This is a genomic window from Paraburkholderia sp. RL17-373-BIF-A (genome assembly GCF_046030175.1).
In the GTDB taxonomy this organism is placed as follows: Bacteria; Pseudomonadota; Gammaproteobacteria; order Burkholderiales; family Burkholderiaceae; genus Paraburkholderia.
In genome coordinates, this window is the sequence record NZ_JARESO010000011.1 from 171,800 (window position 1) to 229,470 (window position 57,671).

General features: G+C 62.3%; 52 protein-coding genes (1 of these 52 cut by a window edge). 28 read left to right on the forward strand and 24 right to left on the reverse strand.

The annotated features are described in order from the left end of the window. The 3 genes from P0D80_RS16345 to P0D80_RS16355 all read right to left on the reverse strand — a co-directional run. Positions 1-270 carry the start of an enoyl-CoA hydratase/isomerase family protein gene (locus tag P0D80_RS16345; protein WP_408178182.1) on the reverse strand. Its footprint begins 516 nt before the window's first position, so 270 of the gene's 786 nt are visible here — the first part of the coding sequence; its start codon is at positions 268-270; the stop codon falls past the left edge of the window. A 31-nt stretch (positions 271-301) separates the two neighbouring features. Then, positions 302-1,909, reverse strand: coding sequence for a carboxyl transferase domain-containing protein (locus P0D80_RS16350; protein ID WP_408178183.1), 1,608 nt, complete (start codon positions 1,907-1,909; stop codon positions 302-304). Between the two features lie 161 nt (positions 1,910-2,070). Then, complete coding sequence (locus P0D80_RS16355; RefSeq protein WP_132377550.1) at positions 2,071-3,252, reverse strand: isovaleryl-CoA dehydrogenase; 1,182 nt, start codon at positions 3,250-3,252, stop codon at positions 2,071-2,073. A 298-nt stretch (positions 3,253-3,550) separates the two neighbouring features. On the opposite strand from P0D80_RS16355, the gene P0D80_RS16360 reads away from it, so the two are divergent. The 3 genes from P0D80_RS16360 to P0D80_RS16370 all read left to right on the forward strand — a co-directional run bounded on the left by P0D80_RS16360 (position 3,551) and on the right by P0D80_RS16370 (position 6,479). Continuing rightward, complete coding sequence (locus P0D80_RS16360; RefSeq protein WP_132377551.1) at positions 3,551-4,297, forward strand: TetR/AcrR family transcriptional regulator; 747 nt, start codon at positions 3,551-3,553, stop codon at positions 4,295-4,297. Positions 4,298-4,390: 93 nt separating this feature from the next. Then, positions 4,391-5,233, forward strand: coding sequence for a DUF72 domain-containing protein (locus tag P0D80_RS16365; protein ID WP_408285299.1), 843 nt, complete (start codon positions 4,391-4,393; stop codon positions 5,231-5,233). Positions 5,234-5,360: 127 nt separating this feature from the next. Then, the gene (locus P0D80_RS16370; protein WP_408285303.1) at positions 5,361-6,479 is read left to right on the forward strand and encodes a 3-deoxy-7-phosphoheptulonate synthase; all 1,119 of its coding nucleotides are present in this window, start codon (positions 5,361-5,363) and stop codon (positions 6,477-6,479) included. Between the two features lie 201 nt (positions 6,480-6,680). On the opposite strand, the gene P0D80_RS16375 is transcribed toward P0D80_RS16370, so the two are convergent. Then, complete coding sequence (locus P0D80_RS16375; protein ID WP_006049832.1) at positions 6,681-6,959, reverse strand: HU family DNA-binding protein; 279 nt, start codon at positions 6,957-6,959, stop codon at positions 6,681-6,683. Positions 6,960-7,309: 350 nt separating this feature from the next. Here P0D80_RS16375 and P0D80_RS16380 point away from each other — a divergent pair, with 350 nt between their 5' ends. Further along, complete coding sequence (locus P0D80_RS16380; RefSeq protein WP_408285306.1) at positions 7,310-7,693, forward strand: hypothetical protein; 384 nt, start codon at positions 7,310-7,312, stop codon at positions 7,691-7,693. Positions 7,694-7,878: 185 nt separating this feature from the next. After that, entirely contained in the window at positions 7,879-9,852 is a 1,974-nt protein-coding gene (locus P0D80_RS16385) for a putative bifunctional diguanylate cyclase/phosphodiesterase (RefSeq protein ID WP_408285308.1), read from the forward strand. 85 nt (positions 9,853-9,937) lie between these two features. On the opposite strand, the gene P0D80_RS16390 is transcribed toward P0D80_RS16385, so the two are convergent. Beyond that, complete coding sequence (locus tag P0D80_RS16390; protein ID WP_408178188.1) at positions 9,938-10,669, reverse strand: DUF899 family protein; 732 nt, start codon at positions 10,667-10,669, stop codon at positions 9,938-9,940. 234 nt (positions 10,670-10,903) lie between these two features. On the opposite strand from P0D80_RS16390, the gene P0D80_RS16395 reads away from it, so the two are divergent. Together P0D80_RS16395 and P0D80_RS16400 are read left to right on the forward strand one after the other, a co-directional pair. Continuing rightward, complete coding sequence (locus P0D80_RS16395) at positions 10,904-11,842, forward strand: LysR substrate-binding domain-containing protein (RefSeq protein ID WP_408285311.1); 939 nt, start codon at positions 10,904-10,906, stop codon at positions 11,840-11,842. Between the two features lie 108 nt (positions 11,843-11,950). Beyond that, positions 11,951-13,201: an MFS transporter gene (locus tag P0D80_RS16400; RefSeq protein WP_408285314.1), complete on the forward strand. Its 1,251-nt coding sequence runs from the start codon at positions 11,951-11,953 to the stop codon at positions 13,199-13,201. A 65-nt stretch (positions 13,202-13,266) separates the two neighbouring features. Here P0D80_RS16400 and P0D80_RS16405 read toward each other — a convergent pair whose 3' ends face one another. Further along, complete coding sequence (locus P0D80_RS16405; protein WP_408285317.1) at positions 13,267-13,872, reverse strand: peroxidase-related enzyme; 606 nt, start codon at positions 13,870-13,872, stop codon at positions 13,267-13,269. Positions 13,873-14,052: 180 nt separating this feature from the next. Here P0D80_RS16405 and P0D80_RS16410 point away from each other — a divergent pair, with 180 nt between their 5' ends. The 4 genes from P0D80_RS16410 to P0D80_RS16425 all read left to right on the forward strand — a co-directional run bounded on the left by P0D80_RS16410 (position 14,053) and on the right by P0D80_RS16425 (position 17,659). Beyond that, positions 14,053-14,469 (forward strand): cupin domain-containing protein, encoded by a 417-nt coding sequence (locus P0D80_RS16410; RefSeq protein ID WP_408178192.1) that lies wholly within the window; start codon positions 14,053-14,055, stop codon positions 14,467-14,469. Between the two features lie 335 nt (positions 14,470-14,804). Next, positions 14,805-15,824, forward strand: coding sequence for a VTT domain-containing protein (locus P0D80_RS16415; RefSeq protein WP_408285320.1), 1,020 nt, complete (start codon positions 14,805-14,807; stop codon positions 15,822-15,824). Positions 15,825-15,932: 108 nt separating this feature from the next. Further along, a complete protein-coding gene (locus P0D80_RS16420; protein ID WP_408285325.1) occupies positions 15,933-16,466 on the forward strand; it encodes a MarR family winged helix-turn-helix transcriptional regulator in 534 nt (177 codons plus the stop codon). Beyond that, on the forward strand, positions 16,463-17,659 hold the full coding sequence (locus P0D80_RS16425; protein ID WP_408285328.1) for an MFS transporter: 1,197 nt from the start codon (positions 16,463-16,465) through the stop codon (positions 17,657-17,659). Before P0D80_RS16420 ends, P0D80_RS16425 begins: the two co-directional genes overlap by 4 nt. Before the next feature lie 41 nt (positions 17,660-17,700). On the opposite strand, the gene speB is transcribed toward P0D80_RS16425, so the two are convergent. The 4 genes from speB to P0D80_RS16445 form a co-directional block, all read right to left on the reverse strand. Next, the gene (gene speB, locus P0D80_RS16430) at positions 17,701-18,669 is read right to left on the reverse strand and encodes an agmatinase (RefSeq protein WP_408285331.1); all 969 of its coding nucleotides are present in this window, start codon (positions 18,667-18,669) and stop codon (positions 17,701-17,703) included. Positions 18,670-18,802: 133 nt separating this feature from the next. Then, the gene (locus tag P0D80_RS16435) at positions 18,803-20,296 is read right to left on the reverse strand and encodes an aldehyde dehydrogenase (RefSeq protein WP_132377565.1); all 1,494 of its coding nucleotides are present in this window, start codon (positions 20,294-20,296) and stop codon (positions 18,803-18,805) included. 102 nt (positions 20,297-20,398) lie between these two features. After that, the gene (locus P0D80_RS16440) at positions 20,399-20,950 is read right to left on the reverse strand and encodes a cupin domain-containing protein (protein WP_132377566.1); all 552 of its coding nucleotides are present in this window, start codon (positions 20,948-20,950) and stop codon (positions 20,399-20,401) included. Positions 20,951-21,246: 296 nt separating this feature from the next. Then, complete coding sequence (locus tag P0D80_RS16445) at positions 21,247-21,375, reverse strand: hypothetical protein (RefSeq protein ID WP_408285334.1); 129 nt, start codon at positions 21,373-21,375, stop codon at positions 21,247-21,249. 21 nt (positions 21,376-21,396) lie between these two features. On the opposite strand from P0D80_RS16445, the gene P0D80_RS16450 reads away from it, so the two are divergent. From P0D80_RS16450 to P0D80_RS16500, 11 genes are all read left to right on the forward strand, one after another. Further along, entirely contained in the window at positions 21,397-21,618 is a 222-nt protein-coding gene (locus P0D80_RS16450; RefSeq protein WP_408285337.1) for a hypothetical protein, read from the forward strand. Positions 21,619-21,921: 303 nt separating this feature from the next. Then, positions 21,922-22,716 (forward strand): gamma-glutamyl-gamma-aminobutyrate hydrolase family protein, encoded by a 795-nt coding sequence (locus P0D80_RS16455; protein WP_408285339.1) that lies wholly within the window; start codon positions 21,922-21,924, stop codon positions 22,714-22,716. 32 nt (positions 22,717-22,748) lie between these two features. Then, entirely contained in the window at positions 22,749-24,083 is a 1,335-nt protein-coding gene (locus P0D80_RS16460) for a glutamine synthetase family protein (RefSeq protein WP_106277425.1), read from the forward strand. Between the two features lie 25 nt (positions 24,084-24,108). After that, positions 24,109-25,557, forward strand: a complete 1,449-nt coding sequence (locus P0D80_RS16465) for an aspartate aminotransferase family protein (RefSeq protein WP_408285342.1) — start codon at positions 24,109-24,111, stop codon at positions 25,555-25,557. Between the two features lie 73 nt (positions 25,558-25,630). Beyond that, the gene (locus tag P0D80_RS16470) at positions 25,631-26,752 is read left to right on the forward strand and encodes a polyamine ABC transporter substrate-binding protein (protein ID WP_132377569.1); all 1,122 of its coding nucleotides are present in this window, start codon (positions 25,631-25,633) and stop codon (positions 26,750-26,752) included. A gap of 214 nt (positions 26,753-26,966) precedes the next feature. After that, entirely contained in the window at positions 26,967-28,130 is a 1,164-nt protein-coding gene (locus tag P0D80_RS16475) for an ABC transporter ATP-binding protein (protein ID WP_408285346.1), read from the forward strand. Next, on the forward strand, positions 28,127-29,101 hold the full coding sequence (locus P0D80_RS16480; protein WP_408285348.1) for an ABC transporter permease subunit: 975 nt from the start codon (positions 28,127-28,129) through the stop codon (positions 29,099-29,101). The genes P0D80_RS16475 and P0D80_RS16480 overlap by 4 nt, the downstream gene beginning before the upstream one ends. Beyond that, positions 29,098-30,009, forward strand: coding sequence for an ABC transporter permease subunit (locus P0D80_RS16485; RefSeq protein ID WP_408178201.1), 912 nt, complete (start codon positions 29,098-29,100; stop codon positions 30,007-30,009). Before P0D80_RS16480 ends, P0D80_RS16485 begins: the two co-directional genes overlap by 4 nt. Positions 30,010-30,047: 38 nt before the next feature. Next, positions 30,048-31,619, forward strand: coding sequence for a DUF3138 family protein (locus tag P0D80_RS16490; protein WP_408178202.1), 1,572 nt, complete (start codon positions 30,048-30,050; stop codon positions 31,617-31,619). Positions 31,620-31,691: 72 nt separating this feature from the next. After that, positions 31,692-32,984, forward strand: coding sequence for an NAD(P)/FAD-dependent oxidoreductase (locus P0D80_RS16495; RefSeq protein WP_408285351.1), 1,293 nt, complete (start codon positions 31,692-31,694; stop codon positions 32,982-32,984). Next, on the forward strand, positions 32,984-34,315 hold the full coding sequence (locus P0D80_RS16500) for an NAD(P)/FAD-dependent oxidoreductase (RefSeq protein WP_408285354.1): 1,332 nt from the start codon (positions 32,984-32,986) through the stop codon (positions 34,313-34,315). Before P0D80_RS16495 ends, P0D80_RS16500 begins: the two co-directional genes overlap by 1 nt. A gap of 47 nt (positions 34,316-34,362) precedes the next feature. Here P0D80_RS16500 and P0D80_RS16505 read toward each other — a convergent pair whose 3' ends face one another. Continuing rightward, complete coding sequence (locus tag P0D80_RS16505; protein ID WP_408285356.1) at positions 34,363-34,737, reverse strand: hypothetical protein; 375 nt, start codon at positions 34,735-34,737, stop codon at positions 34,363-34,365. 109 nt (positions 34,738-34,846) lie between these two features. On the opposite strand from P0D80_RS16505, the gene P0D80_RS16510 reads away from it, so the two are divergent. Both P0D80_RS16510 and P0D80_RS16515 read left to right on the forward strand, forming a co-directional pair. Continuing rightward, a complete protein-coding gene (locus tag P0D80_RS16510; RefSeq protein ID WP_132377577.1) occupies positions 34,847-35,125 on the forward strand; it encodes a 5-oxoproline transporter, DUF979 family subunit in 279 nt (92 codons plus the stop codon). A gap of 10 nt (positions 35,126-35,135) precedes the next feature. After that, positions 35,136-36,146: a DUF2891 domain-containing protein gene (locus tag P0D80_RS16515; RefSeq protein WP_132377578.1), complete on the forward strand. Its 1,011-nt coding sequence runs from the start codon at positions 35,136-35,138 to the stop codon at positions 36,144-36,146. Positions 36,147-36,342: 196 nt separating this feature from the next. Here P0D80_RS16515 and P0D80_RS16520 read toward each other — a convergent pair whose 3' ends face one another. Continuing rightward, complete coding sequence (locus P0D80_RS16520) at positions 36,343-36,768, reverse strand: PRC-barrel domain-containing protein (protein ID WP_012426540.1); 426 nt, start codon at positions 36,766-36,768, stop codon at positions 36,343-36,345. A gap of 230 nt (positions 36,769-36,998) precedes the next feature. Between P0D80_RS16520 and P0D80_RS16525 the strand changes: the two genes are divergently transcribed. Next, positions 36,999-39,380 carry a DNA polymerase II gene (locus tag P0D80_RS16525; RefSeq protein ID WP_408285362.1) on the forward strand — a complete coding sequence of 794 codons (2,382 nt, stop codon included), beginning with the start codon at positions 36,999-37,001 and terminating at the stop codon, positions 39,378-39,380. Positions 39,381-39,425: 45 nt separating this feature from the next. Next, entirely contained in the window at positions 39,426-40,406 is a 981-nt protein-coding gene (locus P0D80_RS16530) for an LLM class oxidoreductase (protein WP_408285365.1), read from the forward strand. A gap of 28 nt (positions 40,407-40,434) precedes the next feature. On the opposite strand, the gene P0D80_RS16535 is transcribed toward P0D80_RS16530, so the two are convergent. The 4 genes from P0D80_RS16535 to P0D80_RS16550 are packed head-to-tail and all read right to left on the reverse strand — an operon-like array spanning position 40,435 to position 45,537. Next, the gene (locus P0D80_RS16535) at positions 40,435-41,703 is read right to left on the reverse strand and encodes an MFS transporter (protein ID WP_408285368.1); all 1,269 of its coding nucleotides are present in this window, start codon (positions 41,701-41,703) and stop codon (positions 40,435-40,437) included. A 1-nt stretch (position 41,704) separates the two neighbouring features. Beyond that, entirely contained in the window at positions 41,705-42,259 is a 555-nt protein-coding gene (locus tag P0D80_RS16540) for a GAF domain-containing protein (RefSeq protein ID WP_408285371.1), read from the reverse strand. 32 nt (positions 42,260-42,291) lie between these two features. Next, positions 42,292-43,704: an MFS transporter gene (locus tag P0D80_RS16545; RefSeq protein ID WP_408285374.1), complete on the reverse strand. Its 1,413-nt coding sequence runs from the start codon at positions 43,702-43,704 to the stop codon at positions 42,292-42,294. Between the two features lie 48 nt (positions 43,705-43,752). After that, complete coding sequence (locus P0D80_RS16550; RefSeq protein WP_408285376.1) at positions 43,753-45,537, reverse strand: gamma-glutamyltransferase family protein; 1,785 nt, start codon at positions 45,535-45,537, stop codon at positions 43,753-43,755. A 224-nt stretch (positions 45,538-45,761) separates the two neighbouring features. On the opposite strand from P0D80_RS16550, the gene P0D80_RS16555 reads away from it, so the two are divergent. After that, positions 45,762-46,439, forward strand: a complete 678-nt coding sequence (locus P0D80_RS16555; RefSeq protein ID WP_408285379.1) for a FadR/GntR family transcriptional regulator — start codon at positions 45,762-45,764, stop codon at positions 46,437-46,439. A gap of 281 nt (positions 46,440-46,720) precedes the next feature. Here P0D80_RS16555 and P0D80_RS16560 read toward each other — a convergent pair whose 3' ends face one another. The 5 genes from P0D80_RS16560 to P0D80_RS16580 all read right to left on the reverse strand — a co-directional run bounded on the left by P0D80_RS16560 (position 46,721) and on the right by P0D80_RS16580 (position 51,388). Beyond that, the gene (locus tag P0D80_RS16560) at positions 46,721-47,083 is read right to left on the reverse strand and encodes a nuclear transport factor 2 family protein (RefSeq protein ID WP_408178211.1); all 363 of its coding nucleotides are present in this window, start codon (positions 47,081-47,083) and stop codon (positions 46,721-46,723) included. A gap of 339 nt (positions 47,084-47,422) precedes the next feature. After that, the gene (locus P0D80_RS16565) at positions 47,423-48,220 is read right to left on the reverse strand and encodes a substrate-binding domain-containing protein (protein ID WP_408178212.1); all 798 of its coding nucleotides are present in this window, start codon (positions 48,218-48,220) and stop codon (positions 47,423-47,425) included. 164 nt (positions 48,221-48,384) lie between these two features. Next, positions 48,385-49,983, reverse strand: coding sequence for an FAD-dependent monooxygenase (locus P0D80_RS16570; RefSeq protein ID WP_408285382.1), 1,599 nt, complete (start codon positions 49,981-49,983; stop codon positions 48,385-48,387). Positions 49,984-50,524: 541 nt separating this feature from the next. Next, the gene (locus tag P0D80_RS16575; RefSeq protein ID WP_408285384.1) at positions 50,525-50,650 is read right to left on the reverse strand and encodes a hypothetical protein; all 126 of its coding nucleotides are present in this window, start codon (positions 50,648-50,650) and stop codon (positions 50,525-50,527) included. A gap of 288 nt (positions 50,651-50,938) precedes the next feature. Beyond that, positions 50,939-51,388 carry an Rrf2 family transcriptional regulator gene (locus P0D80_RS16580; RefSeq protein ID WP_408285387.1) on the reverse strand — a complete coding sequence of 150 codons (450 nt, stop codon included), beginning with the start codon at positions 51,386-51,388 and terminating at the stop codon, positions 50,939-50,941. Positions 51,389-51,753: 365 nt separating this feature from the next. On the opposite strand from P0D80_RS16580, the gene P0D80_RS16585 reads away from it, so the two are divergent. After that, complete coding sequence (locus P0D80_RS16585) at positions 51,754-52,821, forward strand: alkene reductase (RefSeq protein WP_408178215.1); 1,068 nt, start codon at positions 51,754-51,756, stop codon at positions 52,819-52,821. An 80-nt stretch (positions 52,822-52,901) separates the two neighbouring features. On the opposite strand, the gene P0D80_RS16590 is transcribed toward P0D80_RS16585, so the two are convergent. The 3 genes from P0D80_RS16590 to P0D80_RS16600 all read right to left on the reverse strand — a co-directional run bounded on the left by P0D80_RS16590 (position 52,902) and on the right by P0D80_RS16600 (position 57,594). After that, on the reverse strand, positions 52,902-54,368 hold the full coding sequence (locus P0D80_RS16590; protein ID WP_408285390.1) for an MFS transporter: 1,467 nt from the start codon (positions 54,366-54,368) through the stop codon (positions 52,902-52,904). A gap of 182 nt (positions 54,369-54,550) precedes the next feature. After that, positions 54,551-56,500 (reverse strand): aconitase family protein, encoded by a 1,950-nt coding sequence (locus P0D80_RS16595; protein WP_408285393.1) that lies wholly within the window; start codon positions 56,498-56,500, stop codon positions 54,551-54,553. A gap of 191 nt (positions 56,501-56,691) precedes the next feature. Beyond that, complete coding sequence (locus tag P0D80_RS16600) at positions 56,692-57,594, reverse strand: LysR family transcriptional regulator (protein WP_408285395.1); 903 nt, start codon at positions 57,592-57,594, stop codon at positions 56,692-56,694. Between the last annotated feature and the right edge of the window lie 77 nt (positions 57,595-57,671).

The window sequence follows — 57,671 nt, forward strand, 5'->3', positions numbered from 1 at the left end:
GTTCGCGAGCAGCATCGCGTCGGCGCGGTTCTCGTCGTCCGAGTAGCCGGCCATCTTCTTCATCCAGTTCAGATCCGCACCCGCGCAGAACGCCTTACCGTTCGCGGCGAGCACCACCGCGCGCACGTCGTCGCGATCGTTGAGCGCGGTGAAGGCCGCGGTCACTTCGGCGATCATCGTTTCGTTGAACGCGTTGCGCACGTCCGGACGATTCAACGTGACCGTCGCGACCTGTCCGGCGAATTCGACATTCAGTGTTTCGTATTGCATCGTCGCTGCTCCCGCGCTTCGTCGCGCATCGTCACATTCTGAACACGCCGAAACGCGTGTCTTCGATCGGCGCGTTCATCGCGGCGGACAAGCCAAGACCGAGCACGTCGCGCGTTTGCGCCGGATCGATCACGCCGTCGTCCCACAGGCGCGCGCTCGCGTAGTACGGGTGGCCCTGATGTTCGTATTGATCGCGGATCGGTTGCTTGAACGCCTCTTCTTCTTCAGCGCTCCACGAGCCGCCCTTGCCTTCGATGCCGTCGCGCTTGACGGTGGCCAGCACCGACGCCGCCTGCTCGCCGCCCATCACCGAGATGCGCGCGTTCGGCCACATCCACAGGAAACGCGGCGAATACGCGCGACCGCACATGCCGTAGTTGCCCGCGCCGAACGACCCGCCGATGATCACCGTGAACTTCGGCACCTTGGCCGTGGCCACGGCCGTCACCATCTTCGCGCCGTTACGCGCGATGCCTTCGTTTTCGTATTTGCGGCCCACCATGAAGCCGGTAATGTTCTGCAGGAACACGAGCGGAATCTTGCGCTGACAGCACAGTTCGATGAAGTGCGCACCTTTGAGCGCGGACTCCGAAAACAGAATGCCGTTGTTCGCGATGATGCCGACCGGATGCCCCCAGATATGCGCGAAGCCGGTGACAAGCGTGGTGCCGTAGCGCGCCTTGAATTCGTCGAATGCCGAATCGTCGACGATCCGCGCGATCACCTCGCGGATATCGAACGGCTTGCGGGTATCCACGGGAATCACGCCGTACATGCTCTTCACGTCGTAGCGCGGCGGCTTCGGTTCCTGCAAGGCGACCGGCACCTGCTTGCCGCGATTCAGATTGCCGACGATGCTGCGCGCAATCCCCAGCGCATGCGCGTCGTTCTGCGCGAGATGATCGACCACGCCCGACAGACGCGTATGCACGTCGCCGCCGCCGAGATCTTCGGCGCTCACCACTTCACCGGTGGCGGCTTTCACCAGCGGCGGACCGCCGAGGAAAATCGTCCCCTGATTCTTGACGATGATCGACTCGTCGCTCATGGCCGGCACGTAGGCGCCACCTGCAGTACACGAACCCATCACGACGGCAATCTGCGGAATGCCCGCTGCGGACAGATTCGCCTGGTTGTAGAAGATGCGGCCGAAGTGATCGCGGTCCGGAAACACGTCGTCCTGGTTCGGCAGATTCGCGCCGCCCGAGTCGACCAGGTACACACAGGGCAGATGATTTTCAGCGGCGATTTCCTGCGCCCGTACGTGCTTTTTCACGGTGACCGGATAGTAGGTGCCGCCCTTGACCGTCGCGTCGTTACAGACGATCACGCACTCCTGCCCGGCAATCCGGCCAATACCGGTGATCACGCCCGCGCCCGGTGCATCGTTGTGGTACATGCCGTAGGCTGCAAGTTGCGAGAACTCGAGAAACGGCGTGCCTGGATCGAGCAGCTTCTCGATGCGATCGCGCGGCAGCAGTTTGCCGCGTCCCGTGTGTTTGTCGCGCGCCGCCTGACCGCCGCCCAGCGCCAGCTTCTCGACCTTCGCGCGAAGGTCGGCGACCAGCGCTTCGAGCGCCGTCGCGTTGGCGCGGAAGTCGTCCGAGCGCGGATTCAGCTTTGATTCGATGATCGGCATTACGAGCTTCTCCTGTCGATCGGAGTTAGTGCTTCAGCACTTACTCCGATCCCATGCAAGGTAATTGCTTTCGCCGCTTCTTTATAGGCTTGCGCTGACACGCAGCGTGACGCGCCGTACGATGTATGGTGCGCTGCGAAGTGCACTAAGTGCACAACCGCTCAGGCCGTTTCGGCGAACAGTTCGCGGCCGATCAGCATGCGGCGGATCTCGCTGGTACCGGCGCCGATTTCATAGAGCTTCGCGTCGCGCCACAAACGGCCGACCGGATACTCGTTGATATAGCCATTGCCGCCGAGAATCTGGATCGCCTCGCCGGCCATCCACGTGGCTTTTTCCGCGGTGTAGAGAATCACGCCCGCGCAGTCCTTGCGCACCTGGCGCACGTGTTCCTTGCCGAGCGTGTCGAGTTGACGACCCACCGCATAGAGATACGCGCGGCACGCCTGCAGCGTCGTGTAGAGGTCCGCCACCTTGCCTTGAATGAGCTGGAATTCGCCGATCGGCTGACCGAACTGCTTACGGTCGTGGATATACGGCACGACCGCGTCCATGACCGCGACCATGATGCCGGTCGGGCCGCCTGCGAGCACGGCGCGTTCGTAGTCGAGGCCGCTCATCAGCACCTTCGCGCCGCCGTTCAACTGGCCGAGAATGTTTTCTTCCGGCACTTCCACGTCCTGGAACACCAGTTCGCCGGTATGCGAGCCGCGCATGCCGAGCTTGTCGAGTTTCTGCGCAACGGAAAATCCCTTCATGCCCTTCTCGACGATAAACGCGGTAATGCCGCGCGAATTCGCTTCGGGATCGGTCTTGGCATAGACGACCAGCGTGTCGCAATCCGGGCCATTGGTGATCCACATCTTCGTGCCGTTGAGCACGTAGTGGTCGCCCTTCTTCTCCGCGCGCAGCTTCATGCTGACCACATCCGAACCCGCGTTCGGCTCGCTCATGGCGAGTGCGCCGATATGTTCGCCCGACACGAGCTTGGGCAGATACTTCTGTTTTTGCGCTTCCGTGCCGTTGCGATGAATCTGGTTGACGCACAGATTCGAATGCGCGCCGTACGAGAGACCGACCGACGCCGACGCGCGCGAGATTTCCTCCATGGCGATCATGTGCGCCGTATAGCCCATGTTCGCGCCGCCGTATTCCTCCGAGACCGTCATGCCGAGCACGCCCAGATCGCCGAACTTGCGCCACAGGTCCATGGGAAACTGATCCGTGCGATCGATTTCCGCGGCACGCGGGGCGATTTCTTTGGCAGCGAATCCCGCGATGCTGTCGCGCAGCATTTCGATTTCTTCGCCGAGCGGGAATTGCAAACCGGGCAGGTTGCTCATTGCTGTGTCTCCAGAGTTCGTTGGCGGCCGGCCGTGAGTGGGCGCCGGCTGGTCCGGTTGCGGCTCGGCGGACGGCGGCGGCCTTGTGGGCCGCCTCTGTCGTCCCGCACGAGGCGCGAAACGTTCAAGGCGCATTTCACGCTAGATTTACGTAAGCGTCAATAGGTATTTTTGAGTGTTACTCAGAAACTGAAGCGACCGCCTACAACATCGCTGTGGCGTGATAGCATCGCAGTCATCAAACTTATTCCGCACCTTTACGAGCCGAATTCGCCTCACAAATCTGAACTGAACTCATATGACGGTTGCCACGAAGGCCGAGTTACCCGCCTCGCGCCGCCAGCCGGCCGGGCGCAAGTCGCAGCAGCGCGTGAAGGAGATCCTTCAGGCGGGGCGCGACGTGTTCTCCGAAAAGGGCTACGAGCGCGCGACAACGGCCGAAATCGCGCAGCGCCTCGGCATTTCCGAGGCGACCGTGTTCAGCTATTTCCGCGGCAAACGCGAGCTGTGCGCGCGGGTGATCGGCGACTGGTACGACGAGATCATCGACGCGATCGAATCCGGCTTGCCGCGCGACGGCAATGTGCGCCAGCAGTTCGCGTTCATCGTGCGCACGCATTTGCGGCTGATGCTGGTGAACGGCACTGATCTGTGCGCGCTAGTGTTATCCGAAGGTCGGGCCCGGCATCATGAGCTGAGCGAGGCGCTCACGGAGTTGCAGCGCCGCTATACCGCGCCGTTGATGCGCGTACTGGCGCAAGGCCAGGAGAGCGGGCAGATTCGCGCCGACATGCCGCTGCGCCTGTTGCGCTCGATGGTGTTCGGGCCGATGGAGCATGTGCTGTGGGACGCTACGCTCGCGAACCGGCATATCGATATCGATGCGACCGCGGATCAGCTCATCGACGTCTTGTGGGCCGCGCTGACGCCGCCAGATCTGGCGGTGAGCGCATTGCAGCAGTTCAGAGTGGAAGTGGCGGAGGCGAACCGGCGGTTCGAAGAGGCGGCGCGCGGTGCAACGGATATGTCTCGCGGCAACGAATAGCGGGCGCATTTCCTGCGTTTGCCTCACTTCTGTTCTTCGGCGAAAAAACGGCTAATCTACTGCTTCCCGGTCGAAGTCAGATGGAGACGCCAAGTGCCGAAAGAATCAGCCGCAAAGATCGCCAAGCCAGCCAAGACCTCGAACATCCGCATCGGCATAGGCGGCTGGACCTACGCGCCCTGGCGCGGCACCTTCTACCCCTCTGACCTCACGCAAAGCCGCGAACTCGAATACGCGAGCAAGAACCTCACATCGATCGAAATCAACGGCACGTTTTACGGATTGCAAAAACCGGCGAGCTACGAGAAGTGGTACCAGGAAACGCCGGACGATTTCGTCTTTTCGCTGAAGGCGCCGCGCTACGCGACCAACAGAAAAGTCCTCGCCGATGCGGGCGAAACGATCGAACGCTTCTTCGGCAGCGGCGTGCTATTGCTCAAGCAGAAGCTCGGCCCGGTCAACTGGCAATTCGCACCCACCAAAAAATTCGACAAGGAAGACTTCGAAGCCTTTCTGAAGCTACTGCCGGCCAGTATTGAAGGCCAGAAGCTCAGGCATGCGATCGAAGTCCGCAACGACACCTTCAAGACGCCGGACTTCATCGCGCTCGCCCGCAAATACAAAGTCGCCGTGGTACTGGCGGGCGACAGCGAATACCCGCAGATCGCGGACATCACGGCGCCCTTCGTGTACGCGCGCATCATGGGCACGACGGACAAACAGGCCCAAGGCTATTCGACCAAGGCGCTCGACACGTGGGCCGAACGCGCGCGGCAATTGGCGGCAGGCACGACACCGGACGATCTGGAAACCTCGGCAGAAGCGCCCGCGAAAACAGCCACGCGCGCGGCCGCACGCGACGTCTATCTCTACGTGATCAGCGGCTTCAAGGAACGCAATCCGGCGGCCGCCATGGCGCTGATCAAACGTCTCTGACACGCGCCGCCCGGCCGCATCGCGCGAGTGTCATAATCCCGGCAGCGAAGACAAGCACGATCAACGCACCCACACTCACGCAGTCAGGCCGCGAGGCCACTTCATCACCAAGGTCCGGGAGAATATTTTGAGCGCCATCGACAATCCTTTGCACGATCAGGAAGTCGGCTCGGCCGACGCCACCCAGGACACCACGCGCATCGACGACGTTCGGATCGGCGCGGTCCGTCCACTGATTTCCCCTGCGCTGTTGCAGGACGAGTTGCCGGTGCCGCCTTCGGTGCAGACGCTGGTCGAGAAAACCCGCACGGAAATCGCCGATATTCTGCATGGCCGTGACGACCGGCTCGTGATGATCGTCGGGCCGTGTTCGATTCATGACCACGATCAGGCAATCGAATACGCACACAAACTGAAGGTCGCCGCCGACACCTACAAGGACGACCTTCTGATCGTGATGCGGGTCTACTTCGAGAAGCCGCGCACCACGGTCGGCTGGAAAGGCTATATCAACGACCCGCGTCTGGACGGCAGTTTCCGCATCAACGAAGGTCTGCGTCTTGCACGGCAACTGCTGCTCGACATCAACGGTCTCGGCTTGTCCACGGCCACCGAGTTTCTCGACCTGCTGAGCCCGCAGTACATTGCCGACCTGATCGCGTGGGGCGCCATCGGCGCGCGCACGACGGAGAGCCAGAGCCATCGTCAACTGGCGTCAGGCCTGAGCTGCCCGATCGGTTTCAAGAACGGCACCGACGGCGGCGTGCAGATCGCCGCGGACGCGATCGTCGCCGCGCGCGCGAGCCACGCGTTCATGGGCATGACGAAAATGGGCATGGCCGCGATCTTCGAAACGCGTGGCAACGACGACGCGCACGTGATCCTGCGCGGCGGCAAGAAAGGGCCGAACTACGACAGCGCGTCGGTGGAAGCCACCTGCGTGGCGCTCAAATCAGCGGGTTTGCGCGAGCAGGTCATGGTCGACTGTTCGCATGCGAACTCGGGCAAGTCGCACTTGCGTCAACTGGAGGTGGTGCAGGATCTGGCGCAGCAGTTGTCGCAGCGCGAGCGCCGCATCATCGGCGTCATGCTGGAAAGTCATCTGGAAGAAGGCCGTCAGGATCTGAAGCCAGGCGTGCCGTTGCGTCACGGCGTATCGATCACGGATGCCTGCGTCAGTTGGGCGCAGACCGAGCCGGCGCTCGAGACGCTCGCCGAAGCCACCCGCAAACGTCGCGCCGGCTGAGCGCGAGCCGGGACGCAAGCGCTGAGTCGGGCAAACCCCCAGGAAGCCCCTTGGGGAGAGCACAAAAACACACGCGCCGCACCAGCCGCCGATCGATCCACCTTACCGGGGTTGGGCAGCGCGTGATTCCTCACGCCCGATGCATCGCTCGCCGCGCGCCAGTTTGGCGCGTGTGGATGCTCCGGCGTGAAGCGCGTTGCATTAAGACGCGTTGACGGCTTCCTTGAACGCCTTGCCAGCGGTGAACTTCACCGTCTTGGCAGCCGCGATCTGGATCTCGGCACCCGTCGACGGATTGCGGCCCACGCGTGCTGCGCGCGCGCCAGTCGAGAAAGAACCGAAACCGACCAGTTGCACCGTATCACCACCCACCACGGCTTTGGTCACCGCTTCGACGATCGCGTCGATGGTTTGGCCGGTGGCCGCTTTGCTTTCGCCCGTCGCTGCGGCGACTGCATCAATCAGTTCCTGTTTGTTCATAGCACTTCCCGTATGGTAATCATGGAACCGGCGCCACATCTGTTGCGCCGGGACCGACACACTAACGCATAGGCGCGGGTTCGCGCAAACCTTGGGTGTAAGCCTTGTATCACCCGCCCACAGGGAATTTGACGATTTTTTCCTGCAAAGTGCCATAAGAATCGCGCGCTTACACGTTTCTTCGGCTCGACACGGCTTTTTGCGTTATCACAATCCGTTGCAATTTCAGTGCTTTAGCGCGTCCCAAACCGCCACCAGCGGGCTTTTTTACGATGTTATGGTGGATCGCAGAAAGTCGGAATTTGGCAGGCGCGGCGTCCGGTGAATAAAGAATCCGGGAGGAATAAAAAATGAATTTTCGCCATATTGCAACATGTGCACTGCTCGCCGCGACGTCCTGCGCGGCCCTCGCAGCCGACGACAAAAGCTGCGCCACGCTCGTCGGCACGGCAAATTCACCCGCTCCGCAGAGCTTTCACGTACGTGACGGCGAGCCGGTCGACCTCGTCAGCGGCACTGGAACCGTGCACGGCAAGCTGCTGGTTTTCGGCGACAGCGGCGTTTTCCGGGCCTATTGGCAGCCCGAGAACAGCCCGGAGAAGTATGTGCTGGCGAATGCCGGCATGAATACCGTGCGGCTCGTCTCTACGCCGCCACAAGGCACGCCGGCACAGAACGGCCAACCCGGCACGACGCTCACGCCGCAACGCGTGCTCTCCTGTCCGGTGCTTTGATGCGACGAGCCTGTCACTTCGGCCGTTCGAACGCGGCACAAATGACCCATCACGCATCGTAAGCAGGTCGGACTTACCGCTTATTCGCGAGGCAATCGATTTCTATCTGACACGCCCTCAAGGTCCCACCCGTCCTGCCGATATACAAAGCTGCGTGTGCTGCGCAAACGTTTAAAGGAACGGGGATGGTTCTGTTAGCCAAATTGAGGGATGCGCTGTCGGTCGCGGAACGCGACCCCGAGCTCGTGCGTTCGCAGCTCGAAGCATTCAGCCACCAGGTCCCGCTTCTCTATTTCATTCTGCTCGTCAATACGGCGGCCGTCGCCATCACGCACGTCAGCTGCGCGCCGGCATGGTTGTCGATCTACTTTCCCGCGACGCTGTGCACCCTGTGCATCATCCGTTGCATACGATGGTGGCGTCTTCGGCACCGCCCCCTGACTCTCGACAAGGCAGTGTCCGAATTGCGCAAGCTGACCTGGCTTGCCGGCCTCTTCGCCGTCGCATTCAGCAGCTGGTCGTTGCTGCTCTTTCCCTACGGCACCGCGTACGAACAGACGCAGGTCGCGTTTTACATGGCGACGACGCTGGTCGGCTGCGTGTTCTGCCTGATGCACTTGCGCGCGGCTGCCATGCTGTTGCTGTCGATCGTCATCCTAAGCTTTTCTACCTTTCTGGTTTTCACCGGCTATCCGGTTTTCATTGCGATGGCCGTCGACATGACGTTGGTCGGCGTCGCGCTTGCCTTCATCATTCAGCTATATTGCCGGACCTTTGCCGACGTGGTGCACGCGCAGCGCGAGTTGCAGGCGAGCCAGCAAAAAACGCAGCGCCTCAGCGACGACAACTTCCGGCTCGCGAGCATCGACAGTCTGACGGACCTGCCCAACCGGCGCAGTTTCTTCGCCTCGCTGCGCGCGCTATCCGAGCAGGCGCTCGGCACCAGTAGCGGCTTCAATGTTGGGCTGATCGATCTCGACGGCTTCAAACAGGTCAACGATATCTACGGCCACGCCTGCGGCGACCTCGTTCTTCAGGAAGTCGGCTCGCGTTTGCTGGCGCTCGCCGAGCCCGGCATTTTCTTCGCGCGCCTCGGTGGCGACGAGTTCGGCGTGCTCGCGCAGCACAAACTGGCGAACGAGACGCTCGTCGAATTGGGCGAGCGCATCTGCGAGGCACTCGGTCAGCCCTATCGAGTTGCCGGCAACGTCGCCGAGTTGTCGGGCACGATCGGCTGGGCCGCGTTCCCTGAAGCCGGCACGACGGTGGCCCAAGTGTTCGAACGCGCCGACGCGGCACTATACGTGGGCAAGGAAAGCCGGCGCGGCACGCCGGTCATCTTCTCCACCGAACATGAAACGCGCATCCGGCGTTCGAGTCTCGTGACCCAGGAACTCCGCCATGCGGACCTCGAGTCGGAACTGTTTCTGGAGTTCCAGCCGATTTACGACGTCGTCACGCAATGCACCCTCGGTCTGGAAGCGCTCGGGCGCTGGCACAACGCACGGCTCGGCGCGGTCAGGCCGGAAGAATTCATTCGGATTGCCGAGCGTACCGAACTGATTCTGCGCATCACGGAAGTGCTGCTGCACAAAGCGCTCGACGAAGCGGCGCGCTGGCCGTCCGAGCTTTATCTGTCGTTCAATCTGTCGGCGATCGATATCTGCACGTCGGCGCGCGCCCGACGGCTGATCGATATCGTCATGGCAAGCGGCGTGCCGCCGCACCGCGTGTCGTTCGAAATCACCGAGACCGCCGTGACGCGTGATTTCGAACAGGCCCGCTGTTCGCTCACCATGATCAAGAAAGCCGGCTGCCGCGTGTCGCTCGACGACTTCGGCACCGGCTATTCGAGCCTCAGCTATGTGCATCGCCTGCCCTTCGACACGATCAAGATCGACCGCAGCTTCATGACGGACGTGGATACTAATAGCGCGTCGAAGAAGATCGTCAAGTCGGTGCTCGACCTGTGCCGCAACCTTGGGCTCGAATGCGTGGTGGAAGGACTCGAGACGGCGTCGCAAGTCGAGGTCGTCAAGGCGCTAGGCGCACGCGCGGTGCAGGGTTATCTGTTTAGCCGGCCGATGCGGGCAAGCGCGATCGCCGCCTATTTGCAGACGGCGCGCGGGCACGATTTTGCGATTGAGGTCCAGCCGTAGTCCTATCGTTCCGCGACACGGTGCGGTGCTGAACCCGCTTCACCGTCGCGCGGCCAGGCGCCACCTGACCGCCCTCATCAGCGCGCTAACGTGCCGCGGTATCGTATTCCAGCTTCGGATACCAGTCCGTGCCACGGCCACCGGGCGTCATGTCGAGCACGGTCCAGATCGGCATCACGTCCGGGGCGCCGCGTGGATCCTGTCCGGGGTCCGCAGTCGACGGCCCCATCTCCTCCGCCCAGAAGTGCCGCACCGTGCCGCCCGAGCGCGTAAAGACGTTGAACGCGGGATTGTCATCGCCCGCAGGATCTTCCGCCGCGTAATCGCGATTGAAGGTGTTGCCGCCCGATGAGTACAGCCGCAGATGCCGCCAGCCCCGCTCCTTCTTGAACGCAACCAGCTTCTCGATCGGCGAGCGCGCGATCACCGCGAACGCGACGCGTTGCAGGATGTCGGGCATTTCGCCGTCGTATGCACTCAAAAGCGAGGTGCACATCGGACACGGCCGGGCGCGCTGCGGGCCGAACATCCAGTTGTAGGTGACGAGCGTGTCATGCTCGCCGAACATCTCCGATAGCTTCACCGGGCCGGCTTCGCCCATGAACAGGTAATCCTCGGGCACGACGCCGCCGGCCGGCAGCGCGCGGCGCTGGGCGGCGACCCGTTCGATATGGCGGCGCAATTCGATTTCCTCGGCGAGCAGGTCGTTGCGCGCGCGCCGATAGTCGGCGCTTTCGCCGGGAAAGCGGCTCGGCGTGTCGGCCGCTAGTTGGCGGGCCGGCTTCAACGTTTGTGCGGATGCGGATACGTCAGTCATCAGCCATCTCCTCTTACGGAACAAGGATAAAGGGCGCGAGCAGCGCGCCGCGAACGCGGCCGCGTTCTCGTCCTCTATATAGCCACGACGAACCGCGCGGCGGCAAATCGACAGCATCGGCGAAATTTTTTGGCGATGCTCAGGCGCACCCTGACGGCAACCCAAAGCGCCCGGCAAGGTATCCTTGAGCGCAACAGCACGCGCGCCGAGGCGCGCCGTCCATGGGGATGCAACATGCCGCTTCGTCTGCCACCGCTGCCGGCGCTTCGTTTCTTTGAAGCGGCCGGCAGGCATCAGAGTTTCAAACTTGCCGCCGCGGAACTGAATGTCACGCCGAGCGCGATCAGCCACGGCATTGTCGGACTGGAACAGGCGCTCGGCGTCGAACTGTTCGTGCGCGAGCCGCGCGGCATCTCGCTCTCGGCGAGCGGCGCGGATTACTTGTCATACGTCTCCGAAGCGTTTTCGCTGATCGCCATCGGCACGCAGCGCCTGCCGAATCACCGCGCGGATCGGCCAATCGCGCTGAGTTGCGCGCCGACCTTCGCGTCGCGCTGGCTGCTGCCGCGCCTCGCCGGCTTTCGCGCGCTCTGGCCAAATGTGAACGTGAGCGTCGACACCTCGCATCGTCAGGTCGGTTTTCCCGTCGACGGTTTCGACTTCGCGATCCGCATGAGCCGTGCGCCGGTTGCAGGCACCGCGTGGACGCGGCTGTTCGGCGAGCGCCTCGTGCCCGTGTGCAGCCCCGCGTATCTGGCGGATCTGCGCGACGAGCACGGCAACGCGGACCTGCGTCGCGCGACGCTCATTCACGTGAACGCCGCCAGCGAGGACTGGCAGGCGTGGCTGGATGCGACCGGCACCGAAGGCATCGAGACCACCGCAGGCCTGCGCGTCGACACGATCCAGCTCGCCTTTGAAGCCGCGGCGATGGGCCTCGGCGTCGCGCTCGGCAGACGGCCGCTGGTGGATCGGGATATCGACAGCGGCGTGCTCGTGGAGGCTTATCCGGCGACGATCGCGTCCACCACGGCCTACTGGTTGGTCAGCGCGGAGAACGCGGACCGCCGGCCGGAGCTTTTCGATTTCAAACGCTGGCTGGTGAGCGAGGCCGAGCAGTTCGACGCGCACACCGACGTTGCCGGCCAGGCACTGCAGAACGCCACCAACTAAACCACAGGTCCGCTTCGCACAGGTGAGCCACGCTCACCTGTCGTCAAAAACTTATCTTTTGCCGCTTCTGACGCTCGCTGCGACCATGTGTCGAAGGAGATCAGAACCATGTCGACCGCCAACAGCAAACGCTTCGCCCCCGCCTTCAATCAGACGACGCTCGTGATTCTCGCCGGCGCGCTCATTCTGAGCGCCGCAATGGGCATCCGGCAGACGTTTGGTCTGTTCATCGGACCGTTCTCGTTCGACCGCGGCTTGCCGGTCACGCTGATCGCGTTTGCGATCGCGCTGCACAATCTCGTGTGGGGTTTCGCCCAGCCGTTCGCGGGCGCCGCCGCGGATCGCTACGGTTCGGCGCCGGTGGTCGCGTTCGGCGCGACGACATTCGCGGCGGGCCTCGGCCTCGCGGCAGTGGCGCCCAGCGGCGCCATGTTGATCGTCGGCATGGGGCTGCTGGTCGGCATCGGCGTGAGTTGCACGACCTTCGGCGTGGTGCTGCCGGCGGTCGGCCGCATCGCCTCGCCTGAAAAACGCAGCATGGCGATGGGTCTGGTCAGCGCCGGCGGCTCCGCCGGCCAGGTGCTGATGGTTCCACTCGTGCAAGGCGTCCGGCTCAGTTCGGGGATTGCCACGTCGCTCTTCGTGCTGGCTTTCCTGATGCTGCTGATCGCCCCGCTCGGCATGGTGCTCGACCGGCGCGCGCGGGTCGGCACGCCCGTTCACGAAGAGCATGTCGCGCCGCTTCGCAAGGTACTGGGTCAAGCCGCCGGGCATCGAGGCTACCGGCTGCTGACGCTCGGTTTCTTCACCTGCGGTTTCCAGCTTGCCTTTATCGCCACGCATCTGCCCGAGTACCTGTCGCTTTGCCATATGCCGGTCGGACTCGGCGCCACCGCGCTCGCGCTGATCGGGCTGTTCAACATGGCGGGCAGTTGGGCGTGCGGCTGGCTGGGTGGCCGCTTCCGGCAGCATCATGTGCTCGGCTGGCTGTACGTGATTCGCAGCATCACGATCGGCGCATTCTTTCTACTGCCGAAAAGCCCGGCGTCGGTGGTGATTTTCGCGGCCGTGATGGGTCTGACCTGGCTCGGCACCGTGCCGCTCACGAGCGGGCTCGTCGCGAAAGTGTTCGGCACGCGCCACCTCGGCAGCCTGTTCGGAGTCTGCTTTCTGAGCCATCAGATCGGCTCGTTTCTGGGCGCATGGCTCGGTGGTCTGGTGTTCGATCTGACCGGGTCGTATTCGCTGCTCTGGGAAGCGACGGTGGTCGCCGGCCTCGTCGCCGCGATGCTGCACTTTCCGATCGACGACACCACCGTGAGCACGCCCACGCTTCGAGCTAACCCGGCGGCGGCGTGAGTGAGCGTGCCGACAGTGGCCACGAACGCCGCCCACCGGCATGAACTCAAAAGCAGCGCGTGCGGCTATTTTTTCGGCGTATCCGCCGCGGCTTTCGGCACGCGTCCCATCAGATAGAACTCGTCGTTCGGACGCATGGAAATCACGTTGGCCATGCGGTTCGACAAACCGAAAAACGCCGTGATCGCCGCGATATCCCAGATGTCTTCATCGGCAAATCCGTGCTCGCGCAGCGTTTGAAAATCGGCGTCGCCGACCGTGCCGGACGCGCTGCACACTTTGACCGCGAAGTCGAGCATCGCCTTCTGACGCGGCGTGATATCCGCCTTCCTATGATTGACGGCGACCTGATCCGCGACCAATGGCGCCTTTTCGTAGATGCGCAGAATCGCCCCATGCGCGACCACGCAATACAAACACTGGTTGATCGCGCTGGTGGCGACCACGATCATCTCGCGCTCGCCTTTGCTGAGGCCGCCTTCTTTCAGCATCAACGCGTCGTGATAGGCGAAAAACGCGCGGAACTCGTCCGGGCGGTGCGCCAGTGTCAGAAACACATTCGGCACAAAACCGGCTTTCTCCTGCACTTCGAGAATGCGCGCGCGAATGTCGTCGGGCCATGCGTCCGGTTTGGGCACGGGGTAGCGGCTGATCGGCTGAGGCTTTGCCATGCGATGTCTCCGTCGTATCTGTTTGGGTATGACGACGATTCTAGCAAGCCGCACAGCCGCAGCACGTCCACGCTCGACAAGGTCCGATATCGACGCCCATATCGTCTAGACTTTCCACTCAAGGGAGCTTGAGCCGCGCCGCGACGACCGGCGCCGGCCGGATTTCAGCAGGAGCTGACCATGTCAGACGTTTTGCACGACGCGCGAGCGCCCGTCGTCAAGGTGCGCCCCGACCGGGAAATGGCGACGTCCCAGCGTCTGCCGTACTTTGTCGGCATCTCCGCCGGCACCGCGGGCACCACGGGTTTGTCGATGTATATGGTCGTAGTGCCGCCGGGCGGTCACGCCGAGCCTCACTTTCACGCCGACTACGAAACCGCGATCTACATGCTCGAGGGCAAGATCGAGACCCGCTATGGGCCCGGCTTGCGCGAGTCCGTCATCACCGAACCGGGCGATTTCCTGTTCATTCCGCCCGGCGTGCCGCATCAGCCGTTCAATCTGGACGCGACCACCGCGGCGCGCGCGATCGTGGCGCGCAACCATGCGGACGAGCACGAACGCGTCGTGCCGTATGATCCGGCCTCTGACGCATGATTCAGCCTCAGACGCGTGATCCAGCAAATGAAGGCAGCGGGGCTGGTACCGGCTAACGGCTGGCTACACCGGTCTCGCCGCCGACCGCGACCACGCGCATTTTCCGCCCCGCCATCCCGCGTCAAGCGCCCAGGTATCCGGCCTGCCCCGCAGCGCCGTTTTGCCACCTGTGCTTAAATCCGCTTCTCATATCATTCTTGTACTATGGCGACCGCCTGCCGACGCGGCATGGCGCTCGCCGTCGTGCGGGAACGGAACATGCGCGGACTGTTCGCCATGCGTCACCCGGGCGCGGACGTTTCAAATTCCAACATTCCATTCTCAGGAGCGCGGTTGTGTGGCATTTTCCGGTTGCTATTCCACCCTCGCTGGGCGTGTGGGCCGTGTTCATGAGCGTGCTCATCACGCAACTCGGCGTGCCGATTCCGGCCGCGCCGATGCTGATCCTCGGTGGAACCATGGCCGCCATGGGGCAAACCTCGTATACGAGCGTCGTGTGCGCCGCGGTCGCCGCCACGCTGATTGCCGACTCGCTATGGTTCTTCACCGGACGAATCTATGGCCGCCGCCTGCTGAACTACCTGGTGCGCTTCTCCCTCTCGCTCGACACCACGGTGCGTCTCGCGCGCAATACCTATGAACGCTACGGCGCGCAGATTCTCGCCGTCGCGAAGTTTCTGCCCGGACTCGGCCTGATCTCCGCGCCGCTGCTCGGCACGACAGCGATCAGCGTCAGCGTGTTTCTGCTGTGGGACTTTATCGGCGCGGCATTGTGGTCCAGCGTGTGGGTCATCGGCGGCGCCGCATTGCACGACCAGATCGTGCAATTGATGCTGCTCGTGCGCCATAACGGCGGCACGATTTTCGATGCGTTCGCGGCCATCTTCGTGGCCGTGCTGCTGTATCGCTGGGTGCGCCGCTGGCAGTTTCGCCGCTGGCTCGCGCATACGCGTATTTCGCCGGACCAGCTCGACGAGATGATGAAGTCGAACGAGCCGCCGCTGATCTTCGACGCGCGTCCACGCAGCGTGCGCGAAAGGGAGTCGCACCGGATTGCCGGCGCGCGGCGGCTGGATCTCGATTCGCCCGAGCCGATCGATCCCGAGTTGCTGAAGCGGCCAATCGTCGTCTACTGCGTGTGTCCGAACGAAGCGACGGCAAAGCGCATCGTCGACCAGTTGCATCGCAAGAATATCCACCACATCCGCGCGCTCAAGGGCGGCCTCGACGCGTGGCAGAAACGCGGTTATCCGGTCGAACCGTTGCCGCCCGACTTCCACACCGCGAAGGCCCATATGATCGAGGACGAGGGCGAAGAAGGCGAATACACGGTGCGCGCGCGGCTGGCGGAGTAACGACACCGCGCCTCGAAGGCCACGCAACGCTCATCAAAAACCGCTTGCGCTTCACACTCAATGTGTGCAACATGCATATATGCACGTTGCACACATTGAGGCATCCCCATGACGCAGCGCACAGAAAATCTGCTCGGCGTGCTCGCCCTGCTGGTCACGGACGAAATGAACGCGCAGCCCACCGTTGACGCGCTCGCCGGCCCCACCGCCCGCGCCATGCTCAACGCGGTCGGCCTATATCCCGATTCATCGATTGAAGTGCTGCGCGAGGCGGTCGATCTGTCGCATCCGGCCGCCGTGCGCGCCGTGGCGGGACTGGTCGAAGCGGGCCTCGTCGAGAAAAAATCAGGCGCGGACAAACGCGCTGTCGCGCTTGCGTTGACCACGGCCGGCAAGCGTGAGGCCAAACGCCTGCAAACGGCGCGCGACAGGATGCTGCAACGCATTGTCGGCCGGCTCGAAGACAGCGAGCGCGAAGTGCTCGAAAGCCTGCTGATCAAGATCTTGTGGAACGAGACCCGCGACCCCGCGCACGCGATGCAACTGTGCCGCCTGTGTGACGACGGTCCGTGCCTGAAAGCCGGCTGTCCGGTCGAATGCGGCGAACAGGGGCTGCCCATGCCCGCGCGGAGCAGCACATGAAATCCGCCGCGCCGGTGCGTTGGCCGGCAATCGCGGCATTGACTGCGGTGTCGGCACTCTCGCAAGTCGGCCAGTTCGGCATCGGCTTCATGGTGCTGCCGGTGTGGCTCGCCCATCGCGGCCTGGATGCGCCACGCGCCGGCCTCTTCTCCGCTTCGCAATGGACCGGCATGCTGGCCGGCTTGCTGATCGCGCCGTGGCTGATGGCGCGCATCGGCGCGAAACGTACCGTGTCGCTGGGTCTGCTGGCCACGCTCGTGGCGTTCGCCACGATGAGTGCGCTGTCGTGGCCGCTGTGGCTCGTGCCCGGTCTGTTGACGGGGCTCGGCATCGGTTTGCGCTGGATTGCCAACGAAACCTGGCTGTACGGTCTGGTCCCCGCTAAATCGAGCGGACGTGTGGTGGGCGTGCACGAAGCACTGATCGCCACGGCGGGCGTCATCGGACCGGCGCTCGCAGTGTGGTGCGATGTCGATGGACGCATCACGTTCGCGGCCGGTGCGGCCTTCACGTTCGCCGCCGCGCTGCCGCTCTGGCTAACCGCATCGGACGCGAAATGGCCTGCTTTGCAAGAAGCACGGCCCGCGCGAAGAGAAAGCACTCAACGGCGCATGCCCATCGGCCCGCTGGTGAGCCTCGGCATGGTGGTCATCGCAGCGGGCGGAATCGGCGACGGCGCGCTTTACGGCCTCTTCCCGCTGTTCGCCGACGCGCACGGCCTCAGCGCCACGCAAACCGCCACCCTGCTGACGCTATTCGGCGTCGGCGGCATGGCGCTGCAATTTCCGGTCGGCTGGCTGGCCGATCGCGCAGGGCTCGCGGCCACGGTGATCGTGTGCGCCGCGCTCAGCACACTGGCCATCTGCGGCTTCGCGCTGGCCGTGCCCGCATCGTGGCTCGCGGCCGCGAGCGCGCTCTTGCTCGGCGGCATGAACAGTTCGTTCATCACACTGGGCATGTACGCGGCGGCTTGCAGCGACAAGGCCGCGCTCACACGGAACATGCGGCTGTTGTCGCTTACCTTCACCGCGAGTTCGATCGTGGGGCCGCTCGCCGCGGGCTTCGCGATGAACGCGCACGGCAGCGATATGCTGATGTGGCAACTCGCGCTGATGAGCGGCGCGCTGGTGGTCTACACGCTCGGCTTGCGCGAAGGCCGGCGCCAGCCCGAACGTTCTTCGTCGATGGGCTGAGCTGGTTTTTTTGCATCGATTGGCAGGAAGGTTGGACGCGTCTAAGCCTCGCGTCCAGCAACCTTGCGTTGGCGCCACAGACACAGCAGATCGCACGCAATATGCGCGGCGGCAATCGCCGTGATTTCGCTCTGGTCGTATGCTGGCGCGACTTCGACGACGTCCGCGCCCACCAGATTCAACGCGCCGAGCGCGCGCACGATCGCCAATCCCTGCGCCGACGACAAACCGCCCGCCACCGGCGTACCCGTGCCCGGTGCGAACGCCGGATCGAGACAGTCGATATCGAAAGTCAAATATGCGGGACATGCCCCCACAATCGACACGATGCGCTCCACTGCCGCTCGTGTGCCATTCTCATGGACCCAGGCGGCGTCGAGAATATTGATGCCCATGAAATCGTCATTCCATGTGCGAATGCCGATCTGCACCGAGGTCTTCGGATCGATCAGGCCATCCTTCACCGCCTTGTAGAACATCGAGCCGTGGTTCAGGCTGTCGGGACTGTCGTCGGCCCAGGTGTCGCAATGGGCGTCGAAATGAATCAGCGAGAGCGGCTTGCCATACTTCTCCGCGTGCGCGATCAAGAGCGGATAGGTGATGTAGTGATCGCCACCGAGCGTCAGCATCTTCGCGTCCGAGCGCAGGATCGTACGCGCATGCTCGACGATGGATTCCTTGATCGTGAGCGGATTGTGCGCGTCGAACCAGCAATCGCCATAGTCGGTCACTGCGAGGTCGTCGAACGGATTGAAACCCCACGGATATGGATGCAACTCCGACAACTGCACGCTGGCCGCGCGCACCGCCGCGGGCCCGAGACGCGCGCCCGCGCGAAACGTAGTGGCCAGATCGAGCGGCACGCCGGAGACCACGACGTCGACGCCGTCGAGTTCACGCGTGTACTTGCGGCGCATGAACGACAGCACGCCCGCATAAGTGTTTTCGATCGACGAGCCATAAAGCGACGCACGGCGGATCGCGCCGTCGCCGTAGACGAGTTCAGTCATGGATGACCTGATACCTATAGACAGTCCGGCGCGGCGCGCGAAGCTTCGAAGGCACGCGCAACGCCGGCTTCGGATTCATTGGGGACGCGACGGCGCGCATCACACGCGCCGCCGCGCTGGCTTCGCGAATCCTTTAGCGCAGCCGCACCAGCGTGGACTTCAGCTCGGTGTATTTCTCCAAAGCATGCAGCGACTTGTCCCGGCCGTTGCCCGATTGCTTATAGCCGCCGAACGGGAAGTTCATGTCGCCGCCTTCGTCGTAGCAATTGACCCACACGGTGCCGGCGCGGAGTTGGCGTGACACTTCGTGCGCCGTGGTCAGGTTCGAAGTCCAGACCGCGGCGGCCAGACCATACTCGCTGTCGTTAGCGATCCTGATCGCCTCTTCGACCGTGTCGAACGTGATCACCGACAACACCGGCCCGAAGATTTCCTCTCGCGCGACCTTCGCGCCGGAAGCCGGAATTTCGAAGATGGTCGGCTCGATATAGAAGCCGCCCGTTTCCTCTTTCACGCGCGCACCGCCGAGCAACAGTTTGGCTTCGGCGCGGCCTGCCTCGATATAGCCGAGCACACGTTCGAGCTGAACCTTGTCGACGATCGCGCCCATCGACGTTTTCGGGTCGAGCGGATTGCCCGGCGTATAGCTGCGCGCCGCGGCGACCAGCTTGTCGAGGAACGCGTCCTTGATGTCGCGATGCACGAGCAGGCGCGAACCCGCGGTACACATTTCACCCATGTTGTAGAAGATCGCACCCGCCGCCGCATTCGCCGCGCGATCCATATCCGGGCAATCCGGCATCACGATGTTCGGCGACTTGCCGCCGAGTTCGAGCCACACGCGTTTCAGGTTCGATTGTCCCGCGTACTGCATGATCAGCTTGCCGACGTTGGTCGAGCCGGTAAAGGCGAGACAGTCCACGTCCTGATGCAGCGCCAGCAGCTTGCCCGGCTCGCCCGCGCCCGGTACGACGTTGAACACGCCGGCGGGAATGCCTGCGTCCAGTGCGAGTTGCGCGAGTCGGATCGCGGTGAGCGGCGACTTCTCCGACGGCTTGAGCACTACGCTATTGCCCGCCGCCAACGCCGGGCCGAATTTCCACGATGCCATCAGGATCGGGAAGTTCCACGGCACGACCGCGGCCACCACGCCAATCGGTTCGCGCGTGACGAGTCCGACCAGATGATGATCGGCCGGCGCGACTTCGCCGCCAACCTTGTCGATCGCTTCGGCAAACCATTCGACGCAATACGCGGCGCCTGGCACGTCCACGCTGGTGGTATCGGCGATCGGCTTGCCGGCGTCGAGCGTTTCGAGCAGCGCGAGTTCGTCCATGTGCTCGCGAATCGACGCGGCCCAGCGCAGCAGCACGGCCTTGCGTTGACGCGGGTTAAGGCCCGCCCACACGCCAGAGTCGAACGCGCGGCGTGCGGCGGCCACGGCGGCGTCGACCTCGGCCGCGCCGCTGTCGGCGACCTTGGCGAGCAGTTTGCCGTCGATCGGGCTCAGGCAGTCGAACGTGCGGCCGCCTTCGGCATCACGGTATTCGCCGTCGATAAACGCGCGGCCTTCGATCGATAGCGTAGCGGCCTTGTCTTGCCAGAAAGCGAGAGATTTCTTGTCCATCAGGATGCCTCAATGTTATGCGCTCGACGCGAGCCTGCATCGACTTCATGCGGCACCGAACTACGGCACTGAGTCGAGTCGAGGCGCGTTGGCGCGGAGTCTTCAGAAGGTGGGCGGCGAATTGGCCGACACGATCTCGCAGAGATGCTCCGCGCTGGGATTGCGAAAACGGTGCGGAAGACGGCTTTCGAAATAGTAGCTGTCACCGGGGTCGAGCAGCCACGTGGTGCCGTCCACTGTCAGTTCGATCTGACCGCTGACCACCACCCCGCCCTCGTGCCCTTCGTGCTCCAGCATTTCCGGCCCCGTGTCCGACAACGGCTGATAGACCTCGCGCAGAATGCCCATATTGCGGTCTTTCACGCTCGAACCCGCGAGATAGAACTCGATCGACTCATTGCCGAGGTTCGGCATGTCGGCACGGCGCGACACCACCGAACGCTCCGCTTCCACTTCGAAGGTGAAGAATTCGGCGAGACTCATGGGTATGCATTCGAGCAGTTTCTTCAACGAGCCGACCGAGGGGCTCACGCGATTCTGTTCGATCAGCGAGATCGTGCCATTTGTCACTCCCGCCCGTTTCGCCAGTTCACGCTGGGACAAGCCGTTCTTCTTGCGGATGTATTGCAGACGGGTCGCTACTTCTATGGACATCGCTAGGTTCTCTGACATTGAAGACAATCGGGGCGCTAAGTGATCAGATGAATGGACCACATGACTTGGGCAACGAGAGGTGCCCGCGAGTGTTGAATATTCTAATCACTTTGATTGTTGCGCCGCTGGGGAAAACCCTGAAAGGTTTCCGAAATATGAATGACGCAACGAACGTTCCCACTGGGCGGGATTCTAGCCGCGCCCTCGGGAAAGCCCTGATAAATGTTTTATCAAAAAGGGTTTGACGGCTTTATTGGCTCGTATATGCTGGTTCCCAGGCGATCGTCATGCCGATGTCACGGGGCACCCAAGCGTGCTTCGCGGCGCAGCGAATTCAATTCGCTTAGGTTCAAGGCGATCAACCCAGCGTCCTGTTTCTTTAAACGCCCCGTGCGGATTTCGAGCAGGCCGTTCAATACTTTCAACGTCGCCAGTCGAGTGTAATCGTGAGAGTCCGAGGCCCTTTGGTGAGATGGAATCGTAGTCAGGCGAGTTGTCCTCGCGCTGACGGCGCCATCGCCGACGGCAGCAGCGGCCGCCTTGCGTTCCGCCGCTTCCTGTCCGTCTTCACGATCCTGTCCCGCCGTTCAGTTCGACGCCACAACTCTATCTCCGCGCGCGCCTTCATTGCCGTGCGCACGGACGAAGTCGCCTCGCTGCTGCCGTAGCGCCTCCCCCTTTTCGCCGTTCGATTCATCCGTTTGCGTGAGCGCGCTCTTTCGAGCCGTGCGTTCCTGCATGTGCGGTGCCGTCTGCCGCCTGCGCGTTTCACGCTCTTCGGAAAAGTTGCGCACCGCAGCGGATCGAATCGAACAGCCCATCTGACTATCACGCGCGGCGCGTCTCAGTTGACGACGACCGCCTGCACTACCCGGTGGCCTTGCGCACGGCGCACGGCTGCTGAATCGTGCCGCGCTGTGTTTAACGTTGTTCATGCCGCGTCCCGCGGGGAACACACACGTCTATTCGTTATGCGAAACAAACCCCTGGTCGGCATCAGTGCCGACAGAACGATGATGGGAGTCCACCCGTCGCACGTGGTCGGCGAGAAATACATCGCCGCGATCGTGGACGGATCACAGGCGCTGGCCATGTTGCTGCCGGCGCTCGGCGAGCGTCAGCCCGCCGAAGACGTGCTGGCGACGGTCGACGGCCTGCTGTTTACAGGCAGCTATTCGAACGTCGAGCCGCACCGCTACGGCGGCCATCCCAGCGCGCCGGGCACGCTGCACGACGCCGCACGCGATGCGACGACGCTGCCGCTGATGCGCGCGGCGATCGCCGCCGGCGTGCCGGTGCTGGCCGTCTGCCGGGGCTTCCAGGAAATGAACGTGGTTTTCGGTGGGACGTTGCATCAAAGCGTTCACGCGGTGGAGGGTCTGAACGACCATCGCGAGAACAAGGAAGACGACCTCGACGTGCAATACGCACCGTCGCATTCGATCACGCTGACGCAGGGCGGCTTGTTGCAGCGCCTCGCGGGCGGCACGAATGAAGCGCGTGTGAATTCCTTGCACGGCCAGGGCGTCGAGCGGTTGGGCGTGGGCCTCACGGCCGAAGCCACCGCGCCGGACGGCTTGATCGAAGCGGTGAGCGTGACCGATGCGCGTGCCTTCGCGCTGGGTGTGCAGTGGCACCCGGAGTGGAAGCATGCCAACGACGCACTATCTACCGCGATCTTTCGGGCGTTCGGCGACGCCTGCCGCGATCGAATGCGCACCAAGGCCGGCTATGGCGCGGCATCCGCCGCTGCCACGCATGCCTGAGCCGGTCGCGCACCAAAACTGAGAGAATAGACATGCATGACATCGACGATTTTCTGAAGAAGAACCGTGTCACCGAAATCGAAGCGATCATTCCGGATATGGCCGGGATCGCGCGCGGCAAGATCATTCCGCGCAGCAAATTCGAATCCGGCGAGTCCATGCGCTTGCCGCAGGCGGTGATGATCCAGACCGTCACAGGAGACTATCCGGAAGACGGCACGCTCACCGGCGTGACTGATCCGGACATGGTGTGCGTGCCCGACGCCAGCACCATCCGCATGATTCCGTGGGCCGTCGATCCGACCGCTCAGGTGATTCACGATTGCGTTCACTTCGACGGCACGCCCGTCGCGATCTCGCCGCGCCGCGTACTGCGCCGCGTGCTCGAACTCTATAAAGCCAAAGGCTGGAAGCCGGTCATCGCGCCCGAGCTCGAGTTCTATCTGGTCGATATGAACAAGGACCCGGACCTGCCGCTGCAACCGCCTATCGGCCGTACCGGTCGCCCGGAAACCGGGCGTCAGGCGTACTCGATCGAAGCCGTCAACGAATTCGATCCGCTCTTCGAAGACATCTACGAGTACTGCGAGGTGCAGGAACTGGAAGTCGACACGCTGATTCACGAAGTCGGCGCCGCGCAGATGGAAATCAACTTCATGCACGGCGATCCGCTCAAGCTCGCCGACAGCGTGTTCCTCTTCAAGCGCACGGTGCGGGAAGCCGCGCTGCGCCACAAGATGTACGCGACCTTCATGGCCAAGCCGATGGAAGGCGAACCGGGCTCGGCCATGCACATGCATCAAAGCCTCGTCGACGAAGAAACCGGCCACAACCTCTTCACCGGCCCGGATGGCAAACCGACGTCGCTGTTCACGGGCTATATCGCTGGCTTGCAGAAGTACACGCCTGCGTTGATGCCGATCTTCGCGCCGTATATCAACTCGTATCGTCGTCTGTCGCGCTTCATGGCCGCGCCGATCAACGTGGCATGGGGTTACGACAACCGCACGGTAGGTTTCCGGATTCCGCATTCGGGGCCGGCTGCGCGCCGCATCGAAAACCGTATTCCGGGCGTGGACTGCAACCCGTATCTGGCGATTGCCGCGACGCTCGCCGCGGGCTATCTCGGCATGACGCAGAAGCTCGAAGCCACGGAGCCGCTGCTCAGCGACGGTTACGAATTGCCCTACCAGTTGCCGCGCAATCTCGAAGAGGGTTTGACGCTGATGGGCGCGTGCGAGCCGATCGCCGAAGTGCTGGGCGAAAAATTCGTCAAAGCCTACCTCGCTCTGAAGGAAACCGAATATGAAGCGTTCTTCCGCGTGATCAGTTCGTGGGAACGCCGGCATTTGCTGCTGCACGTGTAAGGCAAACGCAAAAATTGGAGGCAGTATGAGCTACAGAACAGAAGAAGTCGCTTACGTGCAACCGGCCCAGCCGGCCGCGAGCGCACAGGCAGCACAAGCCGCACAACAACAACGCAGCACCGCAGAATACCGCGCACTGGACGCCGCGCACCACATCCATCCGTTCTCGGATATGGGCTCGCTCAATCGCAGCGGCAGCCGCGTGATCGTCAAGGCGCAAGGCGTGTATCTTTGGGATTCGGAAGGCAACAAGGTGATCGACGGCATGGCCGGCCTGTGGTGCGTGAACGTCGGTTATGGCCGCAAGGAACTGGCCGACGCCGCGTACAAGCAGATGCAGGAACTGCCCTACTACAACACCTTCTTCAAGACGACACACCCGCCTGTAATCGAACTGTCGGCGTTGCTCGCGGAGCTGGCGCCCGAACCGTTCAATCACTTCTTCTACTGCAACAGCGGTTCGGAAGGCAACGATACGGTGCTGCGCATCGTCCATCAATACTGGGCGACTCAAAACAAGTACTCGAAGAAATTCGTGATCTCGCGCAAGAACGGCTATCACGGTTCGACGATCGCGGGCGGCACGCTCGGCGGCATGGGCTACATGCATGAACAGATGCCCTCGAAAGTCGAGAACATCGTGCATATCGACCAGCCCTATTTCTTCGGCGAAGCAGAAGGCAACCTGACGCCGGAAGAGTTCGCGCTGGCCCGTGCGCAGCAACTGGAAGCGAAGATTCTCGAAATCGGCGCGGACAACGTCGCCGCGTTCATCGGTGAGCCTTTCCAGGGAGCGGGCGGCGTGATCTTCCCGGCTTCGACGTATTGGCCGGAAATCCAGCGCATCTGCCGCAAGTACGACATTCTGCTGGTCGCCGACGAAGTGATCGGCGGTTTCGGCCGCACCGGCGAATGGTTCGCGCATCAGCACTTCGGCTTCGAGCCGGATCTGATCACGCTGGCGAAGGGCCTGACGAGCGGCTATGTGCCGATGGGCGCGGTCGGCCTGCATGAGCGCGTCGCCAAGGCGATTATCGAAAACGGCGACTTCAATCACGGTCTCACGTATTCGGGTCACCCGGTCGCGGCCGCCGTCGCGCTCGCCAACCTCAAGCTGCTGCGCGACGAGAAGATCGTCGAACGCGTCAAGAACGACACCGGCCCGTACTTCCAGAAGCAACTGCGCGAGACCTTCGCCAATCACCCAATCATCGGCGAAATCTCCGGTGCGGGGCTGGTGGCCGGTCTGCAACTCTCAGAGGATCCAAAGGCGCGCAAGCGCTTCGCCAATGGCGGCGACGTCGGCACAATCTGCCGCGACTTCTGCTTCAACGGCAACCTCATCATGCGCGCCACTGGCGACCGCATGCTGCTGTCACCGCCGCTCGTGATCAACAAGCTGGAAATCGACGAAATCGTCTCGAAGGCCAAAAAAGCCATCGATGCGACAGCACAACAACTCGGCATTTCGTAACGGCAGTCCGTTCCGGCATGAGCACACCCACAAATCACGCTCATGCCGGTTCTTCACATCAAGGGAAAAAACCATGAGCGTTAGTCATCTTCGTCATGCGGTCGCGGGGGCCGCGCTTCTCGCCTTCACGGGTTTTGCGGCGCTGTCGGTTACGCCGGCCCTTGCGGCCGACACGGAACTGAATGTGTATAACTGGTCGGACTACATCGCGAAGGATACGATTCCGAACTTCGAAAAGCAGGACGGCATCAAGGTCAAATACGACAACTACGATAGCGACGACACCTTGCAGGCCAAGCTGCTCGCCGGCAGCTCGGGCTACGACATCGTGGTGCCGACCTCGAACTACATGGCCAAGCAGATTCAGGCCGGCGTGTACCAGAAGCTCGACAAATCGAAGTTGCCGAACCTCGCGAATCTCGACCCCGTGCTGATGAAGATGATTGCCGACGCGGACCCGGGCAACCAGTACGGCGTGCCTTGGGCATACGGTACGGACGGCATCGGTTACAACGTGCAGGCCGTGCAGAAAGCGCTCGGCGCCAATGCACCGGTTGATAGCTGGGCACTGGTTTTCGATCCGGCCAATCTCTCCAAGCTGAAAGGCTGCGGCGTTTCGATCCTCGATCAGGCCGTCGACGTGTTCGCCGCCACGCTGCAATACATGCACAAGGATCCGAACAGCACGAACCCCGCCGACTATCAGGCCGCGTTCGAAGTGCTGAAAAAGATCCGCCCGTATATCACCCAATTCAATTCGTCCGGCTACATCAACGACCTCGCCAATAACGACGTGTGCGTCGCGCTGGGCTGGTCGGGCGACGTCGGCATTGCCAGCCGCCGCACCGAAGAAGCCAAGCGCTCGTACCAGATCAAGTTCTCGAATGTGAAGGAAGGCGGCCTGCTGTGGTTCGACGTGATGGTGATCCCGAAAGACGCGCCGCATCCTGAAGCCGCGTTGAAGTGGATCAACTACATCTCGGACCCGAAGGTCAACGCCGCGATCACCAACGAAGTGTTCTACCCGACCGCGAACAAGGCCGCACGTCAGTTCGTGACGCCGGCTGTCGCACAGGACAAGACCGTTTATCCGGGCGATGAAGTGTTGAGCAAGATGACGCTCATGAAGCCGATGCCGACCGACATTCTGCGCCTTGAAAACCGTCTTTGGGCGCAGCTTAAAACCGGCCATTAATCCAGTCATTCAAATCGATTATTGATCCCGCGCTCAGGGATCGCTCGAACCCTGAGCGCATGAATAGCAGTAACGGTAGTCAGCCTGCGCGCTTTTTTTAAAGTCCCATCCGCGCGCAGTCCCATGTTTTCCGATCGCAGCGCACGTTGCGAGACGCTTCCCGCGCCTCGTATGGAGACACTTGCGCCCGCGATCCGCAAGGAACGGTTACATCATGAACTCGACGACCTCAAAAAGCGCAGCCGGCGCCACCCAGATGGCCCGCCCCGCAGTGACGACAAAATCGAAATCGGACGAATTCGTTCGCATTGAAAATGTCGTGAAGAAATTCGGCGACAGCACCGCTGTCGACAGCGTCAACCTGAGCATCGCCAAGAACGAGTTGTTCGCGCTGCTCGGCAGCTCCGGCTGCGGCAAGTCCACGCTCCTGCGCATGCTCGCGGGGCTCGAGACGGTGACCTCCGGGCGCATTTTCGTCGACGGCGAAGATCTCGCTGCGATGCCGCCGTACAAGCGGCCGGTCAACATGATGTTCCAGTCGTACGCCCTCTTCCCGCACATGAGCGTGGAAGCGAACATCGCCTTCGGCCTGAAGCAGGAAGGCACGCCGAAGAACGAGATCAAGGAACGCGTCGCCGATGCGCTCAATCTCGTGCAGATGAGCAAATACGCGCAGCGTAAGCCGCACCAACTGTCAGGCGGCCAGCAGCAGCGTGTGGCGCTCGCGCGTTCGCTCGTCAAGCGCCCCAAGCTCTTACTGCTCGACGAGCCGATGTCGGCGCTCGATAAAAAGATCCGCCAGAAGACCCAGCTCGAACTCGTGAACATCATCGAGAAGGTCGACGTGACCTGCGTAATGGTCACGCACGATCAGGAAGAAGCCATGACGATGGCCGGGCGCCTAGCCGTGATGAGCGAAGGCCGCATCGTGCAGATCGGCTCGCCGAGCCAGGTCTATGAGTTTCCGAATAGCCGCTTCTCCGCCGAATTCATCGGCTCGACCAACCTGTTCGAAGGCACGGTGGTCGCGGACGAACCGGATCACATTTTCGTCGAAAGCGAAGACCTCGAATCGCATATCTACGTGAGCCACGGCATTACCGGGCCGCTCGGTATGCCGGTGGGCATCTCGGTGCGTCCGGAGCGCATCAAGGTATCGCTCGACAAACCGTCGACGCCGCACAACTGGGCGCGCGGTGTGGTTTCCGATGTCGCGTACATGGGCAGCTATTCGCTGTATCACGTGCGTCTGCCAAGCGGCAAGACCGTCGTGTCGAATCTCTCCAGCTCGCACCTGATGGCCGAAGGTGCGCCCTCCTATAACGACGACGTGTTCGTCTACTGGTCGCCGGCTAGCGGCGTGGTGCTGACGCAATGAGCAATCCCACTACCTCCTCCCCCGCGGCGCTCGGTGCGCCGTCCGGCAGCCGCCTGTTCGGCTCGCTGAAAAAACGCCTGTCGATGCTGGTACCGTCGGGCCGCACGACCGTGATCGGCGTGCCGTTCCTCTGGCTCACCGTGTTCTTCGCGTTGCCGTTCGTGCTGGTGCTGAAGATCAGTTTCGCCGATCTGCGTCTCGGCATTCCGCCGTACACGGATCTCGTGTCGATCAAGGACGGCATGGTGCATTTCGCCATGCAACTCAGCCACTACGCGTTCCTGCTGCAGGACGACCTGTACGTCGCCACGTATCTCAGCTCGCTGAAGATGGCCGCGGTCTCGACCTTCTTCTGTCTGCTGATCGGCTATCCGATTGCGTACTACATCGCGCGCTCGGAGCCGACCAAACGCAACCTGTTGATGATGGGTGTGATGCTGCCGTTCTGGACGTCCTTCCTGATTCGCGTCTACGCGTGGATCGGCATCCTGAAGGACGACGGCCTGCTCAATCACACGCTGATGGCGATGGGCATGATTCATTCGCCGTTGCGCCTCTACCACACGGATATTGGCGTCTATATCGGCATGGTCTATTCGTACCTGCCCTTCATGGTGATGCCGCTGTATGCGCACCTCGTGAAGATGGACCTGACGCTGCTCGAAGCCGCTTACGACCTCGGTTGCAAACCGTGGACCGCGTTCACGCGCATCACGTTGCCGCTCTCCAAGAACGGCATTATCGCCGGCAGTCTGCTGGTGTTCATTCCGGCGGTCGGCGAATACGTGATTCCGGAACTGCTCGGCGGCGCCGACACGCTGATGATCGGCCGCGTGATGTGGGATGAATTCTTCAACGATATGGACTGGCCGATGGCATCCGCCGTCACCGTTGCGATGGTGCTACTGCTGCTCGTGCCGATGGCCGTGTTCCAGTACTACCAGGTCAAGGAACTGGAGGGCGCGAAATGATCAAGCCTAATAAGACGCTTTCCAATAGCGTGCTGACGTTCGGATTTCTGTTTCTCTACATTCCGATCATCAGCCTGGTGGTGTATTCGTTCAACGAGTCGAAGCTCGTCACGGTGTGGTCCGGCTTCTCGCTCAAATGGTACGGCGCGCTCTTGCAGGACGGCGAACTGCTGAACGCCGCATGGCTTTCGCTGAAGATCGGCCTGTTGACCGCGTGCGCCTCGGTTGTGATCGGTACGTGGGCCGGTTTCGTGCTGGCGCGCTTCGGACGCTTTCGCGGCTTCACGCTGTTCGCCGGCATGATCAACGCGCCGCTCGTGATTCCTGAAGTGATTCAAGGCATCTCACTGCTGCTGCTGTTCGTCGCGCTCGAACAGATGCTCGGCTGGCCGAAGGGGCGCGGGCTCTTCACGATCTGGATCGGCCACGTGATGCTGTGCGTGTCGTATGTGGCGATCATCGTGCAATCGCGTGTGAAAGAGCTCAACAAGTCGCTCGAAGAAGCCGCGCTCGATCTCGGCGCCACGCCCTTCAAAGTGTTCTTCCTGATCACCCTGCCGCTGATCTCGCAGGCGCTGATGTCGGGGTGGCTGCTGTCGTTCACGCTGTCTTTCGACGACCTCGTGCTCTCCGCGTTCCTCTCCGGTCCCGGCTCGACCACGCTGCCGCTCGTGGTGTTCTCGCGTGTGCGTCTCGGCCTGAATCCGGAAATGAATGCGCTAGCCACGATCTTCATCACCACGGTGACGATCGGCGTGATTGCCGTGAACCGCTGGATGCAGTTGCGCGAACGCAAGCGCAACCGCGACATGCAAATGGCTTTCGCACTCGCCGAAGCCGCCGACCCCTTGCCCGCGGCACCACAACAAGCCGCCGTACGAAAGTCGCTCGATACGGCACGCGCATAAGAAGTCCTTTCGCAATACGACCAATAAGGAGAATTTGAATGAGAAAGAAGCTTATCTGTCTGTTGGTGGCGGGGAGTCTGCCTGGCATAGCCATGGCGGACGCCACCAGCGACCAGATCAAGGCGCTCCAGGCGCAACTGAATGCACTGCAAAAGGAGGTGAAACAGTTGCGCGCCGAAGTCGCCACCAAGCCGAAGGCAGCCACCGCGGCGACGACTGCGGCCCCTGCCCCGGCGGTGGTGGCCGCGCCGGTGGATGTCTCGTCGCCTGATTACGGCAAGGCTCAGGCGACGCTGACCAACGACGACGTGACGGCGATGAAGCAACAGATCGCCAATCAGCAGTTGAAGGTCGATTCGCTCGAAGACGCGGCGCAGACCGGACCGATCGCCGGTTTGTCGGTGACGGGCTATATCGATCCGACCTACCTCTACAACCGTGCGCAGAGCAGCTCGTCGTTCCTGTTCGCGAACCACGAAAGCAGCTACAACTACTTCAACAGCACGTTCGGCGATCTGTACCTCGATATCAAGAAGACCTTCGGTGTCGGCCCGATGGCGCCGTCGGCCGAGATCACCTTGATGCCGAACCGCGGCAACGGCATTACGCTGCTGCAGAACTCGCACGGCGATATCGGCAACAACATCCTGAACACGGCCGTGGTCAATGTGCCGTTGACGGCGACCACGACACTCGTGGCCGGTTTGATCCCGAGCTTCGGCGGCTATGAAGTGCAGCAGTCAAATCAGATGCTCACGCTCACGCACAACCTGCTGTACGACTTCTCGGATCCGGGCAGCTATGTCGGGATCGGCGCGAACTACACCGCCGGCAACTGGGCGTGGAAGTTCTTCCTCGGCAACGAACAGTACCGCACGTTCGGCGCAGTCACGCAGACGGGCACCAACGCACTGGGCGATCCGATCACGACCAGCAACAAGATCCCGACCTTCACCGCACGTACCGACTACACGTGGTCGAGCGCACTGGATATCGGCGGCTCGTTCAACATCGGCCGTCAGACCTTGCCTAGCTCGATCGACGCGAACGGCGCGGTCAGCTACGGCGTAGGCGGCCAGTCGCCGAGCTCGGGCGGCACGTTCTTCTTCACCGAAGCCGACCTGACCTACACGCTCGCCGACGTGCAGTACAACGCCGAACTCGACTACGGTCAACAGCAGAACGCCGCGTACAACGGCGGCCAGGCACAGTGGTATGGCCTGTCGCTGCTCGCGCACCGCAAGTTCAATCTGCCGGTGGTGGGCCGTATGGGCGCGACCGTGCGTTATGACCTGCTGGTCGACAGCAAGAACGGCGGCGGCGGCGGTGGCATCGCGCTGAACGGCAACGGCATGGACACGGCGAACGGCTTCGGTATCGGCGCGGACTGTCTCGCCAATTCGCAGGCGAACGGTGGCCTCGGTTTCGAATGCAAGGGCGCGACCCGCCAGGACGTTTCGCTCGACCTGCTGTTCTATCCGACCCAGCAGATCACGGTCAAGGTGGAATACCGCCACGACTGGGCCAACAAGCAGGTGTTCCTGAAGAACGACGGTTCGTATGGCAAGTCCAACGACCTGCTCGCGACCCAGTTCATCTACTCGTTCTAATCCGACTTGCCGGCGCGTGGCCTTGCTGTCGAAAAAGGCCACGCGCACAGGCTCTTTCCGCATGCTCTGCCTATGCTCCGATTCTCGAACCAGCCTCACGTCGCCTCGTACTACGCCGCCACCGCCAACGACACCACCCGCCATCCCGCGCTCGACGAAACGATTACCGTCGACGTTTGCGTGATCGGCGCTGGACTGACCGGCATTTCCGCGGCGCTCAATCTTGCCGAACGCGGCCATTCGGTCGCGGTGCTCGAAGCATCGAAAGTCGGATGGGCGGCGAGCGGCCGCAACGGCGGCCGGTTGATCGGCGGCTTTGCGTGCGACATCGACACGTTCGCGAAGTACATGCCCGCGGACGACGTGAAGCGTGTTTGGGACATGGGGATCGAAACCCTCGACATCGTCAAGGAACGCGTCGCCAGGCATCAGATCGACTGCGATCTGACTATCGGCTATCTGACCGCGGCGAATAAACCGCGCGATACCGACGCGCTGCAAAAATGGCGTGACGAAGCGCAACAGCGCTTTGGCTACGACCGCTTCAGTTACGTCGACGCCGACAGCGTGGGCAACTATGTGCAGTCACAGCGCTATCTGGGCGGCCTGTTCGACGCGGACAGTGGCCATCTGCATCCGTTGAATTACACGCTGGGTCTGGCGCGCGCGGCGCGCGAGGCCGGCGTGCGGATTTTCGAAGACAGTTGCGTCACGTCCTTGCGTGAAGAAAACGGCCGGCATGTCGCCGAAACCGCGCGCGGCCAGGTGCGGGCGCGCTTCGTCGTGCTCGCCTGCAACACGTACCTCGGACAGCTCGCACCGGACGTGGCGAACAAGATCATGCCGGTCGGCACCTACGTGATCGCCACCGAACCGCTCGATCCCGATCGCGCCGAAGCGCTGATGCCCGCCAAAGCCGCCGTGTGCGACAGCCGCTTCGTGCTCGACTACTTCCGCCCCGCGCCCGATAACCGCTTGCTGTGGGGCGGCAAGGTGAGTTATTCGAAACTCGCGCCGCGCAATCTCGGCGAAGCGATGCGCCGCGACATGCTGAAAACTTTCCCGCAACTCGACGATGTGAAAATCGACTATGCGTGGGGCGGTTTCGTCGATATCACCATGAACCGCGCGCCGCATTTCGGCCGGCTCTCGCCGACCGTGTACTTCGCGCAAGGCTTCTCGGGGCACGGCGTGAATACCACCGGTCTCGCGGGTAAACTGATCGCCGAGGCGATCGACGGCCAGGCCTCGCGCTTCGATCTGTTCGGCAAGATTCGTCACCGCGACTTCCCCGGCGGCGCTACACTGCGCACCCCTGCCCTCGTACTCGCGATGGCCTGGTATCGAATGAAGGACCTGCTTTGATGAACGCTGCGACTCCCGGCCTCAACACACTTAACACGCTCGACCGCCGTGCCGATGCGCTGATCGCCAACTCCTACTACGAAGCGAGCGCCGCCCGTCCGCTCGCCGACGACCCGACGCTCGACGGCTCGCTGGAAGCCGACGTGTGCGTGATCGGCGCGGGCTTCTCCGGTTTGTCGGTGGCGCTGGAGTGCCGGGCGCGCGGTTTGTCGGTGGTCGTGCTCGATGCGCATCGTCCCGGCTGGGGCGCGTCGGGCCGCAACGGCGGGCAGACGCTGGTGGGTTTCGCGAAAGACGAGATCATGGAGCGCCAGCTCGGTCTCGACGGCGCGCGCGCCGCGTGGGCGATGTCGGTGGAAGGCGTGGCGCTGGTGCGCGAGCGCATCGAACGCTACGGCATCGACTGCGATTTCACGTCCGGCTATCTGACGGTCGCCACCAAACCGAAACGCGTGCCCGATTTGCGTTCGTGGATGGAAGCGGCTTCGCAACGCTGGGGCTATACGAAACTCTCGTGGCTCGATACCGACGAGGTCCGTTCACGCGTCGCTTCGAAACGCTACCTGGCCGGGGTCTACGATCCGTTTTCCGGCCATCTGCATCCGCTCAAATACTGCCTCGGTCTCGCGGAGGCGGCACGCCGCGAGGGCGCGCAACTGTTCGCGCATTCGCCGCTGGTCGAGGTCGTGCGCGGTACTCGGCCTGTCGTGCGGACTGCTCGCGGTGAAGTGCGCTGCCGTTTTGTCGCGGCGTGCGGCAACGCCACGATCGGTGACGTGCTGCCCGCGCCGGTGGCCGCGCGCATCGCGCCGATCGCGTCGTATATCGTTGCAACCGAACCGCTCGGCAAAGAGCGCGCGGATGCGCTGATCAAAGGGCGTGAGGCGATTTGCGACAACAACTTCTTCCTCGACTATTTCCGTTTGTCGGCCGACCATCGCGTGCTGTTCGGCGGGCGGGCGAGTTCGACCGGCGCTTCACCCGTGCAGCTTGGCGAGGAGATTCGGCAGCGCATGATCGGCGTGTTCCCGCAACTCGGCGATGTGAGAATCGACTATGCATGGGGTGGCTTTGTCGACGTGACGCGTAATCGCGCGCCCGATTTCGGGTCGATCGATCCGAATTACTTCTATGTGCAAGGGTTCTCGGGGCATGGCGTCGCGTTGACCGGTATTGCCGGGCGCGTGGTTGCCAAAGCGATGGCGGGTGAGACGGCGGCCTTCGATCTGTTCGCGCAGTTGCGGCACGCGCGCTTTCCGGGCGGGCCGGCGTTGCGGGGGCCGGCGCTAGAACTCGGGATGATGTATCACCGGATTCTGGAGTTGTTTTAGGCCTCGTCGCATGGTGGGGGCGGTCCGCCGCCCCAAGTAAACGGCTGCTACGCAACCGTGTCGATGTTAGTCCCCGTATGGTCGAAGCGGAACGGTGCTGAACCGTTTTGCGCCGACGAGTCGGATGCGGACGCATCGAGCACCGCCTGACTATTCGCCGCTTGAGTCGCGTCTCCGGCCGCAGCACCGGATTCCACAGCACCCGACTGTTTGGAGGTGGCTTCAGCTGCGGCAACCGTTCGAAGCATCTCCGCATGGGCCGTAGCCGCCGACGCCGAGGAAGCGCCCGTATTCGTGATCTGCGTGATGTCCCGCTGCAAGGCAGTAATCTGGCTGGTGAGCATCATGACGCGCGCATGATTCTCCGGCGACTGCCCCGCCGTTTTCCACGCCTCTTGCAGTTGTTTGCTGAGCGCTTCCATCTGCTTCTTCAGGCTTTCGACGTCGGGCGTGCTATCAGCGCTGTCCTTTTTCGGGTCCCACGGGTAAGGAACGGGGGTATCGGTGGTCGCTGAAGTAGAGCTGACTCGCATGGAAACCTCGTTTATAACCTCGAACGCGCATCAAGGCCCGCTCAGAATATGCGGCGGGTATTATTGGGTAGAAAGCCGGCCGTCAGATTACCAGAAAACCGCTGTTTTCAAGTATTTACCCTCCGATCTCGCCGGAATCACGCGCTCTGCTATCGTGCCGTTTGCGCTGCTGAAGCTGAAAGATCCGAACGGCATAATCAAGTCACAAAAGCCAACCGCTTTACTATTGTTGATCCTCAACAGCATACTGTTACATCTATGTGTATTCCGCTTTTGAGGAGGCGCCGATGACCATTCAACTCACTCGCCAATTCGCATCAAAATTCGCCAACCTCGCGCTCGCCCATCTCACGCGCGAATACCCGAACAAGCTGACGCATTCGCTCGCCGGACCGCAAGACGTGCAGGGTCCGCGTGCGCTGCATCCGATTTTTTACGGCAGCTACGACTGGCATTCGTGCGTGCACGGCTACTGGTTGATTCTGCATCTACTCGAGCGCTTTCCCGATTTGCCTGAAGCGGCCCGCATCGTCGCGGTGGTCGACGAGCATTTCACTGCGGCAAACGTGGCCGGAGAACTTGCGTATCTCGATCTGCCGCACAACCGCGGTTTCGAGCGTCCGTATGGCTGGGCCTGGCTGCTCGCGCTCAGCGCGCAACTCAATTCGCTGAAGCTCTCGGAAGCCGCGCGCTGGTCGAAGACCTTTGCGCCGCTCACCAAGGCGTTTGTCGAACGTTTCGAGGAATTCCTGCCGAAAGCGACCTACCCGCTGCGCGTGGGCACGCACTTCAACATGGCCTTCGCGTTGGCGCTGACGCTGGATTTTGCACGGCAAACGTCGCGTGATTCGCTGGAAGCGCTGGTCGTGAATACCGCGGAACGCTGGTTTGTGAACGACGTCGCGTGTCAGGCATGGGAACCTGCCGGTGACGAATTCCTCTCGCCTTCACTCATGGAAGCCGAGTTGATGCGCCGCATCTTGCCGCCCGCGCAATTCGTCGACTGGTTCGGCCGCTTTCTGCCGGATCTCGGCGTGAAAAAGCCCGCCACGCTGTTCGAACCCGTTACCGTGACGGATCGTACCGACGGCAAGATCGCTCACCTCGACGGCCTCAATCTCAGCCGCGCATGGTGCCAGCGTTCGCTGGCGCGCGCACTGCCCGCAGGCGATATCCGCCGGACGGTATTGTTCGATGCAGCCGAGCGGCATCTGCAAACCGCGCTGCCCCACGTGGCCGGTGACTATATGGGTGAGCACTGGCTGGGCACATTCGCCACGCTTGCATTGGAAGCCTGAATAAAGGCCTGATTCACGGCTTAGAATCGAACTCAACTCAGCGGCATGGTCCGCTGAAAATACGAAAGCGGCGCCGCACACGCGAAACGGTTTCTCCCACCAACCGATTCGCGCGGCGAGCGCCGCTTTTCCATGATTGCGTCGATCCAGAGCCGCTTCCTGCGGCTCAGCCGGCGACCGCGCCGGCTTCCAGGATTTACTGCCCCGTCAGCTTTTTAGGCTTCGGTGGCGCCTGGACCTTGTTGTACTGGAACTCGGGCGTCGCCTTCAGTGCGTCCTTGGTGGCGCCGGCCAGATAGAAATTCCCCTCGCGGATGTCCAGCGCCGCGATGGGCACCGCCACGTCGTGCGACGCTACGCCCAGGAAACCGCCAGCTGAGACGATGGCTGCGGACAGCGAGCCGTCCGGTGCGATCACCAGATCGCGGACCGTGCCGATTTTCGCGTTCTGGTCGTTGTATACCGATTTGCCGAGAATGCTCTTCTTCACACTCCAGCCGCTCAGCAGTGCATTCGACTGCTCGACCGTGACGCTCAGCGGTTGCGTGCCGGCGACTTGCGCCTGTGCACCGAGGCTGGTTGCAGCTACTGCGACGACAACAACAAGTTTGCCCAATGTCATATCGTTCACTCCACTCTTAGTAGACTTGACCGGCGCATGGCGTGCGCCGAAAGGAATCGCTGCACCACGATCATACAGACTGCGCGGCACGGCTGCATCCAGCATGCAGGAAGGCCGCACGCGGGCACCGCATCGAGCCTGCACGGCAACGCTCGGGGATGGCGTCACGGCCCGCGGCGCATGGCGGTAAAATCGCGCAAGGCGATCACGCCGGTTTTAGAGGTGGCAGTTTGACTGAGCTTGAACAGGGTTTCATTTTGACCCGACATTGGCGGGACACGCCCGCCGGCACGGAGGTCGACTTCTGGCTGGCAACGGACAGCGGGCCCCGGCACGTCCGCCTGCGCCCTCAACCTTCGGTGGCGTTCATTCCCGCCGAACATCGCGAGCGCGCCGAGACGATCCTGCGCCGCGAAGCGCCGCTCGATCTACGAACGCTCGATCTGTGCGACTTTCAGCATCGACCGGTCATGGGACTTTACTGCCCGCAGCACCGGCAATTGACGGGCTTCGAGAAACGCCTGAAACAAGGCGGCGTCGACGTCTACGAAGCCGATATCTTTCCGCCCGAGCGCTACATGATGGAGCGCTTCATCACGGCGCCGGTGTGGTTCAGCGGCGACAGCGACACACAGAGCACTGGACACCGCGGCCCGCTCCTGAACAGCGAACTCAAGCCGGTCACTGGCTATCGTCCGCCCTTGAAGCTGGTGTCGCTCGATATCGAAACCAGCGCTCACGCCGAGTTGTATTCCATCGCGCTGGAAGGTTGCGGGCAGCGCCAGGTGTATATGCTCGGACCGCCCAACGGCGACGCGAGCTCGCTCGACTTCGACCTCGAATACTGTGAAACCCGCGCACAGTTGCTGGAAAAACTGAACGTGTGGCTGGAGCGGCATGACCCCGATGCGATCATCGGCTGGAATCTGGTGCAGTTCGATCTGCGTGTGCTGCAGCAGCATGCCGAACAATATCGCGTACCGCTGCGGCTCGGCCGTGGCGGTGCGGTGATGGAATGGCGCGAGCACGGACTCAAGCAGAACCACTTCTTCGCCGGCGCCGCCGGACGGTTGATCATCGACGGCATCGAAGCGCTGCGCTCCGCAACGTGGAGTTTCCCTTCGTTCAGTCTCGAACATGTCTCGCGCACGGTGCTAGGCGAAGGCAAGGCGATCGACAATCCGTATCAGCGCATGGACGAAATCCAGCGCCGCTTCGACGAGGACAAGCCCGCGCTCGCGCGCTACAACCTCAAGGACTGCGAGCTGGTCACGCGCATCTTCGCCAAAACGGAGTTGCTGCCGTTCCTGCTGGAACGTGCGAGCGTCACCGGTTTGCCAGCGGATCGCAGCGGCGGATCGGTGGCGGCGTTCACGCATCTGTACATGCCGCGCATGCATCGGCAAGGCTATGTCGCGCCCAACCTCGGCGATGTGGCCGGTGCCGCGAGTCCTGGTGGCTTCGTCATGGACTCGCGCCCCGGTCTCTACGATTCGGTGCTCGTGCTTGACTATAAGAGCCTGTATCCGTCCATCATTCGCACCTTTCTCATCGATCCGGTCGGCCTCGTCGAAGGCATGCTGAATCCCGCCGACGATCAGTCGGTGCCGGGCTTTCTCGGTGCGCGCTTCTCACGCACGCGCCATTGTTTGCCGTCGATCGTCGGGCAAGTCTGGCAAGGCCGCGAAACGGCCAAACGCGAGAACAACAAGCCGCTTTCGCAGGCATTGAAGATCATCATGAACGCCTTTTACGGCGTATTGGGATCGACCGGTTGCCGCTTTTTCGATCCACGCCTCGCGTCGTCGATTACCATGCGCGGCCACGAAATCATGCATGCCACGCGCGAACTGATTCAGGGCGAAGGCTACGAGGTCATTTACGGCGACACGGATTCGACCTTCGTGTGGCTGAAGCATGCGCACAGCGAGGAAGATGCGAGCCGTATCGGCCGCGCGCTAGTCGACCATATCAACGCGTGGTGGCGGCAGAATCTGCGGGAGCGGTTCGGGCTCGAAAGCGCGCTCGAACTGCAATTCGAGCGCCACTATCGGCGCTTCTTCATGCCGACGATTCGCGGCGCCGAGGAAGGCAGCAAGAAACGCTACGCGGGTCTCACCGTTTTGCCGGACGGCAGCGAGGACATCGTCTACAAAGGACTCGAAACGGTACGCACGGACTGGACGCCGCTTGCGCAGCAGTTTCAGCAGGAACTGTACCGGCGCATCTTCACGCAGCAACCGTATCAGGACTACGTGCGCGATTATGTGCGCGACACGCTCGAAGGCAAGCTCGACGATCAGCTCGTGTATCGCAAGCGCCTGCGCCGGCCGCTCGAAGAATACGAGCGCAACGTGCCGCCGCATGTGCGCGCGGCGCGTGTGGCGGACGAATTCAATCGGCGGCAAGGGCGCCCGTTGCAATACCAGAACGGCGGCTGGATCAGCTATGTGATGACGGTTGCCGGACCCGAGCCGCTGGAAACGCTGCGCTCGGCAATCGATTACGAGCACTATCTGACGCGGCAATTGCAGCCCGTCGCCGACGCTATTCTGCCGCTGCTGCGCGACGACTTCACGACCTTGATGTCAGGCCAGAAGCAGTTGTTCTGAGGCGGTGCTAGCATCGAGCGTATCGACGCAACGCACAGGTCACGCATGAACGAGTCGAAACTGAACGCGGCAGACGAGCTGAAAGATCAGGCGCAAACCACCGCAGATCGCGTGTTTTCACACGGTGCGCTCAGTCTCGGACTCACCCTGCCGATGCTGCGCGCCGGCACGATCGTGGCCGATTTCGACGAGCAACTGGCGCTCGCACGGCTTGCCGACGAACGCGGCTTTCGCGCACTCTGGATACGCGACGTCCCATTGAACAGCGCGGACTACCCGGACCCCGTCGGCCACCTCGACCCGTGGGTGTTGCTCGGCGCGCTCGCCGCGAACACGCGGCGTATCGCACTCGTGAGCGGGGCCATCGTGCTCACGCTGCGTCATCCGCTGCATATCGCCAAAGCGGCGCTGTCCGTCGATACGCTCAGCCATGGACGCTTCATTCTGGGTCTGGGTTCAGGCGACCGCCCACCGGAATATGCCGCATTCGGGCGCGATTCCGACGAGCGGCGCGAACTGTATCGCAGTCACTGGGAGACGGTTGCCGCCGCGCTCGGCGAACCGTCGCGCGTGATTCCCGATCGCACGCCTGAGGGCGCGCCGACCTTTCAGCTGCTGCCCGAGAATTCGCACGCAGTGCCGCTGCTTGCCGTCGGTTCGGGCGGTCAGAGCGTCGACTGGATCGCGCGCCATTCGCTGGGGTGGATGACCTATCATCGCGAACCCGACGCGCAGCGCGCCCGTTACAGCATGTGGCGCGCCGCCGTCGAACGCGTGGCGCCCGAGGCCTTTCGCGCGTTCGGTGTCGCGATGCGGCTCGAACTCAGCAGCGATCCGCATGAGCCGGCTCAGGCCGTGTCGCTCGGCTACCGGACCGGCCGGCATGGGTTGATCGACATACTCAAAGCGCTACGCGCGGACGGGACACATCACGTGACGTTCAATCTGTCGTCGGAGCGTCCCGTCGCCGAGGTCATCAATGAACTCGCCGATGAGGTGTTGCCGCGGTTTCATCAAGAGAAATAGAAAGCGCGTTGCGCACACCTGCTTCGACTCACGGCGTGGACGGGCGGTCCGTGTCGTACAGGCGGTCCGGGATGAACACCGCGGTCACGCCGCTCAGGAAGAACACCGCGCCGACCACAAGGAAGCCCAGACCGATGGAGAACTGTGTGGCCAGGAAGCCGATGACGATAGGCGCCGCGCCCGAGCAGAAACGGCCCAGGTTGTAGGAGCCGCCCACAGCAGTGCCGCGGATCGAAGTGGCGAAACTCTCGGACATGAAAGTGCCGATCGTGCCCAGCGGTACGCCGTATAGAAAACCGAAGAAAAGCATGAGAACGGCAATGTTCTCTCGCGTATGCCAGAAGACGATCACCGGCAGAAAAAGCGCGGCGCCCACGCAGCCGAAAATATACACACCACGCCGGCTCCAGCGGTCGCCCAGCCAGCCGGCGAAAATCTTGCCGACGAAGGCGACGACGTAAGTGCCGATCATGTACCCGGTCAGCGCGCTGAACTTGATATGCAGCTCTTTTTCGAGGTACGTCGGTAGCCAGTTATTCAGGCCATAGAACCCGGAAAGAATGAATACCGAGGTCAGGGTCCACAGGATAAACAGGGTTCGTGTCTGCCGATTGCTGAAAATCACGTGGTAACGGCTGTCGCGCCATCGACGTTGGCTCGTGCGCTCGACGGCGTGGCTCGCCTGCCAGCTAGCCGGCTCGGGGACCGCGAACTTGATCGCCAAGGCAAACACTACGGGCAGCGCCGACACGTAGTAGAGCGTGCGCCAGCCGTAGTGCGGCAATATCCAGCTGCTCAGCGCAATCACGACGATGTAGCCGGCCGAAATGCCGGTCTGCAATGCGCCGAGAATCAGCGAGCGCCGTTCCGTGGGCACGTATTCGGCAACCAGCGTCGTGACCAGCACCATAGAGCCGATGCCCAACGAACTGATGAAGCGGACGATCGCGAATTCCACAAAGCTGTGCGTGAGCCCGAGCAGCCCCGCACCGAGCGAAAAGAGCGCCAGCGCCCAGACCACCACCCTCACCCGCCCTATGCGGTCACTCGCCCAGCCGCCGAGAATCCCGCCGACGGCCATGCCCAACAACGTCAGGCTGCCCAATGCTCCAGCCTGGACATTGCTCAGCCCGAAGTCGTCCTTGATTCGCGTCAGCGTGAGGCCGTACATCATGACGTCGGCGCCATCGGCCATGAGCGCAAGATAGCCGAGAATGAAAACAAGCAGCCAGCGGCCTTGCGATATGGAGGCCTGGCTCACCGGTGACGCGGTTGCAACACGATGGGTAGTGGTCATGTCAGAGAGGAGTCAAGCTGCTGGCGGATATCGTATTGCGCGAAATGAGAGCGGGCGCCAGGAAGGAACCGATCAGTAATCCCAACTCTTCGTGACTCGTCGTGTACCAGCTCTCCTGATGCGTCAGGTTCATGGTGCCGATGCACACGCCGTCGTACGCGATCGGGATGTTCAGGATCGATCCGAGGCCCATATTGGTCATCACGGTGTGATCGTCGAACGCTTCACGAATGCCTTGCGGCGTCTCCGCACGAAATGGCTTGAGATCGTGCAGTATCTGTCTGGCCCACGCAGTGCCCTGTTTTTTCTTGCGTCCACCAATCGGATAGACGTCGGGCATGTTCGTGTAGACGCGTTCCACCTCCTGGTTTCGCGCATCGTAGGACATGATCGTGAACAGGCTGAAGCCGATTGCGCTTGCCGCCACCTCGTGAACGGCGCGGAAAATCGCCATCGGCTGACCCTTGAGCCGCATGGCCTTCGCGAGATGCTCAAGGTTCGAAATGTCCAGCGCTTGTGGAACTGGCGGCGCAGTTTCGATCCGGTTGCCTTGCATAGTCTGTACGGGAAGTTGGCAAATCACGGCATTCAGCCGTGTAGTTCAGTGGAATTGAGCGGGCCTCGAACATCCTGCGTGCGCCCGAGTTCCTCGGCCTCGATGTCTTCGAGCGAGCGGTTGCGAGTCTCGATACCCAGGAAGAAAACCACACACGCCCCGATGAGCAGAACCGTCGTGGTCATGGCGAACACGCCGAGGAATCCGAGCACGGGATAGACGAGGCCGACCAGAATGGGTGCGCTCACCGAGCCGATGCGGCCGAACGATGAGGACGATCCGGTGCCGGTGGTGCGCACCGCTGTCGGGAATACTTCGGGGGTGTACGCATACACGCCTGCGAATGCACCGTTCATGAAGAACGACAGGCATATGCCCGCGACCATGATCCCGATTCCGGTGTGAGAGAACGCAAGCGCGATCGCCGCGATACCTCCCAACAACATGTACGATGCGACCACGGCCTTCCGGCCGATCCGTTCATTGAGCCATGCGGCCGAAAAATATCCCGGAATCTGCGCCCCATAGATCGCGATGGAATAGCCGAAGCTCTTCGTCATGGTGAGCCCCTCCTTGAGGAGCAAGCTCGGAATCCAGGAGAAGAACGAGTAGTACGCGAATGCAACCGAGAACCACATCAGCCAGCTTACCGCCGTGGTGCGCGCGAGTCGCGGCGACCACAACGTCAGCACGTTCTGCAACGCGCTACCGCTCGCACGCGCCGATGCGGGAATCATGCCGGCGGCGGCGGCAGGCGGAAGATGAATGCCTTTACCGGCAAACCATGACTCGATCGTGCTCACGATGCTGTTCGCTTCATCCGTTCGCCCCTGGCTCTCGAGCCATCGCGGCGACTCAGGCAGCGTCCTGCGCCACCAGAGCAGCATCACGACGGGCAACGAAGTCACCACGGCCAGGTAGCGCCAGCCATCGACAAAATTTCGCACCACGACGAAGCCGAGGATGGATGAACTCAGATAACCGAACGACATGAAGCCGACCAGCGCGCCGCAAAACATGCCCCTGTAACGACGCGGCACGAATTCCGCAAGGAATGGCGCGATCACCACCGTCTCCGCGCCGGACCCAAATCCCGCGACGATGCGCAACGCGAAGAACGTGTGCCAGTCCGTAGCAGTGGCACTCGCGAGCGACGCGACACAGTAGATTGCCAGCGCCGTCATCATGATTCGGCGACGGCCGATCAAATCGGCGAATACGCCTGACAGAAAGGCCCCGAAGAAGTAACCGATATAGGTGCTGCTCGCGACGAGCCCGGTCTCGGCGCTCGTCAGGTGCCATAGCTTGCTCACGACCGGCAGCAGGAACGCGAGCGACGATGAATCGAGTCCATCGAACAGATACCCCAAGCCACCGATGAGCAGGAGTTTCCGATGAAAGCCCGACAACGGAAGTCGTTCAAGACGAGCGGCTATGGCAGACACGGTAACTTTCTCCCAGGAGGAATGGACACGAGGTCCGCAATGCCGACGTTATCGCCCGACCGCATAGGCCTGCATCTGGCGAGGCGTCGCGGCGCCACGCATCAGACCGTTTCTGATCCCGACCGCGCAGACCCGCCCCAGCGCCCACGGTTCGGCCACGGTCAGGTCGTGCCCACGCGCGCGCAACTCGGCGAGGGTGCTTTCCGGAAAACGGGACTCGGCGGACATCTTGCCGAGATGCATCGCGCGCGGATAGAACGAACCCGGAAAGTGCGCCGTCTGGAACGAGGGCGAATCCGCGGCGGCCTGAAAGTTCATGCCGGCGTGCACGTGTTTGAGGAATAGCTGGAGCGACCATTGATCCTGCTGGTCGCCACCGGGCGTGCCGAACGCCGCGTAGGGCTTGCCTGCGCGAGTAACCAGCGTCGGCGATAGCGTCGTGCGCGGACGGCGCCCCGGCCCGAGCGACGAAGGCAGACCCTCTTCCATCCAGAACATCTGCGCGCGCGTGGTGACATTGAAGCCGAGACCGGGCACCGCCGGCGACGCTTGCAGCCAGCCACCCGAAGGCGTGGCCGACACCATGTTGCCCCAACGGTCGACGACATCGAGATGAACCGTATCGCCTCGCAGTTCAGGTAACGGAGCGAACGTCGGTTCGCCCTGGCCGAAACCGCCGGACTGTTCCTTGCCGGCCAATGCCATGATGCGCGCAGCACGCTGCTCGCTGTCGCCCAGCGTGCCGGGACGGAATTCGAGTGACGCCCGGCGCGGGTCGATCAGCCGACGACGCTCGTTGTTGTAGGCGTCGCTCAGCAGCACATCCATCGGCACGTGCGCGAACGCAGGGTCGCCGTAGAACACATCGCGATCGGCGAACGCGAGCTTCGAGCATTCGATGATCGTATGGACGAAATCCGGGCCCATCGGGTCCATCGCCGCGAGATCGAAGCCCTTGAGCAGCGCGAGCTGCTGCAGGAACATCGGCCCCTGGCCCCACGGACCGGTCTTGTGGACGCGCAGATCCCCATAGTCGTATGAAACGGGGTCCTCATAGGACGGTTCCCAGCGCGCGAGATCGCCGGCGTCGAGCAGGCCGCGGTTGCGCTGACCCGACGTATCGAGAACGGCGGTCGAACCAAAGTACTGGTCAATGGCGTCAGCCACGAAGCCGCGATAAAAGACCTCGCGGGCGCGTTCGCACTGTTCGCCGCGGTCACGCCGGGTGTTCGCTTCTCGCAGAATGCGCTTGTACGTGTTGGCAATGGCCGGATTGGCGAACAGCTGGTTTGGCATCGGTGCGTCGCCGTCGCGCAGCCATTGCTCGGCCGAAGTCGGCCACTCGGTCCGGAAGAAATCCTTGATGGCGAGGATCGACGAAGTCATGCGCGGCAGCACCGGATAGCCGTTTTCCGCATAACCGATCGCGTAACTCAACACGTCCTCGAGCGGCAACTGGCCGTAATCGCGCAGCATGGCCATCCAGGCGCCGAATGCACCGGGCACCACGGCAGGCAACAATCCCGTACCCGGAACCACTTCCAGCCCTAACTTCCGCATGCGCTCGATGGTCATGGCCGCGGGCGTCACGCCCTGCCCGCAAAGCACGCGCACGCGATCTTCGCGCGCGCTGTAGAACACCACCGGGAGTTCGCCGCCCGGACCGTTCAGATGCGGCTCGACGATCTGCAAAACAAAACCGGCGGCGGCCGCTGCATCGAATGCGTTACCGCCTTTCTCGAGCACGGCCATGGCCGACGCGCTGGCGAGCCAGTGCGTGGAGGCCACCATGCCGAATGTGCCGATCAGTTCCGGGCGGGTTGTGAACGACATGCGCTGCTCCTTTGCGATCGCGGGCGACTGGCAGCTGAACCAATCACCATAGGTACGAATTAGATAAAGGTTAAAGATACGGCCAAAGCCAATCAGTCTTACCTGATGCTAACCCGAAACCTCGTTGTAACAAACCGGGTCAAAATAATTTCTGGAAACTGCGGGTCACGGCGCGCCAAATCTGCTACCGTTGATACCAATGATCATTGGTTCGGCCGAAGACAATGGAAAACATGGCACTGGAAGGGTTACTCGGCTATATCGCCGGCCATCAACTCAAGGACGGCGACGCGCTGCCGCCGGAAAGAAAGCTGGCCGAAGACCTTGGCGTCAGTCGAAGGGAACTGCGCGCGGTGCTGGCTTCGCTGGAGGCGTCAGGCCGGGTCTGGCGCGGTGTCGGGCGCGGTACCTATCTGGGCGCGCGGCCGCTGAAGTTCGGTCCCACGCTGCGTGGATTGCGCGCGGGAACCAGTCCGGCGGATATCGCCGAAATGCGGTTGCTGTTCGAACCCGCACTTGCGGAACTCGCCGCTACGAAAGCCAGTTGGGATGATCTGCTGGAACTGGAAAAGTGCGCACGTAAAAACGCCGCCGCAAAAAACGACGAAGAGTGGCAACAATGGGATCATCGCTTTCATTTGCTGATCGGCCAGGCCACCCGTAATCCCGCACTCATCGCGCTGATGGAAGTCATCAACGGCATGCGTGTGAAACCGGACGTGCGTGAGAAGACGGTGGCCCAGGAAACCCGGCAGTATTTCGCCCAACAGCATCAGGCTATCGTCAATGCCATGAAAGCCCGTGATGGAGAGACAGCGGCCCGATGCATGCGCGAGCATTTGCTAAGTGTTCAGGGGCGTGCATCCGCCAGAGTGGGCGGGCTCTCGGATCAACAGGTTTGACGTAGCGGTCGCCTGCGCGAAGCTCGGCGAAAACGGGCGCACGCCCGCGCGGCCGCTTTGCAACATGGCGGCAATCTCGTGCTTCATGCAAAGAAACGCGCCGGTGAGGTCGACGTCGACGACGCCCGCCCGATTCCGCCGCCTGCGCCTGTGACGATAATTGCGCGGCCGTCCAGTTCCTTGTCCATAACTTCCTCCATGTCTCACATCGGGGTGTAATTGCACTACGGTGAACAGCCGCGCGGCATCGCCTGCGCGAGTTGCCTCACGACCCTGAGTCGTTATTGCGGCCGATTCAGTTGCGACGCATCGACATACACGCGGTAGTCCGTGATAAGGCCGTGCGCATTGACATTGAGGACATCGACAAAGGGAGCGTCGAGCTTCTGACCCAAGCGATCGACGTACAGCACACGGCCTTCGCAGATGGCGACGTCATCAACCGACCAGAAACGGTCGGCTGTATGCGCAATCGACTTCAGCGACCGAAGCACTGACGTCACCACGCTCACGATCGGCTCCCGACCGTGAATCGCTTCGCCGTTGCCGAATACGAAGCGAGCGTCGTCGGCGAGGAAGGTTCCAAAAGCCGCCATGTCCTGCTGGTCGATCGCAGAGAGCATGTCGCGAATTTTCTGTTCCATAGTTGTCCTGTCTCCGTCCATTCAATTGAAAGCGGCTGGCAATCCTGCTTGCTTGCCCCGGCCGCACGTGTGACACCGGAACCGCATATCTGATGTCATTCTCCGGTCCCGGTATTTACGTAGTACTACTATCAACATAAATCGGACTATGTCCATCAACGCCGCACCGACTGCGACTACACCTGATTCAGCAGCGCTTCGCCCTCTTTCAGTCTGCGGCAATTCTCGACCAGCACCGTAATGCTGCGCGAGAGAGTCTGCGGGGTGAGCCATGCCACGTGAGGCGTAGCGATTTCACCGGCCACTCAGATCGAACAGCGCATAGGACACGCGTTTCGCTCAATTCGCAGGCGTCGCCGAAAGCGGTTCGAGCCCTGTCCTCGAAATCGCGGATGCCGCGTCCGGCGACGACAGAAAATGGATCAGCGCCGCTGCGCCGACTGGATTTTTCGCACTAGTGGCGATGCCCCCGGAGAACACCGTGTACCACTGCACTTCTGCGGGCAAACTGCCGACTACCGTCACCCCCTTCACCGTTAACAGTTCGACGATCTGTTGAATTCCGAGCTCGGCGTCTCCATTCGCGACTGCATCGGCGACTTGCCCGGCCGGAATCATGCGGCTCTTGCTCTGCATCCGCCCCGCGATGCCGAGACGCCAGAACAGCTCGCTGCCGACAAAGACGCCACTCGGGCTGTCCGGATAGACGATCGACCTCGCTGCGAGCAGCGCTCGCCGTAATGCGTCGACCGAACTGATATCCGGCTTTGGCGTCCCCTGGCGAACCACCATGCCGATTGCCGAGCGTGCCAGGTCCACCTTACTGTCCGGCAAGACCTTGCCGGCATTGATCTGTTCGTCGAGCGCATACCCAACCACGATCAGCACGTCGGCCCACTCGCCACGCGCAAGCCGCACAGGGATCGCATTCGCGGCCGTACCTACCGCGGGCCCCCAGACGGTGATTAGCTTACGGCCGGTCGACTCTTCGAATTGCGGGCCCAGGTCGCGATAGGCTGACGCAAACCCGCCCGAAATCATCACCTTGACTTCGTCTGCCCATGCGGCCCCGTTGCCTAATAACGCGCCCGCTACGCAGAACGCAAGTGCGCGAATCCTCAGCTTGCGGATGGTCACGGCCCCGCCCCATGTCGATCGAATGGCTTAGTCAGGATATGCATCGAGTGCAAGAGCGGAGCAGGTTCCGAAGATATAGCGGCCATTCAGCCGGTCTGCGGTGAAGGAGAACCCCGCAGGCCCATCGTCCATTCGTCTGGTTCCACCCGCGCCCCCCTCAAAAATCAATCGACCCGTATCGAACGCCGTAACCATCCTGTCACCGCCTCTTTCGAGCACGCGCAGCTACGCCAGCCGATATGCGCATCAGGCCGCACGCCCCACACTGTGCCGCCTGAGGCACGAAACGCGATAGTGAATTCATTTGCCGCATCCGTGAGCACCGTGAACTGCTCATTGGCAGGCACGTCACATCCCGGTGCCGCGATCAACACCGCAGACGCCAACTCACGAGGCAGGGCATCGAGCGCAGGGCACCCCTCGACGAACGCATCATATTGTGCGCCGGGTGCATCGATATAGCCGAGCAGGACATGCCGCCCGCGGCCGACATATTCATGCAGGCGCTGCGCATGGCCGACGAACCTTTGCTGGAAGCCGCCCACTTCGGGAACACGATCGCCGGGCGCGGGTAACGTCGCGTCCATCTCGGGACACTCGTCGGCGACGATGCGACTGCCTCGATACGTGATGAGCAACTGGGTTTCGCGCATGGCCGGTGTCGCCGCCTCGCGAGCGAACACCGCATTCAGCGCCGCGCTCGTCGATCGAACGACGTCGACCCCGACGGGATGCCGTTCTTCTGAATAGCTCTCGAGCAATTCAGGCTGTGCGAGGTCCCTCGCCGCGAGCGATAGCTTCCACGCCAGATTGTGTGCATCCTGCAACCCCGTATTCATACCCTGACCGCCCACCGGAGGATGGATATGCGCCGCGTCGCCGGCAATGAACACGCGGCCCCGGGCATAGGCAGGCACGATGCGATGGCTGACCCGGTAGACCGACGACCAGCGCATCGACGACACCCGCGTGTTATCCGGTAACGCCGGCAGGAGCAGCTCGCACATCGTATCGAAATCGGGCGACGGAGTATCGACGAGCGCCGCCTTGTCTTCAGGCACGATGATCGAGAGCCGGTAGCGTTGCTCCGAGCCGCGAACCGGAACCGCCGCGAGCGAAGCTTTCGGGCGTGTCCCCGCGCTCCAGTCGAAGCGATACATGGGTCCCCTGGGCAGGTCCCATTCCACGTCGAGATCGGCGAGCGCGAATGTTTGCGGGTATTGACCGCCTTCGAACGCAAGACCAAGCGTCGAGCGAACCTTGCTGTGCGCGCCATCGCAGCCCACGAGCCAACGGCAACGCAGGGTGTGCGTTCGCCCGCTGGAATCGGTGAGTTGCGCGTGGACCGCACCCTCGCGCTCTTCGAAAGCGTCCAGCTCGACGCCATACTCCACACGTCCGCCCTGCGCAGCGAGTGCGGCCTCGAGCAGGCGTTCCGTTTCGAACTGCGCGAGCGACAGCGAGCCGTACGGCAGGCCTTGCCCCTGAATGCTCATACTGCGTGCGGGGACATGCGTACCGTCCTGCCACGTTTGAACGCCGGTGAGCCATACGCCGGCTTCGATCGCGCGTCGGGCGATGCCGATGTCTTCGAAAATCTCGATGGTGCGTGGGGTAACTCCGAGCGCCTTGCAATAGAAAATCCGGGCGGGCATACGGTCGACGAGGCGCACATCGACGCCGTCGCGTCGCAACTCTGTCGCGAGCAATAGACCGACCGGGCCGGCGCCGACGATCAGTATGTCTGGAGCATCGTTCGACATGTCAACGAATCCTCAAGATGAGCGGCGGGACGGCTGCCTGTCACGCCGGACTATCGATTCCTTATACAAATTGCCGAGATACGCAGGGTGACAGAGGCGGCGCTCTCGTGTTCGCGCAAGCGTCGAACGACGGCAGCTCGTGCAAACAGCTTACGCATATCGGGAGTGTCGCTCTGCAGCTTCTGTCGAAATGTAGTCCCGAATCCAACTGTTTGCGCGCATTTTTCGACGTTTCACGTATTTCACGTAGCAGTGTCGAATGTCCATTGCTGGCCGCACTCGGTAGCCCGATCGTGCAACGCGGACAATCCGCCCGAACTTCTCAAAATCGTTGTCGCAGCATCGCTTGTGACGGGCTGCCGGTACATTCGGCGTCGCTTTTTCATGCGACCGGTTGGCGCGATGATCATCGGCGCTTACGCGGACCGCGTGGGACGCCGCGCAGTGATGACGAGGACCTGCTGGATGACGGCTCTGGGAACCGCCGCGCTCGGCCTGTGCCCGTCGTTTGCCAGCATTGGTGTGATTGCGCCGCTCGTCGTCAGCGCCGCTCGATCGTCAGGGCTTTGCCGTCGGCGGCGACATCGTGAACTGGCGATCCCACGTCCACAGCCTGGTATGTGGCGCCGGCGTGTGCGGTGAGCTTCTGTGCGCTGATGCTTTTCAAGGAACGGCGCTTCGAAGCGGCCAATTGCGGTGCGTCCGCAGCCGACGCGTTTTGCCGGTCGCAGGGAATGGGGAACGCCGTGAGCTTTGCTGTCAAAGCGGATGTGCCGCTGACCATCCTGACATCGAGCAAACGCCGCATCTGTCTGCATCTGGGATGCAAGGCGTTGGAACGGGTCGATTGCGGGACGCGCAAATAGCCGTTGCGTCCATTCAAGCCATCGGGCGACATCTCAAGGCATGACTGGCGGATGGAACGTCGAAGCCGACACACGTAACCGCCCCAGATTCAGCCACGTTTTTTCGATGGTTGCGATGCGAGAGTATCTGCGAGTACCGCTTCGATCGTCGTGGTGGCAAGCGTTTTTCGAACGCCATTATCGATCGAATCATAGACGTGGCTCAGCGTCGACCCGATGCCTCGCCCAACGGGGCACGCCTGACTCGGTTTCGAAGGGTGCAGCGCGAAGCGCGCACCCTCTTCAAGCGCATCAAAGACGTCGAGCAAACTGATTGCGTCCGCACTCCTCGTCAGACGCCATCCCGCATTGACACCGCGATAACTCTCGACAAGCCCGCCTTTCGCAAGCAACCCAAGCGTCCGACGAATCACCACCGGATTGGTGTTGACGCTCGCAGCGATGCGATCGGATGTGACCGGGTCAGAACTGCGCCGCGCGACGAGCGCCATCCACGCCAGGATATGGGTCGCCACGGTCAAGCGGCTGTTGGCGCTCATGGAAAGCCTCTGTTAGTCAGTTTAGTTGTAACTATATTCGTTACAGCATGGGTAGTCAATCCTGCCACGTCGGATAATCCCGGCGACATAGCGCGTTCCCCGCCTTAGAAAGACGGACGATTTCGGGCTACACGCATCGTCCCAGTGACGTGACGAAACACCCTGCCCCCGTCATTCGAGTCCCAGCGACGACGCCTCGTCACGAGAAGAGACTTGTGTTGATGGCCTGGATAGTTTATGTTGTAACAACTATTGTTACATCGAATGCGCTGTACCGATAAACGTATGGCTTGCGACGCTCCATAACCAATGGAAACGGTGCATCCGTCCTTGCTACTTTCAACACCGAAATGAGAAGCCCGCAGATGTCCACACTCTTCGATCCCATCCAGATTGGCGCGCTGAAGTTGTCGAACCGCATTGTCATGGCACCGCTCACACGCATGCGCGCGTTCGCTGAGCGCAGTCCAGGTGTCCTCCACGCGCACCACTACGCACTGCGTGCGAGCGCAGGACTCGTCATTACCGAAGCCACTTCCGTCACGCCTCAGGGCGTTGGCTATCCCAACACGCCGGGCATCTGGTCCGAGAAGCAGATTGCCGGCTGGAAAGAGGTGACTTCAGCGGTACACGATGCGGGTGGCCTGATCGTCTCCCAGTTGTGGCACGTCGGGCGAGTTTCCGACCCGCTCTACCACGACGGCCAACTTCCCGTCGCCCCCAGCGCCGTTGCGCCGGAAGGCCATGTCACCCGCGTGCGGCCTCAGCGTCCGTACACCGTACCGCGCGCACTGGAGACCGAAGAAATTCCCGGTATCGTCGAGGATTTCCGGGTTGGCGCCGCCAACGCACAACGCGCTGGTTTTGATGGTGTCGAACTGCACGCGGCAAATGGTTACCTGTTCGATCAGTTCCTGCACGACGGATCGAACCTGCGGACCGACCGTTATGGCGGCTCGGTCGAGAACCGTGCGCGCTTCCTGCTGGAGGCAGTCGATGCGTTGCTCACGGTTTGGCCCGCGGACCGCATCGGCGTGCATCTGAACCTGATGTCGAGTTCATACTCGATGCACGACTCGGATCCGCGCGCGCTGTTCACTTATGTCGCCGAGCAACTCAACGCGCGCCACATCGCTTTCATTTTCGCGCGCGAGGCGCTGGATCGCGGCGACGATCGCATCGGCCGTGACGTGAGGCGCATCTTCAAAGGGGCCTACATCCTCAATGAAGGGCTGACGCGGGAGAGCGCGGAACGGGCCATCGAACGCGGCGACGCGGACGCGGCAGCGTTTGGTCGTCCTTTTATCGCCAACCCTGATCTGGTGGAGCGCTTTCGACGCGGTGCGCCGCTCAACGCGGTCAATCCGGAAACCATCTACACGGACGACGAAACCGGCTACAACGACTATCCGCTGCTAGATGAAGCTATGTGAAAGAGACGCGCGATGCGCTTCCGGTATAAAGGATCGACCCGGGTACATGGCAGCTCGCCGAGTGAGAGGCGTTTGCCTTGCTATTGAGATATCTTTTCCAGTTCAATACCCTTCGTGCGCGGCCCCATCAATCCAATCGCCAGCATCACGATCAGCATCGCCCCGGCGATGAACACGAACACGCCGCTAGTGCCGAAGTGCTTCAACACCGCTGCGATCAGAAAGGCTGTGAAAATCGCGGAAAATCGGCTCCACGAGTAAACAAAACCCACCGCGCGCGCTCGAATGCTGGTCGGAAAAAGCTCCGTCTGATACGCATGGAAGCTATACGAAATGATGTTGCCCGCGAGCGTCAGACACACGCCGAGACTGACCAGCAACACCGCGCCCGCCGCCTGACTGAACCACAGGCCGCAGACGATATTCACGCCCGCCATCACCACGATCACCGTCTTGCGCTCGAAGCGGTCGCCGATAAAGAGGCCGATCACCGGACCGATTGGCGCGGCCAGCGCGATCACGCTCGAATACATCAGGCTGGTGGTGATCGTAATGCCCTGCTTGATGAGCAGCGTGGGTACCCAGTTCGCGAAGCCATAGAAGCCCACGGTCTGGAAGATATTGAAGATCGTCATCATCAGCGTGCGGCTGCGGTACGGCGGCACCCACATATCGCGGAAGCTGCCGCGCGGCGCGACCGGCGCCGGCGGCGCGGGCAGCGGCAACTCGCGGCCATACTCGCGGCGCACTTTCGCTTCGAGTTCGGTCATCACGCGATCGGCTTCGGCAAGACGCCCTTGCTGCGCGAGCCAGCGCGGGCTCTCCGGCAACGCGCGACGGATCCACCATACGAACAGCGCACCATGTGCGCCGATCAGCACGACCCAGCGCCAACCGTCGAGGCCGAGCAGCGTGCGTGGCACCAGCAGATACGACAGAAACGCCACCACGGGCACCGCGGTAAAGCCGACCGCCTGCTCGCAGGCAAACGCGCGGCCGCGAATCTGCTTGGGCACCAGTTCGGAGATATACGTGCCGATCGTCACCAGTTCGACGCCGATGCCGATCCCCGCCACGAAGCGCCAGAAGTTCAGACCCGTGGCCGACTCCTGAAACGCCATCACGACGTTGGCCGCCGTGTACCACAGCAGCGAATACGTGAACACGGCGCGGCGTCCGAAGCGATCCGCCAGAAACCCACACGCGATCGTGCCGATAAAGAGGCCGCTGAACAGCGCCGCGATAAAACTCGCGACGCCGGTCGAGCCGAACAGGCCGTGCGTGGTCGCCGTCAGCAGACCGCTTTTGACGAGGCCCGGCGCGACGTAGCCGGAGTACAGCAGATCGTAGAGTTCGAAGAAGAAGCCGAGGCTCAGCAGCACCACCAGCTTCCAGACGGAGCGCGTGGCGGGCAGCCGGTCGAGGCGCGCGGAAATGCTGCCGGCGTCGAGCGGCGCGGCCGCAGCGGTGCGACTGGCCGCGCTATCGGAATGCGCCGCGCCGCCGTTCTTCTTCGCGACGGAGCCGGCGTGATCTGGGGATGCCATCTTGTCTGTCTCCTTTGTCGACCAGAGTTGGCGCTTTAGCGCTTACTCCGGTCCCATGCAACATAGTTGCCGATGATTCTGGCGAAAGAATAAGCCTCGCCGGGCCGGTCTCGTGCCGGCCTCTCGTACTTTTGCGCATCACACGCACCACGATCTGCCGGGCCCAAGGTCCGGCCAGCATTCTAGCCGCGTGCGCGCTTCAATTGTTCGAAGGTCGTGATTTTTCCAGCCAGCGCGCTCGCCGCCACCGTGTACGGACTCGCGAGCCACACATCGCCCGGCCCCGAACGGCCCGGGAAATTACGGTTGATCGCACTGATCGTCACCTCGTTCGCCTCGGCCGATTGACCCGGTCCGCAATTCGCGCACGACCCGCAGCCCGGCATGACGAGCGTCACGCCCGCGCGTTCGAAGACCGGCAAATAGCCCTGTTCCTCGCAATACGCGCGCACGGCCATGGTGCCGAACTGCAGGAACAGACGCGTGCCCTCGGGCACACGAATGCCTTGTTCGACACCCCAGCGCAGCACCTCGTAATAGAAATCGAAGTCTTCGCGCTTGCCCGCGGTGCACGAACCACCGTAAGCGATATCGATCGTGACGTCCTGCTCCAGTTGCGGCGCCGGCACGCCGTTGCCGGGATCGCCGGGACGCGCGAGCATCGGTTCGATGGCGCTTGCGTCGATACAAATCGTGTCGCGATAAATAGCGCCCGCGTCGCTTTTCATCCAGTTTTCAAGCGTGAAATCGACGCCGCGCCGCTCTTTGAGAAATGCGACCGTGCGTTCGTCCGGCTCGACGATGCCGGTGAACCCACCCAGTTCCGCGACCATGTTGGTCAAGGTCGCGCGCTCGTCGATCGACATCGCGCGCACCGCCGCGCCGCCGTATTCGAACACGAGGCCGATCGCGTCACCCGAACGGATCGCGTCCATCTGTAGCAGATGCAACACCACATCTTTCGCGGTCACGCCGTCGCGCAAGTGACCGCTGATTTCGATGCGCAAGGTCTCCGGCACCTTGCAGCGCACATAACCCGTCACCCAGCTATTGGCGATTTCCGTTGCGCCCGCACCGAATGCGAGGCAGCCGAGCGCGCCCGAATGCGGCGTATGCGAATCGGTGCCGCACGCCACCTGTCCCGGCAACGCGTATTGCTCGGCCATCAGCGCATGACAGATGCCCTCGGACCCCGGCAGGCTGTCGAGCGCGCCGTGCGAGCGCACCGGATAGTCGCGCGAGAACGACGTATGCCCTTCCATCAGATTGGCGACGCCCGGCAGCAAACCGTCGCGCACGTGTGGAATGCTTTGCGACGCGAGCACCAGATGATCCTGGAACGCGATGATGTGATCCGGCGCATGCAGCGGCGCAGGCTTGCCGAACGCGCGATGCATCAGGTGCGCGCACATGCCGGTGAAGTAATCGTGGCTGAAGCGCCAATCCGCGGCAATGAACACGCCGTCGCCGCGCTGCGCGCCCACGCTGCCGGGATGCAGATGCCGTTCGATGATCTTCTCGACCAGCGTCTTCGGCTCCGCGGCCTGCGTCGCGTTAGCGTTATCGCCCACGCTCGGCGCGGGCCAGTCGGCGAACTTGCTGTACGCGAGCAGGCCGCCGCTGCGGATGATCTGCTGCGTGAGCGCGTCGCGGCCTTTGAGAAATTCGTCGATGGGCACCGCTTCTCCCGCGCTCAACCGATCGAGCACGGAAAAGTCAGTGGTGGTGAGAATGCCGATGTTGTCGCAATTCTGCTGATAGATCCGTTCGAAGCTCTCCGCGACGATCAGCCGGATACCGGCCGAGAGTTCCGCCAACGGACTCGATTCGCGCGATGAACCCTTGCCGTAGCGCTTGCCCGCCACCGTCACCTGGAAGCCGCCGTTCTTCACCGCATCGCGGCCGATCGGCATGCGCTCGCCGGCTTTGAAGCCGACATACGGATACTGGCCGAGGCGTTCGTCGTACGTGAGCATGACGGTGACCGGCGTGATCTCGTCGGTGGAGACGTTGTCGCGCAACGGACCGGCCGTGGCGCGCGTGAAGTTGTCGCCGGCGAGCTGCGCCTCGATCACCGCGGGGTCCTGGGACAGGTACAGCACGCGGCCGTCCAGACGAATCGTGTCGCTCATGGGCATTCTCCTTGCGCTCACTATACGGCGCGCGCAGGCAATGCCGAAGTGCCGGTACGGCAACGCAGACCTCTCGTTTGGCGATGATCGGCGCGATCGGGCTCGACGCGGTCCGGGCGCTGACGCGTCGCCGCCGGCATATGACAGCCGGCGCGTACATGCCTCTGCCGATTCGCCCGCCGTTGCTCGCGTCAAACACCCTTGCCGAGAAACCCGACCAGCGCCGCCGCGCTAGCACTCAACTGGTTGCGCGTCTTGAAGATCATGATGAGGCGGCGCACCGCCCACGCATCGCTCAAGGACAGGAGGCTCACGTCGAGCGCATTCACATAGAGCAGCCCGACCTGCTCGGGCACGATCGCGATGCCGAGCCCGGCATGCACCATCCGGCAAAGCGCGTCGAGACTGCTGACGCGAATCTTCACGTCGAGTTGCCGCCCCGCAGCGGCCGCCTGTTGCGTGAGCAGTTGCGTCAGCGCGCTCTCGCTGCGCAAGCCGACGAAGCTGTCGTCGAGCAGTTCGCCGAACCTCACGCGCAACGCGCCGGCGAGTCGATGGCCGCCCGGCACCAGCACCGCGAGACGATCCTGCCGGTACGGCACCTGTTCGAACGCCTCGCTGCCGGCCACCGGATTACAGATGCCGAAGTCCGCCGCGTGCTCACCGACGATCCGCAGCACGTCGGCGCTGTTTTCCTCTTCCAGTTCGATCGACACTTCCGGGAACGCGCGGCCGAACGCAGCAACGTCTTCCGGCAGAAACTGCACGATCGAGGACAGATTCGCCACCACCCGCACGCGCCCTTTCGCGCCCGACGAGAAGCGCGACAGCTCCGCGCTCATCTGTTCGATATTGCCGATGATCGCCAGCGCGTAGCGCAGCACGGTCTCGCCGACCGGCGTTACGGTGATGCCGCGCGACTGGCGCTGGATCACGGGCAGGCCGATCACCGCCTCGATCTCGGCGATGCGCCGGCTGACGGCGGACGATGCGATGAACTCGCGCTCCGCCGCGCGCGCGATGTTGCGCTCCTGGCAGACGGCGATGAATAGGCGCAGCGAGGTGAGGTCGAGTTTCTTGAGGAGGTTTTCCATTGTTGCTTCTTCATGCACGGTGAAGCCGAAGAACTCGCCAGCGAACCCGGCACCACGATGAACGGATCTACGCAAAA

What these genes read in the sequence shown, in the direction of transcription:
- P0D80_RS16470 (WP_132377569.1), top strand. Translation starts at nt 25,631, where the DNA reads ATGAGCGTTAGTCATCTTCGTCATGCGGTCGCGGGGGCCGCGCTTCTC.
- P0D80_RS16485 (WP_408178201.1), top strand. Translation starts at nt 29,098, where the DNA reads ATGATCAAGCCTAATAAGACGCTTTCCAATAGCGTGCTGACGTTCGGA.
- P0D80_RS16580 (WP_408285387.1), bottom strand. Translation starts at nt 51,388, where the DNA reads ATGAGCGCCAACAGCCGCTTGACCGTGGCGACCCATATCCTGGCGTGG.
- P0D80_RS16595 (WP_408285393.1), bottom strand. Translation starts at nt 56,500, where the DNA reads ATGAGCGACACGATTCGTCTGGACGGCCGCGTGCTGTACCTGTCCCAG.
- P0D80_RS16505 (WP_408285356.1), bottom strand. Translation starts at nt 34,737, where the DNA reads ATGGAAGCGCTCAGCAAACAACTGCAAGAGGCGTGGAAAACGGCGGGG.
- P0D80_RS16475 (WP_408285346.1), top strand. Translation starts at nt 26,967, where the DNA reads ATGAACTCGACGACCTCAAAAAGCGCAGCCGGCGCCACCCAGATGGCC.
- P0D80_RS16585 (WP_408178215.1), top strand. Translation starts at nt 51,754, where the DNA reads ATGTCCACACTCTTCGATCCCATCCAGATTGGCGCGCTGAAGTTGTCG.
- speB (WP_408285331.1), bottom strand. Translation starts at nt 18,669, where the DNA reads ATGACTGAACTCGTCTACGGCGACGGCGCGATCCGCCGTGCGTCGCTT.
- P0D80_RS16490 (WP_408178202.1), top strand. Translation starts at nt 30,048, where the DNA reads ATGAGAAAGAAGCTTATCTGTCTGTTGGTGGCGGGGAGTCTGCCTGGC.
- P0D80_RS16375 (WP_006049832.1), bottom strand. Translation starts at nt 6,959, where the DNA reads ATGAACAAACAGGAACTGATTGATGCAGTCGCCGCAGCGACGGGCGAA.
- P0D80_RS16530 (WP_408285365.1), top strand. Translation starts at nt 39,426, where the DNA reads ATGAACGAGTCGAAACTGAACGCGGCAGACGAGCTGAAAGATCAGGCG.
- P0D80_RS16515 (WP_132377578.1), top strand. Translation starts at nt 35,136, where the DNA reads ATGACCATTCAACTCACTCGCCAATTCGCATCAAAATTCGCCAACCTC.
- P0D80_RS16360 (WP_132377551.1), top strand. Translation starts at nt 3,551, where the DNA reads ATGACGGTTGCCACGAAGGCCGAGTTACCCGCCTCGCGCCGCCAGCCG.
- P0D80_RS16460 (WP_106277425.1), top strand. Translation starts at nt 22,749, where the DNA reads ATGCATGACATCGACGATTTTCTGAAGAAGAACCGTGTCACCGAAATC.
- P0D80_RS16390 (WP_408178188.1), bottom strand. Translation starts at nt 10,669, where the DNA reads ATGACTGACGTATCCGCATCCGCACAAACGTTGAAGCCGGCCCGCCAA.
- P0D80_RS16455 (WP_408285339.1), top strand. Translation starts at nt 21,922, where the DNA reads ATGCGAAACAAACCCCTGGTCGGCATCAGTGCCGACAGAACGATGATG.
- P0D80_RS16600 (WP_408285395.1), bottom strand. Translation starts at nt 57,594, where the DNA reads ATGGAAAACCTCCTCAAGAAACTCGACCTCACCTCGCTGCGCCTATTC.
- P0D80_RS16420 (WP_408285325.1), top strand. Translation starts at nt 15,933, where the DNA reads ATGACGCAGCGCACAGAAAATCTGCTCGGCGTGCTCGCCCTGCTGGTC.
- P0D80_RS16480 (WP_408285348.1), top strand. Translation starts at nt 28,127, where the DNA reads ATGAGCAATCCCACTACCTCCTCCCCCGCGGCGCTCGGTGCGCCGTCC.
- P0D80_RS16435 (WP_132377565.1), bottom strand. Translation starts at nt 20,296, where the DNA reads ATGGACAAGAAATCTCTCGCTTTCTGGCAAGACAAGGCCGCTACGCTA.
- P0D80_RS16350 (WP_408178183.1), bottom strand. Translation starts at nt 1,909, where the DNA reads ATGCCGATCATCGAATCAAAGCTGAATCCGCGCTCGGACGACTTCCGC.
- P0D80_RS16500 (WP_408285354.1), top strand. Translation starts at nt 32,984, where the DNA reads ATGAACGCTGCGACTCCCGGCCTCAACACACTTAACACGCTCGACCGC.
- P0D80_RS16510 (WP_132377577.1), top strand. Translation starts at nt 34,847, where the DNA reads ATGGAAACCTCGTTTATAACCTCGAACGCGCATCAAGGCCCGCTCAGA.
- P0D80_RS16495 (WP_408285351.1), top strand. Translation starts at nt 31,692, where the DNA reads ATGCTCCGATTCTCGAACCAGCCTCACGTCGCCTCGTACTACGCCGCC.
- P0D80_RS16440 (WP_132377566.1), bottom strand. Translation starts at nt 20,950, where the DNA reads ATGTCCATAGAAGTAGCGACCCGTCTGCAATACATCCGCAAGAAGAAC.
- P0D80_RS16540 (WP_408285371.1), bottom strand. Translation starts at nt 42,259, where the DNA reads ATGCAAGGCAACCGGATCGAAACTGCGCCGCCAGTTCCACAAGCGCTG.
- P0D80_RS16395 (WP_408285311.1), top strand. Translation starts at nt 10,904, where the DNA reads ATGCCGCTTCGTCTGCCACCGCTGCCGGCGCTTCGTTTCTTTGAAGCG.
- P0D80_RS16520 (WP_012426540.1), bottom strand. Translation starts at nt 36,768, where the DNA reads ATGACATTGGGCAAACTTGTTGTTGTCGTCGCAGTAGCTGCAACCAGC.
- P0D80_RS16400 (WP_408285314.1), top strand. Translation starts at nt 11,951, where the DNA reads ATGTCGACCGCCAACAGCAAACGCTTCGCCCCCGCCTTCAATCAGACG.
- P0D80_RS16570 (WP_408285382.1), bottom strand. Translation starts at nt 49,983, where the DNA reads ATGTCGAACGATGCTCCAGACATACTGATCGTCGGCGCCGGCCCGGTC.
- P0D80_RS16355 (WP_132377550.1), bottom strand. Translation starts at nt 3,252, where the DNA reads ATGAGCAACCTGCCCGGTTTGCAATTCCCGCTCGGCGAAGAAATCGAA.
- P0D80_RS16535 (WP_408285368.1), bottom strand. Translation starts at nt 41,703, where the DNA reads ATGACCACTACCCATCGTGTTGCAACCGCGTCACCGGTGAGCCAGGCC.
- P0D80_RS16405 (WP_408285317.1), bottom strand. Translation starts at nt 13,872, where the DNA reads ATGGCAAAGCCTCAGCCGATCAGCCGCTACCCCGTGCCCAAACCGGAC.
- P0D80_RS16425 (WP_408285328.1), top strand. Translation starts at nt 16,463, where the DNA reads ATGAAATCCGCCGCGCCGGTGCGTTGGCCGGCAATCGCGGCATTGACT.
- P0D80_RS16465 (WP_408285342.1), top strand. Translation starts at nt 24,109, where the DNA reads ATGAGCTACAGAACAGAAGAAGTCGCTTACGTGCAACCGGCCCAGCCG.
- P0D80_RS16410 (WP_408178192.1), top strand. Translation starts at nt 14,053, where the DNA reads ATGTCAGACGTTTTGCACGACGCGCGAGCGCCCGTCGTCAAGGTGCGC.
- P0D80_RS16550 (WP_408285376.1), bottom strand. Translation starts at nt 45,537, where the DNA reads ATGTCGTTCACAACCCGCCCGGAACTGATCGGCACATTCGGCATGGTG.
- P0D80_RS16380 (WP_408285306.1), top strand. Translation starts at nt 7,310, where the DNA reads ATGAATTTTCGCCATATTGCAACATGTGCACTGCTCGCCGCGACGTCC.
- P0D80_RS16560 (WP_408178211.1), bottom strand. Translation starts at nt 47,083, where the DNA reads ATGGAACAGAAAATTCGCGACATGCTCTCTGCGATCGACCAGCAGGAC.
- P0D80_RS16385 (WP_408285308.1), top strand. Translation starts at nt 7,879, where the DNA reads ATGGTTCTGTTAGCCAAATTGAGGGATGCGCTGTCGGTCGCGGAACGC.
- P0D80_RS16590 (WP_408285390.1), bottom strand. Translation starts at nt 54,368, where the DNA reads ATGGCATCCCCAGATCACGCCGGCTCCGTCGCGAAGAAGAACGGCGGC.
- P0D80_RS16555 (WP_408285379.1), top strand. Translation starts at nt 45,762, where the DNA reads ATGGAAAACATGGCACTGGAAGGGTTACTCGGCTATATCGCCGGCCAT.